Genomic DNA, 51,342 nt, shown 5'->3' on the forward strand with positions numbered 1-51,342 from the left:
TTGGATTTTTAATAGACAAAAGGAAACTTACGAGAATGCAATATTTGAAGCGCCTACTGTATCACATAAACAAAGAATACACACCACACAAAAACCAGTATGCATTATAGAAAGCTTACTTAAAATACATAGTAATGAAGGTGATACGGTATTGGATTGTTTTATGGGTTCAGGCACAACAGCAATAGCTTGTATGAATACAAATAGAAACTTTATAGGATTTGAATTAGACGAAGATTATTGGAGATTAGCTAATGAACGAATAGAACAACATAAAATGATTAAGCATCCATAACGGGTGCTTTTTTCTTTGTTATATAGAAATTACACATTAAACATTTATGCGGTGGCGGAAGAGGTAGACGAACACATGTAACAGTGTGGAGTGCGGTGTCACCACTCTGACGATGAACCTTGTTAACAGGTTTAATAAACTGACACTATAATCATTGTTATGTAAGGTGCAAATCCTTACCCGCATATTAGAACAAAATGGACACCTTAAAAGGAAAGGATGATGAATTATGGACGAACAGAAGAAATTAAGAAATACATTAGACATTGAAGTTAATGTAGATACTGATGAAGCACATGAAAAGATTAAAGAGTTGACCGAAGCAACTAATGAGTGTGTTGAAGCGTTTGAGCGTTTAGAAAAGAAATTAGAGAAATTTACTTCTTCTCATGTGCAAATTGATGGTAAGAATTTAATTAATGATGATGTAATTAAAGTTGCAAAAAGAAATTTAGGTATCGAAGATTATAAATATTAATGATTAAACCAATAGCAATTATCGTAGGCGCTGCCGTTATCTTGGTGGCGTCTTGTTTGTTGTTAAGGAGGAGATGAGAAGATGTTTAAAGGACTAGGAGCAGTATTTACATTAGCTATATTAGGGATACTGATTATCTCGTTTGGAATATGGTCAGGTACATGGTTAGGGTTAGCGTGGATTATTAGCTTTGTATTTAAGTTGGATGTAAGTTATATGACAGTGTTTACTGTAAGTTCGGTTGTATGGTTATTAGCTGTTATTGTGAAAAGCCTATTCGCTTATTTAGGTAAGAAAGCAGCAGAACGTTTTTGGGATTGATTGTTGTTAAAGGATGATAAGGGGTGAGGGTAAGTGCATGGATTAGGTGAAATCATTTTAGAGTCTTTATTAAAAATCCTCGGATTTGGATTTGTTACATTCCTAATTGGATTAGGTGTAGGATGGCTCATATGGGGCTAACAAAACAAACGAACACAACGAACGAAAGTAGAGGAGGAAATAACATGAGGTATACAACTGTTCTTGAAGAAGGTTTAAGCTTCGGTGACGCTATGAACGCGTTAATGAAAGGAAAGAAAGTAACTCGTGCTGTTTGGGGCGGTTTTTGGTGTAAGCAAGCTCTATTAGGTAAACAAGATACAAAACTACCTGAGTGGAGTGGACAATTCATTGTAGCTGCATTAAAAGAAGGTGGATACGCACCTGCTCAACCGTATCAAGCTGATATGTTTGCGAATGATTGGATGGTGGTTGGATAATGACATTTATAAGAGCGATATTAGCACTGACTAGTGGAAAAATAGTAAGGCGTAAAGGATGGAATGAAAAAGATGTGTATCTTTACCTTATAAAAGGTAGTCAGTTATCGACGGGATTAAAGTATGGATTTGGGGAGTATGTTGGAGAACCTAGATTTGTTGATACTATCGCAATGAAAACAGAAGAAAATACAATTGTTGTCGGTTGGCTAGCTTCACAAACTGATATGTTAGCTAATGATTGGGTAGAACTGTAAAACTGAACAAAAATAGAGGTAGTTAATCTAATTTAAATTACTTTTAAAATTCATTTTCGTTGTTTTGAAAGTAATTTATAACCATAGAAAATGGGAGATTTTCTACATTTATTGCACGTTTTCTATAACAATGCATTCTAATTTAATTAGTAAACAACATGAAGTTACAATTAATTAGGAGTAGCGAATCCGCTGCTTTTTTATTTTGGAGGAGGATGAAGGATGGAAGATATAGTTGTTATAAATCATAGGCTTGAAGTCTTAGAAACAACAGCACAACAAATGTATGTGGAGAAAATGGTCATACAAGGAGCAATTAACAGTTTGAATGAAACCGTAGATGGGTTAAAAAAATATGTTAGCCACTTAGAACACAAGTTATCCGAGAAAGTGGACGTAACTGATATTAAAGTAGTTACACGATCTGAGATAATAAAAAAAATTAACGATAGTAAATCGGTAGGGATGGATTGTAAAGTTGGGGTTTCAATAGATGGAATTGTTGTAGCGGAATCTGTAGTTAAACAAATAACGGGTGGGTATAAGATGTCAGCGACTAATATCAACGGAGTGAAAACAAATGAAACTAAATAAACAAGAGCAAACAGTTGTTATCGGTCTAATAAATAATTTTATTGGTTTGGATCTTGTACAACAACACATTGAACCACAGAAACTAAAGAAGGCAATAGATATGCATATTGAAACAAGTGATGATATGACACCAAAGCAAATGCGAGAAGCACTTATTAGTGTGTTAGATAAGACAATTGATGAGTTCTTAAAGGCGTAATTCGAATCTTAAACTAAATTCACTAGATATTATCACAAGGAGGAGTTATGACGAATTACTTCCTATTAATATAGAAGGTGGTGGGTGATGTGAAGTGAAACAAAAACACGAGTTAGCTCAAGAAGATTACATGCAAGGTATGAAGTATAAGGAACTGGCTGAGAAATACGAGGTCAGTATTAATACAATTAAATCATGGAGAAAAAGACATGGTTGGAATCGAAAAGGGGTGCACCCACAAGATGAAAAAGGATGCACCCAAACTAAGAAAACAGGTGCACCCATTGGGAATAAGAATGCGGTGGGTAATTCGGGTAATAAGAACCCTAAGTATGGGAATAAGAATGCTGTTGGTCATGGTCCGCCAAAAGGGAATGACAATGCAACTACGCATGGATTATTTAAAAAGATAATTCCTAATGATGATCCGCATGCAATGGAGTTACTTGATGAAATACAAAACCATACTGAAATAGATATGTTATGGAGTACTATCCATCTGCAATACTTTAACATAATGAATTCACAGCGCATCATGCATGTTAGGGATAAGGATGATATGTCAGAGGAAATAACGTCGTCTGGAGAAAGTACCACATACACGATAGACTTCGCTCATGATAAACAGGCGAAGCTGCTTCAGGCTTATTCAAAGGCTATGACTACGCTATCCAATTTAATCACTCGTTTCGTGACATTAGCGCACGAGGATGATGAACGATTGCTGAAGATTGCTAACATGCGTCTGATGCTTGATAAGACGAAAGCAGAAACAGAATTCGTTGAATTACGTGCTAAGAAATTACGTGGCCAAACGAAAGATACTTCATTGTTAGATGCATTAATAGAAGGGCGTAAACAATATGAGCAAAACAGCGATTAAGTTTTCACCCAAACAATTAGAAGTTATCTATAGGCCATATAATTACACCTTCGATGTACTAGAAGGGACGCCCAGATCAGGGAAAACAACAGCAGGGCACTTTCGCTATGCTGATTATTTGACGTGGACAAGGGATACAAACCATTTAATTACTGCATATAACCAGGAGCAAGCATATCGCTTATTTATCGATGGCGATGGCACTGGATTACAGCATATCTTCGGTAATCTTGCTGAGATTAAACATGATGAACATGGTTCGCATCTTGCAGTACACACGCCTAATGGAGTTAAGAAAATCTATTATAAAGGCGGAGGGAAAAGTAACAGTGTTGGTGCTATAACGGGTATGTCGCTGGGTAGTGTAGTGTTTTGTGAGATTAATCTGCTTAATATGGGAATGATTCAAGAGTGCTTCAGACGTACATTCGCTGCTCAAGATCGTTACCATTTAGCGGATTTAAACCCACCTGCTCCACATCATCCAGTTATATCAGAGGTATTCGATGTGCAGAATACTCGTTGGACTCACTGGACGATACAAGATAATCCGATCATTACTGAAGAACGTAAGCAAGAAATACACGATATCCTTTCGAAGAATCCGTATTTACTGGAACGAGATTGGTTCGGTAAACGGGTTATGCCACAAGGTGTTATCTATTCTATGTTCAGTATGAAAGATAATATAATACCTGCTGTACGTGGAAAAAGATACGAAATGTATTTCACTGCTGATGGTGGTCAATCAGATGCTACTTCATGCAGTTGTCATATTGTAGTTCGATATGAAGACAAGTTCAGATTGCTCCGAGTGGCTAACTACTATCATAGTGGGAAAGACACAGGGCAAGTTAAAGCGATGTCTGTCTATGCAAAAGAGATTAAGAAGTTCATTGAATGGTGCGTTAGGAATTTTGAAATGCAGTATAGTGAAGTGTTTGTCGATCCTGCATGTAAATCATTAAGAGAAGAACTACACTTAATCGGCATTCAAACAACAGCAGCTGACAACAACGCTCGTGACATTAAAGGCTCAAGTAAAGGAAAAGAAGTTGGTATTGAACGATTGCAAAATGCTATTACCAACGAACAATTCTTACTTGTTGAGTGTGACGAGTACGATCACTATAACTTCTTAAAAGAAATTGGCATGTACGTCCGTTTAGATAATGGAGAACCAATAGATGCTTACAACCATGCACTTGATGAATGTAGATACGCAAACAATTACTTCTATAAACAATACGTAAAATAAGGGGGTTGCGATTTGAAAGAAACTCATTCTACAGATTGCTTATGCTTTAGTTGTATTAACTTATTTGGAGATTCATATGAGTTCCGCGAATTAGAACAAAAACTGAAAAAGAATCAAGAGAATTTGTTAATTAATCAAGATAAAAAAGAATTAAAAATCGCTGTCAAGGAACTACATGCTTATATGAATGGCAATGAACCAATGATTAAACTATCTTTTGATTTAATCAATAACAACGGAGCGAAGATTGGTGTGACTAGAGATGTACAAGCGTCCATGCTAATTGGCGATGTCACTAGTCATGTAGATAAACTTGCTAAACTTATAATCGATTCGAATGATCTATACTAGGCGGTGAAAATATGTTTGGGAACATCGTTGCAAAAGTAAGGGGGTGGCTATATAAATTGGGACTAATCAAAGGGATTAAGAAGATATCTGATAAAAGAGAGATACCTATTAACGAAGAATCATATAAGCAAATTGATATATGGAAAGCGATATACAGTGGGCACTATGACGATTGGCATAACGTTAAGTATCATACGATTGAGGGGCAGAAAAGCAGAAAGATGGCATCGCTAAACATGGCGAAAGTCATATCGCAGGAGATCGCCGCTCTTATCTTTAATGAGAAATGCTCAATCAATATTTCTGATGACGTACTATCCGACAATATCAAGAATGTCCTAGATGATAATAACTTCATTAAAGAGTTTCAAAGGTATTTAGAGTACACCTTCGCTTTAGGTGGAATGGTTATTAAGGTTTACTGGGACGAAGAGATTAAGCTTTCGTATGTCACGGCAGACTGCTTCATTCCAATTGCATGGGATAACAAACATATCACTGAAGGTGTGTTTGTAAATGAAATGTCTAAAGGTGATAAAAAATACACTTTACTCGAATGGCACTTAGTTGAAGGGAAAGTTCATGTCATCAAAAACGAGTTGTATGAGAGTAAGAACCAAGGAGATTTAGGTGTAAAAGTATCTTTAGCTACTCTATACCCTGAATTGGAAGAAGAAGTACGCATCGAAAACTTATCTAAACCAATGTTTGTGTACTTCAAACCGAATACAGCAAACAACTTAGACTTAAGTTCACCACTTGGAATTTCACTATATGCTAACTCACTAGATACACTGAAATCACTTGATATTGCGTTTGATAGCTTCCAACGTGAATTCGTTTTAGGTAAGAAACGTATCATCGTTCCAACATCAGCTATAAAAACCGTTATAGATCCAATATCAGGTATGCCACATAGATATTTCGACTCGACTGACGAAGTATACGAAGCGATGAAATTCGATGATGGAGAGCAGAGTATAAAAGATATATCTGTAGAGTTGCGTGTAGAAGAGCATACAGCTGCTATTAATGCTCTTTTAAATTATGTATCAATGCAGGTTGGTTTCTCTTCTGGAGCCTTTAGTTTTGATGGACAAGGTGTTAAAACAGCGACAGAGGTTGTAAGTGAAAACTCCAAGACATTCAGAACAAAGCAGTCACACGAAACGATCATAGAAGACGGAATTCGCGATTTAGTGGACATTATTATCGAAGTTGCTTCTTTATATGATGAATTCGAAAGCACTGATGACTATGAAGTGACAGTTACTTTCGATGATTCTATAGCAGAGGACCAAACAGCCGAGATTAATAAGCAGATTTTGCTTGTTACGAACAATCTAACGAGTAAGAAGAAAGCTATCATGAAAATCCACGGTGTTTCTGAAGAAGAAGCAATTCAAATGTTAGAAGAAATAACGGAAGAGAATAGAACGGTCCTTCCTGAAAACGTTGATTTATTCGGATTGGAAGGGAATCAACAGAAAAATAATGATCCAGGAGCTGAGTGATCATGGCATTACCTCCTGAGAAGTTACAGCAACTCTCTATGTTTGTAGTAGATATCTACAACGCGATTGAAGAAGAGTTGCTTTTAAACATGGCTAAAATGCTTAAAAACGATATGGAATTACTGCTAACTGCTGAAAACGCAGAACAATATCAACACTGGAGAATGGTCCAGTTAAATAAATTAGTAGTCCTAAATAAACAGCAATTAAATACTATCGCCCGTCATAGCGGTAAAACTGCTGAAGAAGTGAAAACAATGCTACAAAATGCAGGTTCAGCCGCGATAAATCAGCATGAAAGTATTTATACAAAGGCTGTTAAATTAGGATTATTGAAAGTTGCGCCTCCAATATCAACAAGCGCTGCTTTAATCAGCATTCTAAATGCATATGAAAGACAAGCTTTAGATGTCTTTAATTTAGTTAATACAACGATGTTAAACCAGGCCCAACAAGTTTATCTCGATGTGTTAAATCAAACAGTAGGAAAAGTACTTGGTGGTGTCATAACGCCACAACAAGCACTTAGACAGACTGTTTCTAAATGGGCACAGAAAGGTATTCCTGCTTTAGTTGATAAGGCAGGGAGACGATGGTCTACTGAGGCATACGTTAATCTCGTTTGTAGGTCAACAAGTAATAACGTTGCTAATGAAATGCAGGATGAACGCGCCAAAGAATACAACTGCGACTTAGTTGAAACGAGTTCACATTTAGGAGCTAGGCCCGGTTGTGCGCCATATCAAGCTAAGGTTTATTCGATGAGCGGAAAAAGCAAAAAATATCCTGCATGGTCAACTACAACATACGGTGAAGCAAGTGGAATTTTAGGCTGCAATTGTCGCCACCTAAAGTATCCCTACATTGAAGGTATGTCTAAACGGACATATGAGCCTTATGACTACACTGAAAACGATAAGGCGTATCAAGAAAGTCAACAACAACGAGCGTTAGAACGTCAGATTAAAAAGGCAAAAAGAGAAGTCAAGATGTTGGAAGCTATCGGCGATAAAGAAGGCGTGAAGCTTGCTAAGAATAAAGTTTCGCAGCGCCAGGCGAATATGAGAGATTTCATTAAAGCTACTGGCCGGAGGAGACAACCGAACAGAGAGCAAATTGTATAGGAGGAATGGATAATGGATTTCGGACAGGCGTTAGGAGCGTTAAAAGAAGGTAAGAAAGTGAAGCGAGAACATTGGGGCGGTTACTGGTTTATATCTGAATCAGGTGGAACATATTGCGGCGAACAAATTGATAAAGAAACAGGATTATGTGCTAGTCATAACATGAATCCAATGATTGTCGCTTGTTTAGCAAGTAAAGGTGGATATGCTCCTGCTCAAGCGTACCAAGCTGATATGTTAGCGGAAGATTGGGAGGTTGTTGAATAATGACGAATAAAATCACTCAAGAAGATATTAATAACATTCTAGAAAAGACACATTGGACAGTAGAAGAGTTTCACGGTAAATGCACAGTGGTAGTTGCTAAATTACCAAACGGCTTTATTCTAACTGAATCGAGTGCTTGTGTAGATCCTGCTAATTATGATGTGAAAATTGGTATTGCATGCTGTAAAGAACGAATCGTTGATAAGATTTGGAATTTAGAAGGATATCGATTGCAAAGTAAGCTACATGATATTAAGGAATTCCAGAAAAAATCTGTCGGTTTACTTTCTGAAGAAAAAATAGATCAAACTATAGAGAAAATGTTAAATAACTAAAATTAGAAAGGATCAGATTGATATGCCAAAACCATTAAATTATAGATTGAGATTAAAACCAAACGGAATGCAGTACTTTTCTGAAGATCCTACAGCAACACCAGCTGCACCGGAAGGAGGTGACACAAGTGTAACAGACCCGAACGCTACACCACCTTCTACAGACCCAAATCCAGAACCACCAGTTACTTTTACACAAGAGCAACTGGACGAAGCTAAACAACAGCAAGAAGCAGTATTCTTAAAGAAGTTAGGTGTAGAGGACTTAGATCAGCTGAAACAAACTGTAAAAGGTTGGAATGAGCACCAAGATTCTCTTAAAACAGAGCAAGAAAAGACAAATGAAAAGTTAACATCCTTTGAGACTCAGTTGCAAGAAAAAAACGAGTCTCTTTTTAATTTGCAAGCAGAGAACGCTGCGATTAAGTCAGGTATTAAAGAAGATAGTATAAACGATGTTATTACTCTTGCTAAAACAAAGGTAAGTGATGATGTAGACATCGCAAAAGCTATTGAAATGGTTGTGGAAAAGCACCCTTACTTTAAAGGTATAGTGGAAGAACCACAAGGGAATCCGAAGCCATCATTTTCGAATGGACAACATCAAAAGAAAACACCTTCACTAACTGAGCAATGGGCAGATGCATTTAAATCTTAATTAAAACAAAAATAGGAGTGATTTATATATGGCAAAAGTAAATTATGCACAAAATTATCAACAAGCGTTACAGCAAAAGTTTTCACAAGGATTAAGTTTCTTCGAACTGTACAATACAGCGAATAACCAAAATATCAAATGGGTCAACGCTAAAACAATCCAAATGCCACGCATTACTGTAGGTGGATTTGTTGACGTGGACCGTGATGTAGTGGGTAACTACACTCGACGTGCTGATAATGATTGGGAAACAAAAACGATTGCTCATGACCGTGAGTTCAGAACGTTGGTAGATCCAAAAGATATCGACGAAACGAACATGGCTTTATCTATTGCTAACATCACACGCGTATTTAATGATGAACAAAAAATTCCTGAAATGGACAAGTATGCTGCTTCAAAATTGTATTCTGAGTTTACTACGAATGGAAAGACTGCCGATGCAAAAGTATTAACAGTTGATAACGTATTAGATGTTTATGATGACTTCATGATGGAAATGGATGATGCGGAAGTTCCGCAAGAAGGACGTATTCTTTATGCAACACCACAAGTGAAGAAATTACTTAAACAAGCGAAAGATGTCCAACATTTCTCGGATGTTGGTAATAATTCAGGTAAATTAAAACGTAACATTTATTCTCTTGATGATGTGACTGTAAAAACAGTTCCTTCTTCTCGTATGAAAACAGCTTATAATTTCACAAATGGTGCTGTTCCTGATGCGGCTGCTAAACAAATTAATATGATTTTAGTGCATCCATTGTCTGTTATTACACCGCAACAATATGAGTTTGTGGACTTAGATGAACCAAGTGCAGCAACAGGTGGTAAATTCCTTTACTACGAGCGTAAATATTGGGATTTATTCGCTATTCAAAAGAAAGTAGATGGAATTAAATTTAATATCACGGCAGGAGCATAAGAGAGAGCTTAAACAGTTCTCTCTTTTCTTATGAAAGGAGAATGTAAATGAGTAACGTTGTAAAAGTAAAACGATTAAATAAAACACTAAATATTGATGAGGGACGCTTAGATAGTTACCTGCTAGATGGATATGATCAGATTGACGAAGACGGCACAATCATCACTCGAGCGACAGGCGGACGAAATGTTTCGTTGGCTGAATTCAATGCTGTCTTGGTTGAAAAAGATGAATTAGTAACCGAAAACGAAAAGTTAAAATCCGAAAATAGCAAATTAAAAGCTGAAAACTCTAAGCTGAAGAAGAGTGAACCAGCAGAGAAGTAGGTGATTGCATGCCGTATATCGATGTAGATTACTACAATAACGAATACAAGGGTACTCCGGTATCTGATGCAGTGTTGTTAGATCGGTTGATTTCTCGTGCAAGTGACCAGATTGACCATATTATAAATTACAAATTAGAAGGTGCTGACTTTGATAAGTTGGCGCCTTTTATTAAGAAGCAGGTAAAGAAAGCTACTGCTGCACAAGTTGAGTTTTTAGCGATTAATGGAGAGACTTCTGCAACTGTAAGTGAAGGTGGCGGAGGATTTTCTGTAGGTGCTTATTCTGAAAATGGAATGAGTGCAGGAGCGGCTGAAGGGCCAAGTCATTATGACCGTTATGCTATTACTGTTGTTGATTACTTAAAGCATACTGGATTACTTTACTCAGGCGTGTGTGTGCATGGCTAAACCAATTAGACGCTCAGTGTTAATCCATACAGTCGAGTATTTGGAGTATAAGGGTGAGGGCACGTGGGGAGGTAGTGAAAACTATGCTCCTGCTAAGAAGATTGAAAGAGTAAGAGTTGAACCTAAGAATACTGTCGTATCTAACGGAAACGGCGAGAGTCTTGTTACTAATACTCTACTATTTCATGACTCTGTACATTCAACACCTGTTACTTTCAAAGAGAAATCCAAAGTCATATTTAACGGGAAAGAAATGACCGTTAGCAAAGTAAGTGACTTTTATGATAGAGGCAGTCTTCATCATGTGGAGGTGCTGCTATCTTGATAAGAGTAAATATTCAAATGGATACACAAGCGATTGAAAGCAAGGTGCTAAAAGCAACAGAGAAAGCACAATTCGCATTAGATCAGCAGGTTCTGAAGGATAGTAATTACTATATCCCTAAAGATACAGCTGAGTTAGAGCGTTCCGGCGTTAGATTTAGCAGACCTGGAGAAGGGCATGTGGAATGGAATACTCCATATGCAAGGCGGTTGTATTATAATCCGCAATATAACTTCTCTACAGACGTCAATCCTAATGCTCAGGGTCTTTGGTATGAAGCCGCAAAAGCTGCTAAATTAGATAATTGGGTTCGAATAGTCGAACAAAAAATGAAAGAAAATCTGTAGGTGATTCATATGAAATGGTTGATTGATTCTATTAAAAACCATTTAACTACTAATTTATCAAAAGACATCATGTTTGCTCCTATAAAGGTTGATTTATTGGATATAGGAACAAATGATAAACCGAAAAAGAGTATTGCTATCAGGATGATTCCCTCAGCTCCAGGTGAGCAATATTTCGAAGGTGAAATTATAAATAAGCAGTTTCAAGTGCTTGTTAAGAGCGATAACCAATTAGAGGTTAATAACACAATAGAAGCAATTGCACGAGAATTGAATAACGTTCATAGGCGAAGTTTCAATGCTATTGATGGCTCCTATACACTAATGCGACTTAATGTGTATGTGGAGCCTAATTTTGTTGAGAAGACAGCAGCGAACGAGTATTTATATACCGCGTTATTCACTACAGAATTAGAAATAGGAGGTAATTGATTTGGAAAAAAATCAAGGTTTTTTATTGAACCATGGGTATAAATTCGAAGTTAATACTACATCAGGTATTGAAGTTGCTACATGGGAACGGCTAGCAGCTGGTATTACATCTGTCGATCCTGATAACAATGAAGAATCAGAAGAAAACTATTACTATAATGGTGGTGGTGCAGCTGAACGTGACATTACTGGGTTTATGATGGGATATGGATTTGAAGGACATAGATATTATGGTGATAAAGCACAAGATTATATCTTGAGCAAGGTTCACAAAGTAGGTCCAGAACGTAAAACAGAGTTCAGGGTTACTGAACCAAATGGAGACAAATGGGAAGGTAGGGCAACTATTTCCGAAATCAAATCTCCCGGAGGAGACGCCAATAGCAAGGGGGAAATTGAATTTACAATTAGTTTTGATGGGGTGCCGACATTTGTAAAAGCACCTGTAACACCTTAATCAAGAGCCGATAATAAGGCTCTTTTTTCTTTAAATAAATTATAAAAACGGAGAGTGGAATAGAATGACAAACTTTAAATTTGAATTCGAAAAGACATATAAAGAAGTGGATGTAGCAGGTAAATTACACCGAGTTGATTTTGATGATGCGGCTTTAACGAAATACCAAAAGGCATTCAAACGATTCGATAAAGAAATCAAAGTTGTTACGGATAGTATCGTTGATTTTGATGGTGCTACAGATGAAGTTATCGAAGCTACAGCAGAAAAACAAAAAGAAGTCGTGAAAGCGATTGTTGAAACATTCTTAGGAGAAGGATCTTTCGAAGAGTTATATGAAAAAGCCGGTAAATCATCAACTAACCTAATGTCACTTGTTCATTATCTAAACGAACTTTACATTGATGAAGAAAAAAAGAAAGCCGATAATGCACGTGATAAATATTTAAGTAATGTGAAGAAATAATGTTCAGTCTAACAGAACGCGAAAATGACTTTTATACATGGCATGGCGTTCGTTTAGAACTAAACCTGTCGTTCGACAATATCATGTTGTTGCTCGAATTGTTATCTGACGAAGATATTGATGAATTATCGAGAATAACCATCGCATTACAGATGCTAATTGTTGATAATTCAGTAATTAGCCAGTTAGACATGGAGCTTAGATCAATGTTATTCATGGATATTTTGAAATCAAGACTTGATATTGATTTGAAAACATTAATGAATAACGACAAAAAAGAAGATGGAGATGAAAAACTACTGGAACCGCCGATTGTGGATTTTACAATTGACGCAGAACGGATTTTTTCATCTTTTTTATTTGACTACAACATTGATTTGATCGAGCAGCAGGGAAAAATGCAGTGGAACAAGTTTCTGGCTCTCTTCCGTAACCTTTCTGAAAAATCTCCAATGGGTCAAGCGCTGCATTATCGCACTTGTGAAATACCGCAAAAAGATAAACATAACGCCGACGAAAGAAAGCGTATCAAGAAAATGAAAGAGTTGTATGAGCTTCCAAAAGCAAAAGAGTTTAGAGAACAACGTGAATTCATTGAATTCCAGAAGAGTATGGAAGCAAAAAAGGCCATGATCGAAGGTAGGTGAAATAATGGCTGATGGAAGAGTTGAAATAGAAACCAGGTTAGACAGGAGTAATTTACGTCGTGATGTTCAACAGGTTAATAGAGAGCTAGAACAAGTCGGAAATAACATGGGACAAGCAGGACGGGAAGCAAACAGGGAAATGGCTAGCCAACTAAGAGATACTAGTAGCCAAGCAAGACGCGCATACGACGATATGGCGCAGTCTGCAGCTAGGTCAGGAAATACAACAAGAGCAGCGGCGAACGCTACTGTAGAAGCTAATAGACGTTCTATTGATAGCTCTCGACAATCTGTTCAAGCTAGACATGCAGAAGCTGAAGCTGTTCGCCACATGGCAGATATAACAGAGAGTTCAAACGGGAGAGCTACACGTTCTTATTATAATTCAAGAAGAGAACAACAAGCGCTGTACAACTCGATGACACAGCGTCAAAGGGAAATGTATACCGAAATGAAACAGGGTTATATGCAACAGCATCAAGCGATGATGAAACAAAAAGGCGCTATGGTTGAAGTGCAGTATGGTTATTTCAAATTAGCACAATCATCTAAAGATTACGCAGGTTCAACAAAACAATTCATGTCTGAAGTGCAAGCGTTAGGTAAAGCGCAGAAAAAAGCAGCTGATGACGCGATAAACGCGAATCGACTAGCTATGATGGGAATGCTACAGCAAGTAGGTTACATGCAGAATATGACCACACAGGCAACTCGTATAAGTGAAAACTATAAACGTATGGCTAATCCGTTGTATATGATAAATAGTGCAGGATTAAAAGCTGCAGACGCATTAAATCGAATGGCTAACGCCGGTAATGCATCAGTATTAGCTTTGAAAATGCTAGGCCCAACTGCGAAAATGAAAGACTTGCAGAACATGACAATGATGATTACACAGGGATTAATGCGATTCAATATGGTAGCATTGGCTGCTGCAGCTACAAGCGCGCTTTTATATTCCGCTTTATTTAAAGCTGCTAAGGGCCCAGATCCTTCTGAAGTGTATAAACAGCAGGAAGAAGCATTAACAGCTTACAGAGATGCTGTTGTACAAAGAACGAATGAGATCATGAACGCTTGGAATATTTTCGAACAGGTTCAGATGAAGAAAACAAGTGGCGCACAACTTACTAAGAATTTAGAAGAGCAAGTCGGTATTTTAGGTAGATGGAAAGACAATCTAACTAGCATAGCGCAACGAGCCGGACTTGAATTCTCTAATTATTTAGCTCAACTTGGTCCGCAATCAGCAGAAGAAGTAAAAGCTATCGCTCAGATGACTGATCCAGAACTTCAGAAATATGTAGAATTATGGCGTCAGAAAATGGCTTTAGCAAGAGGACAAGCAACGAATGAATTAGCTATGTTGAAAGCCGAAACAGATGCGAAAGTGAAAGAGCTACAGGACACGTTAACACCTTTAGGATTAGCATGGGAAGCAATGAAAGGCGCATTCCTTACTGCTGTACAACCTATGGTGGATGCTTTCGGTCTATTGATGACACCGCTAGTTAATTTCGCTACTAAGTTTTTCGAATTAGTAACGCTATTTAACCAGGCTCATCCGACATTAGCGCTAATCATTCAAGCAATCATCATGTTGGTTCCTGCGTTAACCTTGCTATTGTCACCTTTAGCTATCGGTATAGGATTATGGAACGGTATGTTAGCGGCATGGAGTTCCATATGGATGCTAATTGGTCCTTTAGTAACAGGATTAATGGCTATGAGCGCAACTGTATGGATTGTAGCAGCCGCGATAGTCGGACTTGTTGCTGGTATCGTTTACTTATGGAATACAAACGATGGTTTTAGGAATGCTGTCATTGCAGCTTGGGAAGCTATAAAACAAACAGCGATTACCGTTTGGAATTTCATCTTAAATAGCGTACTTATTCCGGTTTGGTCCGCGATGACTTCATATTTCCAAGAAGTTTTACAGAAAATCCAATCTTGGTGGACTGAAAACGGAGATATGATAATGCAAGCGGCACAAAATGTGTGGAACTTTGTACTTTCCGTAATTCAAACTGTAATGCCGATTATAGTTTCGATAATGCAAGTTTTATGGCCAATTATTAAAGAAATAGTGATTGGAACCTGGGAAGCTATTAAAAATGTGATAAATGGAGCGCTAAATATCATTCTAGGAATCATAAATTTTTTCTCCGCTTTATTTACTGGAAATTGGTCGAAAATGTGGGATGCGGTAAAACAAATTTGGAACGGAGCACTCGAGTTGCTTTGGGGCTGGTTACAGCTTTGGGGAGCAGGACGCATTCTAAAATGGCTAGGTAAATTTGCCGGAGATATAGTGAAACCATTCGTAAAATTCTGGGGCGATATCAAAAAAGTTTGGAATGATGCCTTAGCTGAAATTTATGTGTTTTTTGGTTCGAAGTTAGAAAAAATAACCGCTTTCACAAGTAGTTGGGGCGGTATGATAAAGAATTTCTTTGGTGAAATTTGGAGTTCGATCGTCAATGGCGTGTCTTCTAAATTAGAAGGAGTCGTAACAGGGGTAGAAATGATTTTAAATAAAGTGGTCAAGTTTGTCACTGGTTTAGGGAAAACCTTCTTTAATGCAGGGAAAGGCTTAATAGAAATGATGGCAAACGGTATTAAGAGTGCGGCGAGTTGGGTTACTGATGCAGTTGGTGACCTCGCACAAAAAGCCCGTGATTTCCTACCATTCTCCCCTGCTAAAACAGGTCCATTAAGTGACTTAGATCATCTTGATTTCGGTGGACCGATTACAGATAGTATTAAATTAGCGTTCCCACAAGTTGGTGGGCTTATGAGTGATTTATTAGATTTACCGCCAATACTCCCTAGTATTCAACAAAACAGTGTTGTCGAAGCGAAAACAGCTAAGAAAGACAACAGTACTACCGAATCTAACGGAAGCGCACCAACTTATATCGTAATGGATAAAAAGATTGTCGGTGAAGTATTAGCGCAACCTGTTGAATCAACAAATAACAGACGTAAACAACGTTTAGCACAATTTAAACCAACTGTAACACCTTCATTCTAATGAGTGGAGGTGTTTTTATATGCACGGAAAGGAGGGAAATACATGTCAGGAAGCTTTTCATTTAATGGAATACGTAAAGACTACATCTTTATTCTAATGGGATTTAGCCGTCCGGCATGGTCTCCTGTTGAGAGAGATATTTTAAAGGTACCTTCTAAACCAGGAGGGTATTTATTACAAACTAACGTTGATGTAAGAACCATAGAAGTTCCAGTTATTATTAAATCGTCAAACGTTAGCACTATGCAAAAAGTAAAAGAAGATTTAGCGGATTGGCTCGTAACCGATCAACCATGCGAACTGATTTTTGATGACGAACCAGATAGAACGTATATGGCTGTTATCGATGGCGAATCAGATATTGAAGAATTGATTTTCAGAGGAAAAGGAACTTTAAATTTTGTATGCCCTATGCCTTATAAATTAGGTGCAGTACAAACGAAAACATTTGCTAATAACGTAGACGGTAATTTTCAAGCTGATATTGCTAATCGAGGAACTGTAGAATCAATGCCAATTATTGATGTTACAACAGCCATTCAAAGCCCTTTCTTAGATGTTTGGAACGGCGATGACTATTTCAGGATCGGTTATCCTACAAGTATAAAAACTAAGGTTGTAAAGCAAGATGAACGTCTTGTATGGGATGAAATGAATAACTTGGCAACATGGACAGCAGCAACCGGAACGATGGGGATTTATAAATGCTCTGGTTCTATGAAAGTTCAAGGAGCTTATGCATTTACACCTGCATCTTATGGAACAGGAGCAGCTGACGAATGGCACGGGCCTTTTATGAAGCGTGACCTACCATCTAACGCCGGAGTTGTTCAGGATTTTAGAGCGGATGTAATGATGAGTTTTAGATCTGATCATTGGAACAGGATGGGAAAAACGGTTGTGATGCTGTTAGATGCTAGTGATAAAGTAATTGTCGAACTTGCTATGTCTGATGAATACATGAGCCATGAAATGACAACCGCTCAAGCTATCATTGATCCTGGAGCATCTAGAAAATGGATTTCTGACGAGATGGGAATGTACTCTGATACATTTAATGATTTTAGAGGACACGTTTCAGTAGCTCGCAGGGGCAAAGAATGGAGCTTCTATTTTGCTAAGTATCGCAAGAATACCGAGATTGATGATGCTAGCTATGTTCGAAGGTGGCGCGATGATTCAGACAGTAACCAGATGACAAGTAGAGCTGTAGCTAAAATTGCTATTGGTTGTATCGCATACGGCGCTAATCCACCTGCAGATATAGCGTATATCGAAGACGTAAAGTTTTGGAAGATAAACACTTTAAACGTGGATGAAACTCCTTATATATTCGATGTCGGGGACAAAATAAGTATAGATACAGAACGTTCGTTAGTAACGATTAACGGTAAAAACGCAATAGGATTAAAAGATATTTTCAGTAGATTCCCTATGGTAAAGCGAGGTGACAACAAAATTATTGTACGCCCTTTAAGTATAGGAACTGCGCAAATAACATATAGGGAGAGGTACAAGTAATGAGAAAAACAAGCGGAGATTTACACATTGTAGACTTTAAATCAAAGCGTGTTATCGCTTCTTTAAAACCAGAAGATTATTTAGAAGATTTAAGACACTGGGAAATTAAAGATAACGCCGATATTCTAGACTTTAAATTATTGGAAGATTCTCCGTTTCTAGATTACATCCAACAACATAATTTAGTGTTAAAAGAGACGCGTCCAGGCGTTATTGTCCCTTATGTTATTACTTCTACAGAAAAAGATTCAGACGCTCATACGGTCACTATATACGCTTCTGGTGAATGGATTTCATTAGACAAAGACAATTACTTATCACCGCAAACCATTAATAGTTGGAGCGCCGAACAATACATGTCATTTGCTACCGCTCGTAATGAGTGGGAAGTAGGTATTATCGAAGCTGTAGGTAAACGTTCTTATACAATCACAGAATTTACAAGCCCGTTAAAATTCATTCATCAAGTTTCTGCTCTATTCGATGGTATGGAAATCCAATATCGAATTGTTATGAACACTAATAAACCACCAACAAGATATATTGATCTCGTTAAAAAGCGTGGTAGAGAAACGAATAAAGAAATTACACTCGGCAAAGATCTATTAGGTGTAAAACGAATAGAAAACTCTGAGAATGTTATTACAGCATTAGTGCCATTTATTATGGGTAAAGATGCAGATGGAAACGATAAAATGATCACGATTGAGTCTGTAAACAATGGTTTGCAATACATCGTTGATGATGCATCGTATCAGCGTTGGAATGTGGACGGAAAGCATCAATTCGGATTCTACACGCCAGAATCTGAAAATGAAGATATGACACCTGCACGCTTGTTAACATTAGCTAAAACAGAGTTAAAAAAACGTGTTGATACCATCGTTACTTACGAAGTTGACTCTGTTGATATATCTCGCGTGTTTCAATACGAACATGAACAAGTAAATGAAGGTGACACGATTCATATCATTGATGAAGGTATGAAGCCAACTCTTTACTTAGAAGCGAGAGCTATCGCAGGAGACGAATCCCATAAAGATCCACGCCAAAATAAATATACGTTTGGTAATTTCGTAGAGATCGTTAACCAGGATGAAATGTTGAATAGACTGTATCAAAAGATGCTTTCCATGATTAACGATAAAGTATCGAAAGAATGGTTTGCTGCATTAGAAGATAAAGTAATTGAAGCGGAAAATAAAGCGGACACTGCAGTAGAAGAATCAAAAACAGCTAAAGATTTAGCGAATGCTACAAAAGATTATATGGATCAAAATATGGTCGATATCATAGAAGGCGTTAAGCCTCCTGCCGCGGACCTTAAACCTAATAAAACATTATGGCGTGATATTAGTAATGGTAAACCTGGTATTTTAAAAATATGGACAGGAACGATATGGGAAACTGTTGTTCCGGATGTTGAAGGGATAAAAAGAGACCTTGAGCTTACTAATGAGGCTGTAAAGTCAAAAATCTCTGACAAACAAATGCAAGCCTATGTAGGCGGATTAGGGACTACGAACGTTCTGTTTAATACTGCTTTTGAAGATAGAACTATCGATAGTTCTACAGGGATAGTTACTCAACGTAAGCCGTCTATAACTAAATGGGAAACTAGAGGAACAGGCATAGGAGCTACTATTACAGCTACGAGCTCAAGAAACCACGAGGGTTATAACTCTGTACAGATTAACAATACAGGGCAGACAGACGCTAAGTTTACAAGTATCAATCAGAGTGCACCAATCGTAGCAGATTCAGGTGCTTATATTTTCTCTGTATGGGCATTCACCCCTAGTTTAAGCGAGATTGACGAAGACGGAGCTATAGAACTTACGTTTAGAAATGGCAGCACTCAAGTAGCTAATAAGATAACGTATCTCAAAGCTAACTTAAAGGAAGGTGTATGGACTCAACTGTCTATCCAATTAGACGCTCCTACAAGTGCAGCTAACTCAGTTAACGTACGTATGTATGTCCGGAAAAACGGTAACGTATGGTTCTCTCAGCCGATGCTACAGCAAGGGACTACGCCTTCTACGTTCATGGAGAACCCTAAAGACATGGGAAACTACGACCAAATGATTGAGGAGATCGCTAAGAAAGTCGCTACTTCTGAGTTTAACTCTAAAGTTACAACTATGGAGACTAACATCGATCAGAACACAAAAGCTATTTCCTTACGAGCTGAGAAAACTGAAGTGTACAATATGATTGATTCTGATAACCGCTTCGGAAGTAAAGCTATAGTAGAACGTCATGAGTCAGAAATAAAGTTACAAGCCGAAGAAATCAGTTTACGAGTTAAATCAGGAGACGTAGCTTCAACGATTAACCAAACAGCTCAATCTGTATTGATTCAAGCAGATAAGATTTACCTAAACGGTTATATTGAAGCGAAACACCTTAAAGCTCAGACTTTGCAAGGTGTTACTATTCAAACAGCTCCAAGTGGTTCAGGAAACGATCAGATAAGGTTAAACGCTCAGAACATGACATTGTATGGTAGAGGGCAAAGCAGGGGGTATTTCGGTTTTATTAATAGAGCTGATGGTAATATCACAACTGCAGTTGTATTAGGTAATGATTACACAACGGCAGGAACATTAAATGGATCTCTTGTTATTGATCAAACAACTGTAGCTTCTAACGTATTTACAAATTCAGTCGCTTCTATCGGTATCGCAACTGGAATGAGCGGAAACAACATAACAAAATCTTCTTTCATTAACTTCTATCGTTATGATGGAGCGATGGAAATTAGTTCTCAAGGCGATATGAGTATTAATAACGTCAACGGAAACATTAATCTCGCTGCTAGTTCAACAGGTGGTACTACAGGGTTTATAACTATGAGCGCTTCTAAAGATATCTACTTTACTGCTAAACGTGGCTACTTTAATTTCTATACAAGTGATAACAAGTCATTCCCTTCAATGGTAATTAAAGATTTAGCGCCAACTAATCAAGGCGATGTAGACTTTACGTTTGCTAATCAGATTATGTTCAGGGTTGCAAGACATCCTGACTATGTAGGCGATGGATTACAGATTAAAAGTGCAACAGGTGACGATTTTCGGGACATTAAACTGAGAACGCTACGAGCTACTGAAAATATATCAGCACAGGGAAGAATGTATGCGTTAGAGTTTGTGCCTACGTCTACACGTAAAATTAAAACAAACATTGAGGATTTACCTTTCTCAGCACTTGAAAAAGTGAACTCTGTAAGCATTAAGTGTTACAACCTAATTACCGATGTTGAAAAATACAATGCGGGTGAGATTGACATTTTACCTGTAAACTACGGCATGATTGCTGAAGATACTGATGGCGTATTTACAACTCCTGAGAAAAACGCAGTCACTTTATACAGCTCTGTTTCTATCTCAATGCAAGCTATTCAAGAGGTAGACGTGAAGGTAAATCAAAATACTATAAATTTAAATGGTACTGTGGAGTCTTTACGCAATACAGATACTCGTGTAGACGAATTAGAGAAAGAACTCGAAGCACAAAAACTTAAGGAGGTGGATCAAGAGAAGCGAATTACAGCTTTAGAAGAATTAATCCAAAAATTAATAAATTAGAAATCAGAGCAGCAGTCATAAGCTGGTCTTTTTTATTTTATAAAGGAGTGGTTATATGATATTCAAAACTTACGAAATCACTGTTGACTTAATAAAAGATGCGTATACGCCAGAAGTAATCCGCTTTTCGCAAAATGATTTAAATTCAGCTAAGTTGTTATTAAACTTAACAAAAATGAATGAAGAATTGGATTTAAGTCTAGCAAAATCTGTACGTATGTCATTCAAAAAACCAGATGGAACAAGAGTATTCCAAAATGATTGTCAACCCATTAACCCTCTAAAAGGGAAATACCAAATTGTTTTAAAAACACAAACATTAGCTGCTGCCGGTGACGTTATTGCTCAAGTCCACATCGAAGAAGAAGATAGAACGATTGATACACAAGCATTCTATTTTAAAGTTAGTAAATCGCTTGCAAGTGATGAGGCTATCGAGTCCACAAATGAATTTGGTGTTATTCAAAAGATTATTGAAGCAAATGAGAAGCTTGAAGGTGTCGATGTTGATGCACTCATTGAATCGAAAGAAACAGCAGATTCAGCATTAGCAAAATCAACTGAAAATACGAATCAAATTGGGATTTTATCTAAAAAGTTATCTATTAAAGTCGGAGAAGTTGAAGCAATAGCTCATCGTGGATGCGCTGGTATTGCGCCCGAAAACACGATGATTGCGTATAGCATAGCAACTTTGAATGGTTTTGATTCGTGGGAATGTGATGTGCAAATTTCATCGGATGGTATCCCTGTTGTTATTCACGATAGTACAGTTAACCGTACTACTAACGGAACAGGAAATGTTAAAGATATGACATTAGCGCAACTAAAGGCATTGGACGCTTCAAAAGCACGCCCTTACTTTACCGGTGTAACTATCCCTACTTTTGAAGAATGGTTAAGTGCATCTCGTGGAAATTCAAAGTATATTTATCCTGAAATCAAAGGATATCGTTCGCAAACGGATATTGCATTAATGGTGGATTTAATTGTTAAATATGGATGGGAAAATGCCACGATTATGCAATCTTTCATCGCAAGTGACTTAACAAAGGTAAGGGAACTAAATTCGAAGATAACAATTGGATATTTAGTTGGAACAGAAGCGAAGTTCTTAGAAATGTTGGATTTAGCTGCAAGTGATGGTAATGCTGTTATGTTGTCTGATTATAATGTTCTACTAAATAAACCGTCTTTAGTTGAATTGTCAAGAAGTAAAGGTGTAGATGTAGGGGCATGGACTATAGATAATGCTTATATTCTTCAAAAAATAAAATCTATTGGTATTACACGATTTATGAGTAATCGTATTAAGGAGGCACAATAAATGATTCAAATTGGTGTAGATCAAAATTTTAAATACGGTTTTAATGATAGGGTATCTGGAACTGGAACTGTCACAGTTAACAATAATATTCTGAAATGTACTGGTGCAAGTGGAGATCCAGCCGTGAAGGAATTCTATTTCCCATTTCGTGACGGAATGTTGGTAGAAGTTGAAGTGACAGTAAGGGCATTACAAGGTGAAGTCAGACTAGGTATAGATACAACCGCGGATGGTGGTACAACGTTTACTAACTTAGATAGCACGCGCACTACTTCTAAAGAGTGGACAAGAATGAAACTAAGCGTACTTATCCCATATGGATCGGGTGTAAACTCCGGAACAGTGGTATTGGGTAAATGGGGATCTCAGAACCAAACTGTAGATATCGAATACCGTAACTTGAAAATCAGTGTCAGTGAAATGTACGGTAGCCCAGTAACGCTAGCTCAAGGTTTAGTTAGACTTTCAAACGGCACTGTTGATTTAAGTCCAAACTTTAAATCGTTCGGTATTTCTTCATTAACTCTAAGCGGAACAGACGTTAAAGTATCGCTCGACAGCAACATACTCCCTAAAGTAGGAGCTAATCCTATTATACAAGTAACTGGAACGCCAGATTTTCTATCGATTCCACTTGCTGGATCATTTAACACGGGAGACGATAGTTTTACTATCAAATGGACAAACGGGACAGCGTATCAGAATATGTCTTCAGCCATAGCATATGTATTCGTGTCTGTTTCAATTTAATATTAAATTCACATGTAATCCACAGTAAGTTAACATTTATTAATTAATGTATATAATAAATAGATGGGAAATAGGAGGATTATATGAAAGATACAGGTAACTTTGTCAAATGTATTCGTTATAGCTGTGCGCTATCTTTTCCCTTTTGGTTTTTTCTTTACTGTTTGATAAAAATAACAACTATCTAGCAAAAAAAAATAAAAAAACCGGATATATAATTATCCGGTTTAAGCTACTTTATTATGTTCTTGTTTTTTATTTGTTAACACCTTACCTAATCTCATAGACGGTTTTTCAACTAAATAATAAGTAATGATTGCAACAATTATAGATAAAACAATTGTGCACAATAAGATTATATAAATAGGCAGTATGCCATTGAAAATGTAAATCATTGAGAATAGTATTATTGTGTGGTAAAGGTATAAGCTATATGAAATTTTACCTAAGAATAATACAGGCTTTAAGTTTAAGAATTTCGAGAAAGCATCAGATGATAAGGCGATAATAATAAATAAAGATCCTCCAATTGCGATTGCATATTCATCAATAAGGAACTTATGTATTATCTCAATGTTAGAGAATAGTCCAGCGTATGTATATGAAATTACGGCAATTAAAAACGCAATAACTTTGCTAGACTTACTGAGATTCTTATAATAATTAGAAATAACGTCGATATATTTTGCTAATAATGCACCTATTATAAACATTGAAATGTAATGAATGGTAATTATAAAATTAATGTTTGATGTAGGTATAAACACTTTAAGTAACACAAATGAGATTAAGCTTAATGCAAAACTAAGACCTATATTATATTTCCAATTAAAACGAAACACGAAAAACATTATAAAAGGAAAAATAATAGAAATTCGCATCTCATGCACTAACGACCAAATAACAGTATTATACTGATTTGCATTATAGTCACCTAAAAACAAAACATGGTTCATAATATCTGAGAATGAAGTTTCATAAGTCCAAATTCTGTTAAACCAATCACTATAAGTAGAAATTCCGTTTTCTGATAAAGTAAGGTTTGCTACAATCGCAATAGCGGTTGCTACAAAAAATGGAATATAAATACGCAACGATCTTTTTAATATATATGTTTTATATTCTATCTTCTTACCTGCGTAATACGGAAGGGATAGTACGAATCCGCTCAAAATAAAGAATAATATTACTGATTCGTGTCCAGACCATAATATTCGTAGAGGTGTATTGAGTAAAGCGTTAATAAACCAATTATCGCTATCATTAGCGAAATCAGGAGCTCCAACATCAAGGGATGGAAATATCCTTAAACAATGATAAAATAGTACAGATAGTGCAGCCAACCCGCGTAGTGAATCTAATTCTAAGTAACGTTTATTCATCTTTTTCTCCTTTATATAGATAATGCGTATTTAATATTACCATAAATTTCTTGAGCAAATACTCTTTATATAATGGTTTAAAGGTTGAATAGAAAAACTATAAAAAAATACGGCTTTTATAGATTAAGAGGGGCACGTAATGTGCTTCTCTTTTTATTTTGATTTGAAAGGAGTAGACCATGGAAAACACAGTGAACTATGAGTTGCAAGAATTGAAGAATGATATTCACGAAATCAAGTTAGAACAAAAAGAAATGAAAGGTGACATTCGTAACTTGGATATTCGAACAACTAGCCATGATCGCGAAATCATCAATATTAACAAGACATTAGATAAAATCAGTGCAAATACAACATGGATTCTTCGAATTATCATTGGGGCGATTGTAACTGCGCTAATTGGATTGTTATTGAAAGGAGGTGTATAAGATGGTTGAAGTCAGTGTAATAATTGCGGTTGTTGTAGCTTTATCCCAAGTGGCGAAAATGCTTGGTTTACAAACTAAATATATTCCGTTGCTTAATTTAACGCTTGGCATTCTGCTAGGCGTTTTATTTTTGCCATTTGACATAAAAATGAACGTATTCCAGGGAATCATCATTGGTTTATCAGCAAGTGGATTATATGACCACTCTAAAATTACGAAAAAGGATGTTGATAATAAATGAAAAAATCAATCAAACTAGCTTCCTCTGTATTTATGACTCTATTGCTCCTGTTAAGTTTCACAACAGGGGCTTTTGCTGATAGAACACTTATTATTCCTGATTTACCAAAACAACCATACCGTTATGGTGTAGGTGCTTACGAGGGTGTTGTTGCTCATTCCACGGCTACTCCAGAAGCTCCGGCTATTAATATTCAAAAGTATGAGTCTCGTACATGGAGAAACGCATTCGTTCACTATGCAGTCGATTGGAACGAAACAATTCAAATTGCGGATACAAAGTATATTGCTTATGGGGGTGGACCTGGTGCAAATAAACGCTTTGTACATGTAGAGCTTTGCGAAACAGCAGATTATGATAAATTCAAACGCAGCTATGATAAATACGTGAAGTTACTTGCTAAAATTCTACGTGACCGCGGTTTATCTGTAGAAAAAGGATTATGGACTCACTATGATGTGACGAAGTACCTTGGCGGTACAGACCATGAAGACCCACTTGATTACTTACGTAGCCATGGTGTATCTGAAGCGCAATTTAGAGCAGATGTACAACGTGCATACAATAATTCTAGTGTAGATGTTTCTGTTCCTGAAAAACCATCTAAGCCAGCAGAAGTGCCAACAGCTGTAACAGATGGTATTGCTTATATTGAAGGTTCTAACGTTAACTTACGTAAAGGACCTGGTACAAGCTATTCTAAAATTCGTCAGTTAAACAAACCAGAATCATATATTGTGTGGGGAGAAAAAGACGGTTGGTTAAATCTTGGCGGTGAGCAATGGGTTAAAAACGATCCGTCTTATGTGAAGTTTAGTAAGAAAAGCACGGTGGATTCATCTATTGTAGGTAAGCGTGTTATTTCTAAAGTGGACAACCTACGTTTCTATGATTCTGCTTCTTGGCAGGATAAAGATGTTGTTGGTTCTGTAGATGAGGGATTAGGATTCACGATTGATGCGAAAGTAACTGTCAATGGATCGTCGCAATACAAAGTGCACAATAGTAAAGGTAAAACATACTATGTAACTGCAAATGAAGCCTATGTGTATGTGAAGTAAAAACAAGAGCCGTCTCCTTTGGTGGAGGCGGCTTATTTTATTTGAATTCAACATAAAATTTATTATCGATAATACCAAATGCTACTTTGCATGGAAATGGATTACGACCATTGTAAGCAGCATTCATACAAGAATGGACCCACTCATCTAGTTCGAAAGGCAAACGATAAGCTTGTACACTGCCATCATTGTTTCTAATCGTTGCTATTTGTATGACGTTCCTTGACATTTTAATTCTATCCATTGAAACCGCTGCTACATTATCTTTTCCAGCAGTGCCAACACTAAGAACTTCAAATAGTGGTGCATCATCCTCTTTGAGAATCATAGGTATGTTTAAAAACATGAAATCATTTATATCATTGTGAATTACAGCTCCTGCTTGATTTCTTCTTACTGTATCTTTTGCCATGTTAATCTCCCCTTTCTCTTTTATCATATTGGAATATATTAGTGAATACTATCCCGTTTTTATGTTCTTATCATAGGAACTGACGTTTGTTTTAATTAACATTTATAATATCCGAAAATTTAAACTCTGTATCCAAACCAAAAGCATCCGTACAATACACGGTTTTGAGCATCGGTTCTATATGTAGCACGTTTATGTACATGTCTTGTATCATACCGTCGCGGTAAAATGAAATCAGTATTTCTTCTTTACTCTGCATCGAATGAATAAGGCTACGTTCAATTTGTTCTTTCATATCTTCACTAACGACCGGCTTCGGTGTTTTATTTAAATCGTTCAGTATTCCTCTGATTCCTTCAAATTGTTCCGGAAGTGAAGCAAATGGTTGCCACTTCACCATTCCACGCCCCTTTATTTTCGGCACTCCCCAGTTTTCGTTTTCCATGATGATCCCCCGATTCGTGTAATTTATGTTTATTATACACGAACATGAGTTCCATTCCTAGTTGATTGTAGAATTAACAATCGTTTTATTCTTTTAATCGATTGAGGTATTTACGATACTCTTCCCAATAGTGAGTTTTGTGAATATCGCTAATCAGAAACTGTTCATCATTTATAGAAATAGCTTCTCCTTTTACAAAATTATCTCCATCCTCCGGTTCAATGTAAAACGCTTTATACCCTTTTTCGTTTAAAAAATCTGCAAATGTTCTGTTCGCCATGTAAATCTCTCCTTTTATTATTCTGAATTGTCTTATAATTTAATTATAACATAAACTTAATGTTGAACTGTTTTTGAGGACATTCAGAATACTAACGATAATTTTACATATCCCAAAAATCATCAGCCTTAACCCTCGAATCAAATTCCCTCAATACCTTCAATATCTTCTGCATTGTCTTCCTTGTTGGCGATCGGTCTGGATTATTCGCTAAATCACCAATTGTATTTCTTCCAAGTCCCGATTTTCTAATCAACCATTCCTGTTCGATTCTATGTTTATCTAAAAATTTACCAAGTGGCGTCCTTGTCTGTTTCCATCTAAACCTCCACACACTACTCACTCCCTATGAAAATTGTTATCTATAGTAATGTCCTCATTACACAAAAAATAAACCCCTAAAAATAGGGGCTTAAAAATGGTATATAGATGACAAGTTTCTACGAAAATCTACGTTTCAGTAAGGAGAGTTTTTTGCCCGGTTCTTCAGCGTAATACTTCATATAATCGCACATTAGGATGTTAATCAATTTATCAGCGGTATATCCATGTAGTGGGAATGAATGAGCCATATCGGAAAAGAATACTTCAATCCGGCGCAATGTCTTCCTATCAATTTTCACATCTATCGTTCCATAACGTTCATCGTTTTCATTAAATTCTAATTCGTAATCTGTATAATGCTTCTTACTCTCTAGGATTTGATATAACTGTTCCATACTGTTCTTGGACCTTATATGTTCGAGAAAGTCCTCCACTAATATTTCAGCTAAGTCACTAGCATTACACTCGTATTCTTCCTCTTCCATATCTTCAATTATGATGTTCATTCGGAATAAATAAATTTTGAGCATTTTAACTTCAAATCGATACTTATCTTTTAATTTTAATTCAATTTTAGTTCGTTCCCACCAATTATTAGCGCTCATAAGTTGGATTTCTTTTGTCATCACATCGTATTTACTGTACATGCTGTCACTCCTTACATTGTGCGTAATGCGAAGCATAAAATACGTGTTGCGGCTGCTCGTTGTGAAACTCCCCATTCGATTGCTAATTGGACAAGCTTAGAGTGCGCTCCCTGATCCAATTTCGCATGAATGTACTTTTTGGTATCTTTATAGTCATATGCATGTATCTCATTTATATAATCAATTCTGAGGTGCTCTGTGATTAATTTGGACATATATTGTGTAGTTGTTATTCCTTCTTTGAATGCTGAGGTTCTTATTAGTTGCCTTTGTATTTCATTTACGGGGATTTTTACGTCTTTCTTTTTATCAGAACGAATTTTACGAGGTTGTAAGTTTGTTATTGTAGTAGATTGTTTTCGAGGTTCAAACATAGGGTTAACATTGCTCATGTTGCTCCCCTCTTTCGAAAATTAACCTCCTCCCTCTTATTTATCTCAGGGACACTTTTCCACAATTCCAATACTCCATGAAAAAATGGTTAAAAGAGAGGAGGGAGATTATATTTTACTTAAATAACTATTAATTCATTTTGTTCCAATTATCAAGACCATCAATTAAATTCATAGCATTATCAGCAACTTCATCGGTAGGTTTATCGACTTCTGTTTCCTCAATTTGCACACCGTTAGTTCTAACGTTGATTAATAATTTCTTTACTATTTCAATTGGGTCTTCTTCTCCGGCTACTTCAGAAAGAACTTGATACATTTCTAAACGTTTTTTAACTTGATCATTAACGTATCCTTTTTCTCCTTCGCCTTCTTTTTCTAATTTCATAATTAGGTTATAAAGTCTTTCATCCTTTTTAGGATTCAACTCAATTTGCAGTTTTTTCTTTTGTGAGTTTGTCAAATACATCACATCCTAAATAGTAGTATCCTAATAGGTTAGCTTCTTGACCATTTTCTAGAACCGCAAATGTTGGGAATTGCTCTTTTTTCTTTTCGATACGCTTCTTGTGAAGAGCAGCCATTCCGCCAGTCCATACAATCTTATCGTATACAGCTAAGTTGAACTTTTGAGATACCTCACGAAGCGCTGCATCAAAATGACGTTGTAATTCAGCATCAACTTTCTCTGCTACGTCTTTGTGAGTGTATAAGTCATATAATGAACCGTTATACTTATAGCCGTTCTCAAGAATATAGTGCATGTTAGAAACACTTAAATCAGGAGTTTCACCGATGTTATCACGAACGATTTGTTCAATAGTCATGAATGCTTTTTCACAACCCAATTCAGTCCCTAATCGATCAATAACAGCATTACCAGACATATCTGTAACATCGAATGTACCGAATCCGCCATCAATAATTAGAATACGATCTTCTTTTTTGATGATGTCCTTCTTAACTAGATAGTATTGCGTTCCGACTGGCTGCGGGATTACTAAACACTGTTTCACTTTAATAGTGATTAATTCGCCATTAACTTTAACAGCAGTTTCTTCCATAGCTACTTTTTGCAATGACTCACGTTGATTACCAAAGTGAGATACAGGAAGACCAGTAACGAGTAATGGAATCGTAACGTTCTTTTTGAAGTCTTTCGCAATAAATCCGAATAGTTGTTTCTTAAACGTTGGGTCTTCATAACGCTTCGCTTTATTCTCTCCAAGAGCACGAACAAGTGGAAGTTTAGATTTTCTTGCTTCTTCTCCTATGTAGTAAGTAGAGTCAGTGTTTGTTAGTTCGATCTTCGTGAATTCAGCTTCATTGTAATAGTCATCTACAGGTGCTAACACCGATAATTCCGTAATAACAGCCGCTTCTAAGTCTTTATTCTTCTTGGAAGCTCGCTTTGTAAAGCCATTTCCTAAGTCAATTGCATATGGATTTCCTAATAACATATACATTCCCCTTTCGAAACCAATGGTTAATCATTGATATTTTTGATTCTAACAGATACTTACGTTTGAATTCAATGAAATATACCAAAAACAATATTTTTTCATTGGTTAATCATTGATTGTTAATTTGCGAGGTTATTAGTCTTCACTAACGTCCTCGCCGAACACATGTAGCGAATCATTAGACAAGCTTATACAATCCTCCCTAAATATCGTTTACGGTTCGTTACGACTCAATAGAACTCCTTAAGATTCGTTAAAATCCCCTACAAACCGAAAAATCTCTTTTTCACAACAGATACAGTATGTGAAATTTCACTTATAAAAGGTTATCCGAAAATAACCTATGCTCTTTTGTATTGTTTCAGTATCTCTTCAAATTTCTTTTCAGCTTCACCATTATTTTCCGTTTGATCAGTTAATTCTTCTTCCGGATTACTCTTCCACTCAGGTACTGGATCTTTACGTATGATCTTTCGGCCATTAGAACGATTATTCTTTTCTTGTTGCTTTCGTTTGAAGTCTTCTGTGTACACATCAATATCTTCGACTTGTTTAACCCCAAACTCATGCCATTTATTTAAAATACCCTCTATATAACGCAACTCAACTTTATCTGCTTTAATTGCTATTCTGATAGCTTCAATGAATATTGCATGTCCATGTTCACCGAATGTAGAAACCCATTGTTCTATTTGAGTTCTTTCGTCTTTAGAAATCCTTTTAATACCTTTAGATTCTTTATAATAATTAATAGCATTACTACTACTACTTATATAAGTATTAAAAGAAGTATTAAAAGAAGTATTATTATTACCTTCAAAATTTGAACTACCTGGTTCATTTTTTGAACTACCTAGTTCATTTTTTGAACTACCTGTTTCGTTATTTTTAGGTGGTTCATTTTTTGAACTACCCTCTTTAATTTTCTTATTTTCTTCTTTCATAATCTTCTTAGCGTTTTTACGTTCTTTGTCACGTTGACGCTTTTTCTCTACAGCCACTTCATTATCAATAGAGCTATAACGAATAGCCTCTGGTATTTCTAAAAGCCAGTACGTGTTAGGGTGATACTCACCATTAGCCTTTTTACCACCTTCTTCAACTTCGACTAGATCCATATCAACTAAACGTTTTATTGATTCACGAATTGTGTTTTTACTTTTTGTCGCACACATTGCAGCAATCGTTCCGATTGACGGTTTAACAGTACTGGTTTCATCATAGAAGTTAAATCTCTCTAGTACGATGTAAACGAGTTTATCGATTGCATACTCAAATGTAATACAATCTAAAATCTCGTTATCTATTTGTGTAAATTTGTTTTTCTTTCTACTTTTGACTTTGAATGCGTCTTGGTTGTTATTTTTAGACATAAAAAATCCTCCATTTTCCACCCCGGCTTAAAATTGGGTATAGGAAAGTAGAGGATTTTGTATTTACGTTTTTTTAAAGTTATGATACTATCAATATAGAAAGTATTAACTTAATGACGTAACTTACAAAACCTCTGCTTAACAAGTTTTTAAATGGTGTCTTGGCGACCAACCTTTGACCATCTAAAAACTACCGCCGGGGGTTTTTTTATTTTATATAAAAGTTATTTGTTTGAAAATCTATGTATCTATCCACAATCTTAACAGAAGATTGACGAAAAAAGAAGAGAAATCGGGAAGCTTAACGAGGATTGAAGGTTCTTGGTATAATTTAATAATGCACAAGTGCAAAATCACATATAACCCACCTACGGAAATAGGTGGGCTTTTTATTGTATAAAGAAAAGACACCCTAAGGTGCCTCCCTCCGACTTGAACCACTTTAATTTTAATACTATGTAAATTACTTCTTAGATAAGTCCACATTGTCTGCTTTGTTTACTTGTGTCGCAGCAGCTGGTTCAGCTTGCATACTTTTTAACATATTCGGATCAATATTAACTTGAACTGTATTTACGTTATTAACGTTATTCGTCCCAGCAGTACGAGCAGCGAATAACGCATTTTTGTAATCTACACGCCCGCTTAGTAAGAATAGATCAATCACCCAAAGAAAACCGAATCCGCCTACTGTAAGTAAATTCAGTATCCCCATACCAATATCACCAACATAAAACCTTCCTGCACCCAAAAAACCTAAGAAAATATGTAACAGATAAGCAACACCTTTAGACTTCATTTTAATTTCTCCCTTGTTTAGTTTATTAAATTGTAAGATTTCCACCCAAGCATAACAAAACAATTTGCACATTCTTGTCGTATTTTGTCGAAAGGAAATAAAAAAGAGAGCCTAAGCCCCCTTTGGATAAATTGGTCAAATTATGTCAAATTTTACCTCTAGATATTGGAAAACTTTTCTTTTATGATGAAGTCAACAGAAACACAACATTTGAAATATAAGGCGCTGCAACGCTGTATATTTCTCTTCCAAACCTTCTCAATAGATTTAGGTTAACCCAATGATTAAAACTGCTTACACACGAAAATGAGAGGTGTGATGTCTACATGAAATACTTTTTAACTAAGTAAGTGTATTCAACTAAAAGATTCAATGCCTTCTTTTGTGGTTCCGTGTCCAAATTGGATATCTGATCTAAAATCACTTCAAATTGTGGTGGCATACGATATGTCCTGCCAACTAGATTGTCGATTGATATATTGTACAGATCGCTAATTTTTATTAGCGTAGATATATCAGGTTCAGAACGTCCAGCTTCCCAGTTTGTATATGTAGACCGAACTACATTCAAATGGTAAGCAACGTCATTTTGAGTTAATTTGTTTTTCTTCCGAAAGTATACTAATCGTTCCCCAAGCAATGATTATCCACCGCCTTTTTAATCTTTGACAATTATAATCGAATAAGGGAAACAAATGGTATATATTCGGATAAAACGATTAAATGTGTAACATTTATCATTTATAATGATTTATTTTAAATCATATAAAAATAAAAAGAACATAAGTTCTGCTTTTGTGGTAAAATATTCATATGGGTTCTTTATTTACGAAAAATGCATCATTGCATATTTTATTCCGTAAAACATGAGAAACGTTGATATACAAAGGTTTCTCAACTTTCTCAATATTTGTCTGATAACTCTATGACTGAATGTTGGGAAATTTGTGGTATTATGATAGTAACTAAAAAAAACGGACGTGAAAAAAAGACCTACAACTGTGTAAGTAGTGCTGGTAACACTCTTACACCGTCCTCCCTAAGAGCGCTAGGGAAAACACTTGTCATAAGTCTTCATACATAATTATAACACACAACTTAGATATATTGACACGTTTTCCTGTAAATGTAAAAACCTAGGGGTAACGTGTCTTTTTTGTCCAACAAGGGGGCAAATTTTGTGCATGATATTTCCGTTAATGAATCTAAACAAGAATTCATGAGTGATTTATTAAGAAAATTAAAAGACGATTTATTCGTTTCTAAAATCACGAGAGAAGAGCTAGCGAAGTATGTCGGAGTAGCGAAAAGCACACTGTCAGATATTTTGAATGAAAAAACGGAAATTAGTTTTAATTATTTAGTAAAAATAATTATGAAACTTTATGATTCACCTGCACCAACATTAAGAAATGATATGATCTCTGAATATCTTGCCTATGCAAAACCCGAAAACCAAAGGGAAGCTATGGAGTATGCGGCATTTCGAAGAGAATTCGATTCTTTGAAAGAAATTATTGATAAAGAACTGAGTTCTCCAACTGACATGAACAGAGAATGGGCAAAGGTATATAACGTTATTTATGAACACTGTAGAGAAAAGGATGAAGATGAGCCTAAATATGATCCTTATAATTTTTATGATGATTTAGATGATTTAAAGAGCGTGATTGCTACTAAGGAAATGAAAACATTAATAGAAATTTTAAAATGTCAAACCCTTTACCAAATGAAAGAATATAAGGTTTTATTCAAACGGATTGCAAAAGTGGAAAAGAAAATAAACAAAACGGTCAACAAATTCATTCGTAACAGTCATTTAGTACGAATGAAAGAAGGTATGATAGTTACCTACCTGATGCAAAATGAAATAGTACAAGCAAGGGAACATTGCAACGGTTTATTAGATATTTGTGATAAGAATCCTGATTTTCTAATTCAAAAAGCAAGCGCTTATTTCAGTCTCGGGGAATCCTATTTGTTTGAAAGCTACGAACAAGCAAAGAAAATGCTAGAAAAAGCACTATATATTTTAGAGAATGGTGCCTTTACAGTTGGAGAAGATGTTAAAAGGAAAAAACAAAAAGTGGAGAATACATTAATCTTTTTGAAAATTCACCATTACAGGGATATACATACATTGCCGAAAGTTCTTGATAAAGTCGGTTATGCTTATTTAGAATTAAAAAAAGGAAACAAAACGAAGGCAGAATTGATTTTGCTAGAGATAGAAAAAGAAAATGGTTCCTTAAATGAATTCGAAACTTGCTATATGGGGTTAGCGAAAGACGACAAATATTTACTAGAAAAATCACACAAAATGTTTTTAGAAAAAAAGAGCCTTTTTTATGCGAAAATACCACAATTATACTTGGGCTATAATTGAAAAAATGGTATAATAATCTTATGAGAAGAGGTGAATTTATTGAAAAAAATTTTAATGCTTTTACCGATTTTAGCAATTGCTGGATTGTTTGCTTTCTCAGCTGATCAAAAAGTTGAAAATCCAAAACAAGAAGCAGCAGGCTACGAAAATGTAATTATGTATTCAAACGAACCAGGCGGTGGCGGCTGGTAAACGTTAATAATATAAATAGAAATGCGATCGTCCTGAAAAGGGTGGTCGCATTTCGTGGTTTTAGGGGTTGTTCGGTTTTTACCAAAAAAGACAAAAGCCGAAACTATGTGAAAGATTCACAAACTACTAAGAAGAAAACAGGGGGTTTTTAGGATGGAGAAGTATACGGAGTTAGAATTGTTACTGGATAAGGCAAAGGGCGGGGACCAAGAGGCAATTCTAGCGTTAAATGAAATAATGGAGCAATTAAATCAATTCCAATCGGAAGTTTAAATAAAAAAAATAGACGATTGTTAGCTGTATATCGCCATCAATCGTCTAAACTGTTTACTGCACCTTTAATCATATTTAATATTAGTTTTTGTTTATCATCATCAAGCTTCTCTATCTTGTTGATCATGTCTTGTAATTCTGTCTTAACCTCGGATGACTGACTTTCATCTAAGTTTTTATAATTAGAAAGTCCGATAACATAGTCTGCAGATACTTTACCTAAGTTAGAAATCTTAGTTACTGTATCTCTAGAAGGTTTTTTCTTACCTGATTCAATTAAGGATACCATTCCTTTACTTACTTCAATAGCATCAGCGAAACTTTGCTGACTCATAGCTAGACGGTTCCTGATTTCTTTAACACGAATTCCAATAATATTTTCTATCATATTAAAACTCTCCTTTAATCGGACTACTATAAGTAGTTCCCTCATATAAAATGTAACAGAAAAGTTTACTCAAAGACAACTTTTATTTTTATTTTATGATTTTTTTAAAATTATATGTTTACTTTAGGTAAACAGTGTTATATAATCAAATCAACGAAACGAATAAAGGTGATTAACATGGCGAAGTTAAATAAGCAAAAGGCTAAACAGATACGGTTACAGCTAGGTTATAGTCAAGAAGAAGTAGCTAAACACCTAGAATGTACAAAAGGATCTTACTGCCAAATGGAATTAGGTTATCGGCAACCTAGCCTTGATAAACTAGGGAAGTTGTCAAAGTTATATAAAGTATCAACAGATGAACTTTTAGAAATAAGTTAACTATAGGTAGTCAAAAAAATTTAAACTTATGTTTACCTAAGGTAAACGTATGAGGAGGAAAGAAAATGAATCAATTACAGGTTTTCAACAATAAAGAGCTAGGCCAAGTTCGAACGGTGGTACAAGGTGAAGATGTTTGGTTTGTAGCAAAAGATGTATCTGACATCTTAGGTTTTAGTGAAGCAAGCGCGATGACAAGAACATTAGATGAAGATGAAAAGGGTCTGCACAATATACAGACCGTTCAAGGAGTGCAAAAATTAACGGTTATTAATGAATCAGGATTGTATTCCTCAATCTTGAGATCACGTAAAAAAGAAGCTAAACAGTTCAAAAAATGGGTAACAAGTGAAGTACTTCCTTCTATTAGAAAACACGGAGCATATATGACAGATCAAGTCCTGGAACAAGCAGTAACTAATCCAGACTTCGCAATCGGTCTCCTCACTAAATTAAAAGAGGAAAAAGAAAAGCTTGCAGCAGCACAGCAACAAATCGTACAGCAACAACCACTGGTAACATTCGCTGAAGCGTGTATGCAGTCAGATCAAACGCTAAAAGTAAGTGAAGTTGCAAAGTTAGCGGCTAAACATAATGTCAAAATCGGGCAACGTCAGTTATTCGCAAAGCTTAGAGAGTGGGAGCTAATGTTCAAGCGTTCTACTGAACCAACACAAAAAGCAGTTGAAAGAGAATTATTTGAGGTTGCACAAGGTGTTAAACAGAAACCTAGTGGAGAGCCATTCACATGGACAACAACATACGTAACACCAAAAGGACAAGCATACATCATAGACCGACTGAAGAAAGAAAATGAACAGAAGGCGGTGTAAACAATGGAAGAAAGCACATTCTCATTATGCATGGTACTGGTGGTAGTCATAGCATTCAAAGGATTCATCTATCTGATGGAACGCATAGACAAACGGATTATGAAGGATGAAAAGTGATGGATAAACAGCAGAAGGATAAGGAAGACAAAGAAAGCATCATCAAAATGATACGAGATTTAAAGGCTAGAGGCGTACATAACAGCGTGGCAGTCATCGAGAAGTACCATTATATAACTCTAGCAAAATAGAAAAAGAGCCTTGAGTGTGAAGCTCAAGACTCATCGTATAAGGGTATAAGGTCGAGTCACCAACCTTATGACCTGATGATACCACGAATTTACAAATATAGGCAAGCCTTTGCTTGTCGAAATGTCCAGGAACTACATAAAACCTAAAGTGCTTGGTGCCCCCACCAATACAACTGTTCCTGGATGTTTCGATGCGTAAAGCATCAGACAAAATAAAAAGACCACACTACGCCTAATGTGGTCTGGAGAAAAGAAATGTAAATCTTTCTACTTACATTATACCAAATCTTTTCTCCATAAGTAAATAAGGAGGAATTGGAAATGATTGAAAACGGAATGTTAATTGGCAATCATCACGATTCATCAGCAAGAGACTTCATTGAACTTTGTTGCGGATGCGAGGGTGAGATCTACTTCGGTGAAAGTTGCTTAGATTTTGGTGGCGATTATCTACACGCAGAAACAGAATGCATCAAACAATATGTAGAGTCTCATTCTACAAAGAAAGTGGCAGGTGAATAATATGGGCCTACAAAACAAAATTGAAGCTGAAATTCAAATTCTTATGAGTTTAGTTGAACGATATAAGCAAAGTAACGAACCAAATGCATCATCAATGGTTCTAGCATACGAATACGGGTTAAAAGCACTAATGGAAGTGTATGAAGCTAGTAAGCAAGTAGAAGTAGCACCATTTTAAAAGAGAGGGAGATTCATATGACAACTGAAAATTACTTTTCTAAATTAGCTCAAATAGATTGCTCGGAACACGTTGAAAAGAAAGGTCGCTTTAGCTACTTATCATGGGCGTGGGCAGTTAAGAAGCTTCGTGAAGTAGATCCAACAGCAACATGGGAAGTGAAACGATTTGACGGCGTTCCTTACCTTAAAACGGATTGTGGTTACTTTGTAGAAGTTGAAGTAACTGTACAGGGATTACCACTAAGTCAGATTCACCCAATACTTAACAATCAAAACAAGCCGATTGCGGAGCCAAACAGTTTCGATATTAACACTAGTATTCAACGCTGCTTAGTAAAAGCAATTGCACTTCATGGATTGGGATTATACATCTATGCAGGTGAAGATTTACCTGAAATACAAGAAGATCCAATTTCTTCACAACAAGTTGGAGCAATCAAATTAAACATCAAAAAGCTCGCTACTCTTCGAAAAGTAGATGAAGACACGATAAAAGGTTATTTAAAAATCGGTGAAGTTACCGAATTAACATCCAAGCAAGCTGATGAAGCACTTAATAAGTCAGCGAAATGGGTTAAACAAGCAGAAAAAGAAGCGGATGAATCAAAAGAACAACAAGAAACACAAACAGAAACGTCTTAAATAAAGCGAGGATTGAGCAATGGAAACTGTTACTATTCATCGTTATCGATATCAAGAGATTATCAAAGCTGTTAGAGAGAAGGAGGATGCGGGGTACGACTACGTTACCCCAATCCAGAAATTATATAAAGCTGGTAAGGATTATAAAAACGTAAAGCAAAAAGTTCATGGATTAAGCAAAAAGAAATCATGGGTTTATACAGGTCAGAATGATGAATTTAGCTACATGTGCGTTATGAGGAAGGTGAACTAATGACAGAGATTTTATTCGATAAAAGACGCGGTTTCTTCATGGTAGAAAACGACGTTATAGATAATGGCGACTTAGATGTTTATGAATTTAAAACTTACGCAGTAATTTTACGACACGCGAATAAAGAAACGCAGTCAGCCTTTCCGTCTCTTAACACACTCGCTAAAAAAGTAGGGTGTGGAAAGAAAAAGATTGTTGATTGTATTAAATCCTTAATAGATAAGGGATATATAGCGAAGATTACTCGGAAAGATGATAAAGGTGACAATTTATCTAATATTTACCACATTTTGCAGACACCTAGTATCTCAGAGAAACAGGGGGTAGTGTCTGAGGGGAACAAGGGTAGTATCTCAGAGAAACTAGGGGTAGTGTCTGAGGGAAACACTAACAATACTAATCTTAACAAAACTAAATTAACAACAATTAACCCACGTAAAAACGTGAGTGATAGTTATTCTGAAGACTTTGAAAACCTTTGGAAAACCTATCCTAAAAAGATTGATAAAAAATTAGGATATAAGTCCTTCAATACAGCTATAAAGAAACATTCATTTGAAGTCATTATGTCTGGTGTAAAAGGATACGCAGATCACATTAAAAGAAACAGAACGGAAACAAAGTTCGTAAAACACGCTTCTACCTTCTTTAATAACGAATGCTATCTCGAATATATAGAACAACCTAAGTCATCAGTACCTAATAAACCGAAACAAACAGCTAACTATTCTATTGATAATTTACTTGATTGAGGTGTAACGGATGGATAAGTACCAGGTTCATTACGAAAATGAATGTCATAGTCTCGGCATGATGATGCGAGATAACAGTTTAATAGATGAAACACGATTAAAACCTAAGCATTACATGAATCCACACAATAAAAACTTGTTTAAAGTCATGAAGGAATTACGAAATGAGGACAAGCCAGCTGATATGAACTCTCTCGCTCAAGTAGGAGAGAACAGAATGGCAATGTTTGGCGGTGTAAATACATTAAGTAACGTTTATGGATTGGGAGTATTAAGTCATAACTTCAAATTCACACAAGACAAGATGATCGAGTTCGTGGCGATTGAAGAAGCCTTGCAAGAAGTTGAAAACTTTAAGGATAAAACGAAGTTCGTACACAGTTCTAAACAACTTAATGAACTAATTTCAAAGATTAATAATGTTCAAGTTGCCACTTTAAAGCCTCAGCCTTCGTTTAAAGAGAAGTTACAAATTAGGGTGCAACAACATAGTTCTATGCCGGAACATGGCTTGAGCGGAACGCCAACAGGGTTTACAAGTATCAACAACGCATTAGATGGATGGCAACCTTCAGATTTAATTATCGTGGCAGCAAGACCTTCAGTCGGGAAGACAGCTTTCGTATTAGAAACAATGCGACGTGGTGCAAAAGCAAGCAAAGACTACATGGGTACATTCTTCTCATGTGAAATGGATGAAACAAAGATCATTGACAGATGGATTGCGACAGAAGGAAAGATTCCAGTTGCTACAATGAACAATCCAAACAAATTCTTTAATGGTCGCCAAGAATATTGGGAGAAATACCACAAAGCATGCGGAGAGCTTGCAGAACTTAATATAAATGTTCGATCTGAAAAGGGAATTAATGAGATTCGTGCAGTGATTCGTAAAACTGTAAATGAGAATCCAGGTAAGAAACACTTATTTGCAATAGATCACTTAGGGCATGTGGACATTGATGAGTCCTTCGATAGTAACCATTTGAAATTTACATACATCATGAAACAGCTGAAAGACATGCAGAAGGAATTTAACGTGCCTATCATCCTTGTAGCACAGCTTAATCGTGGAGTAGAGGGTAAACAAGATAAAGCGCCAGCAATGTCCGATATCAGGGAGTCAGGAAGTATAGAAGAGATTGCAGACGTGATTATCTTCCCTCATAGACCGGCTTACTTTGATAGAGAGCAAAGAGAAGTAGAAGATATCCATGAAGTGGAGTTAATTATTGCGAAGAACCGTAACGGATTCGTTGGAACGTTGCCATTCCAGTTCGTTAAGAAAACGAATTTATTCATCGAAAAAGGAGTGTAAGCGAATGACGGTTATGGATATGTATACAGAAGCGAAGAAGGATAAAATCTTGAGTTCGTGGCTGTTAATTGAGTACCTTGTATTCGAAAAAAAGGCAATAACATTTGCTGATAGCGTGGACAAGCTCACTTACTTCTTTGAAGAGAGATTCAGAAACAAAATGAATGAGTACTTAGTGGAGTACATGAGACAACGCGGAATCAATGCGGCAGTGTAAGGATGATGAGAAATGACAAGAGATGAAGAAAAGTTAAAGGAGTTGTATGCAAGGGCGGCAGGATTGGATGAAGATCTACCTGGTGACTTGCTACAAAAACTCAAGATATATGGAGATATCCTTTCTCTAACTGGAAAATTACACGCTTCAGCTTTGAGTGATTGGAAAATGGCAGAAGCAATTCGAAAAGAAACTATAGCGAAGTGTTTCACTTATGATCCAAACGGAACAGCAAAGGAACGTGAAATGAAAGCAGAGTTTGCAGCAAGTGAACATAGAAAAGCAGAAGCGAAAGCAGAATCTGCATGTATGAGATGGAAGAACGCTTATAACTCGACAACTGAAATTATAAACATTTTGAAGATACAACTAAGGGATATGAAAGATTTGAATAGCGGAGGCGTATAAAATGGTCAGTCAACTAAGCTTTGACGACATATTGGGTACTTTCGATTACAAAGCAAAGAGCACATCAGAGCAATTCCTAGCGAAGACACAGGGAATCCCTACTTACACCGTGGATTTCTTCGATAAAGATCAAAGGCAAAAGTTACGGTGGTTTGAAGCGAAGACAAAGAGCGAAGCCGAGGGAATGGCTAGGAAGAAATACGGGCAGATACAGATTGTTAACACGTACATTTCAGATAAAAGTTTGCAAGAAATAATGGCGATGGATTAGGAGGAAGAAGGGAAATGGATGTAATGAATTTTCAAACTGCAAAGGATAAGCTGGAAGACGTTTTAAATAGTGGGCGAATGACTACAAAAGCCAAAGAAGATATTAAAGCAGTGGTAGACATGCTGACAGAAAACTTAAGACGTTACGAAACAAGAGATAACGCAAAAGAATTGGGGTTGCAAACTTGTTATAACAATCCTTCTATTTCAAGAGATATACAGAGAGCTGTGAGAGTGTTACAAACACATCCAGCTCAGTATGACATTGCTACAGATGATTTGAAGAAGTTACAAGCAATGCAAGAAGACATATTACATGCGTTGGAATTACTGGATGAAGATGAAAAACAGTTGATGAAATACACGAAGGACTTAATTAATGTGAGGAAACAACGTAGGGCTGCAAAAGATTACTTAGAAATCGCTACTCCGCTCAAGAAGTTAGCAAATAAGTACCCTAATATTGGTAAAGATTTAAACCAATGTTTAAAAAACGCAAGAGAGATTGAAGAATTTCATAAAAAAAGAATATACACACCTCGTGAATTAACTGCTATAGAAGAAGCGTTTAAAAAACTAGAAGTAGTTTAGGAGGGAGATAATGACTTTGAATCGGTGGTTGACTGATGAGGAATATGCAAGGGCAGCGGCTAACGGAGTGAGCAGAGAAAGGTTGAACAGTCGTGTCTATGATTTTGAATGGGATTTAGAGTTAGCGATATCAGCACCAATCGGGACAGTCAGGCATGAATACGAAAGGAAACATGCAAAGTGGCTTAAATTAGCATCGGAAAACGGTATTAACCTTAGCACCTTTTATAGCAGATTAGAGCTAGGATGGGAGTGCCAAAAGGCTGCGACAAAGCCCGTAAGAAAAAAGAGCCAGGCAGAAAAAAAGTGGTTGAATATCGCTAAACAAAATGGAATTAGCTATCAAACTTTCATGTCACGAATTCATACACGGAAATGGGAGTTAGAGAAAGCAGCAACAACACCACCAATCAATACAGGAAGACGTTGCTCAGTAAAAGTTAAGGAGGAAGCGTTGTGAAGTATTACGGTCCTGTTATTACTGATGAAGATTACGAGAAGGCTGCTAAAAATGGTATTAGCAAATCAAATGTATACCAGCGAGTTAATGAGTACGGATGGGAGTTAGAACGCGCTATAACGGTACCGATTAGAAAGCGAAAAGGTGGAATTAACGCTAGTATGATAACGCTCGCTGAACGTAATGGAATTAGCAAGGTAACTTTCTGCAAAAGAATCAAAAATGGTATGGATCCGTATGAAGCGGCGACGAAGCCAAAAGGATATGAATCATACTTAGAATTATCAAGGAAGAACGGAATTAAAGATGCTACCTTTTACCAAAGAATCACTAGAGGAATGAAACCTTACGAAGCGGCAACAAAGCCAGTGGTGAGTCGGAAGAGAGCACAGCAAATCAGCTAGGAGGAAATGAAATGAAAGAATTGGACTTGTTTTATAAAGCTTTGAAAGAAGAATTGAATGGAGAACAAATGGAAGTTGGAGATGAATTCGTGTACACATGTAACAACGCGGTAGTCATCTACAACATGGATTACAACGAAAAGAAAGAGAAAACATTAGGTATCCGCATTATTGGTGGAAAGGCAGTTCACATAGATACTGAATTACCGATTTTCGAATAGGAGGCAACATGGACAGGCAAGACGTTTTAATCAACAAATTAATCGATAATCACATATTCAAGCTAGCCGATGGGCGCGATCTCTTTGAGGGGAGTTGCGAGGAACTGGCGGGGCTGTTGGAAAGGGATGAGAAGAATGAGGGAGATTAAGTTTCGCGGAATGCCGATTGAGGATTACGGTGATACAAAGTGGTTTTATGGAAATGCGATTGTAAATTATGACGATAAATTAGCTTACATCGAGGCATCTGGTCAAGGGTTTACACCAGTTAAATGGGGAACGGTCAGTCAATACACAGGTTTAAAGGATTCGAAAGGTAACGAAATTTATGAAGGTGACATAGTACATGTTTGGGAGCAAGATTCGTTTATTCCAAACCGAGATTCAGGTGGAGGTATCATCGATTACGACTGCGTAGATGGATTCTCGCAACTTGGTGTAGTTAGTTTTAAGGGATCATGGTACACACACGAAACAAAACAACACTTAGAAGGTCGAGAAGAACAAATATATGCTCCATTAGATTTCACTAATGATTTGTTTGTTGCAGGGAATATCCATGAGAATGCAGATCTTTTAAATGGAGGTAAGAACAAATGAGGGAAGCGATTGAGGAGTATATCGAACAGTTACAACAATCGGCAGTTGAAAACAGAAAAGAAGCGGACAAGGCTTACGAAGCTGAAGATTTAGGGCTTGCTGGCTTCTACAGAGGGAAATGGATTGCAAATGAAGGGACAGCAATGGCACTAATGACTATCTTATCTAAATTTAAGGAGGAATAGCGATGAGATATACACGTAATAGACAGATTGGCAAAGCTATGAAGGATTCTAGTTGGATGACTATGAAGAACGATAAAATATCAGAGGTCAAAACCAGTGAGTTAGACCATACATTCGAATGGCACCGAGAGTATAACAATGTGAGTATTCAAGACGGAGATAAGATACTATTTATAGATTTGTATGAAGTAGATTTTTGCTATTACTAAGGAGGAAGAACAATGAAATATACACAGCATGGAGCATTTGAAGTAACTCAATTATTAGCAGAAGCAAAAGGAGAGAAAAAGTGATGCGAATCGTTGTAGTTAAGGCAGTAATTGAAGGTGAAAATGAATGTGTATTAATGGGAGCGTATCCTACAAATCAGGAAGCTGATGAAAGAATCAAAGAATTAAATGAACGATATAAGGATGATAAGGATACTCGATATACAAAAGAAGAAACGGAATTAAGTAACTTCAAACCAAGATATGAATAAAAAAGGAGACTGAAGAGAATGGCAACTAAGATTATTATGTTTACAAAAAATGATTGCCCAAACTGCAAAAGAGCAAAGCATTTCTTGGGATTTGCACCAGTGGAAATTGAATTAGAAGAAAGAAATATTGAAGAAAATGAAATCTATAAGGTTGAAGCTGAGGACTTAGGGTTAATGAGTTTACCAGCATTTAAGTTTGAGAATGGGAATATCGTTAGGGGATTTGAAGAAGGGAAAATAATGAACGAATTAGGACTATAGGAGGGATTGCATGAAGAAAGAAACCAAAATACAGGTGGAAGGTGAGCTTAAAACAGTAGAAAGCGAGATTCGTAAGATGGAATATCACTTGGTGGGATTGGATAACGAGAAGCGGAAGACGAAGCTTTCATTGGAAGTGCTGAAGAAACAGAAAGAGAAATTGAAAAGTTATTTATAAGGAGTGGATACGAATGTTGAATATACAAAAGATTTTCGAAGCGCAGGACAAGCTAGATCGTAAGGTTGTTGAGGTTCATGGGCTAGAAGGACAAAACCTAACTGGAGACGTGACACAGGCTTTATACACGGAGCTAGGGGAGCTATCCAACGAAATCGGTTTCTTCAAATATTGGAAAGAGAACAAGAAAGATGATAAGGCGCGTCAGTACGATGAGTGGGCGGATTGCATGCACTTTATGGCGAGTTTGGGTAATAAGTATGGGCATAGTGATTGGATAACTAAAGTTGATATCGACAATATACAATGTCGTCCATACACAAGAACAGATACTTCATTCCATGACTTGTTCGAAAACATATATAGATTGGAATTGAATGAATGGGATGAGTACACGGAAGCGCTGATGGCTCTATTAGCAATCGGAATTAAAATCGGGATGGCATTTGAAGATATGGAAAAGGCGTATTTCGATAAGAACCAAGTTAACTATGATCGTTTGAATTCGGGATATTAAGACCAAATTTGAATTTTGTAGAAAAATGAGGATTAGAGATGAAAACTTCCATAGGTAATATAACTTTGAATCCTAAAATAAAATGCTTCCTCTTAGGCCATTATTGGGTATTTAGTCTTAAGGAAGTTAAACACAAATGTTTAAGATGTGGAAAAGATAGATATTGAACAAAAACTTCATTTTAGTAGAAAGCGAGGTGGTGATATGAGTCTTACTTTTATAGACTTATTCGCCAGGCGTGGGCATGATGAGAATCGGATTAGAACAAGCAGGGCATAAATGCCTCGGCTATTGTGAATGGGATAAGGCAGCAAGAAAAACATACGAAACAATGCATGAAGTTAATGTGGAAGGCGAGTGGACGGAACATGATATCAGAAACGCAAAAGGAACTACTATTCCGAGGGCTGATATTTGGACAGCAGGGTTTCCTTGTACCGATATTTCCAAAAATGGAAAACAAAAAGGACTTGCAGGAGAACGATCAGGACTATTTACAGAAGTTATCCGGCTCATCAAAGAAGTACCTGAATATAAGAAACCTGCCTACTTGCTCTTTGAAAACGTTGATAACACATTATCAGTCAATAAAGGATGGGACTTTGCCCGTATTCTCACTGAAATGGATGGAGTCGGGTATGATGCGGAATGGGATATTATTACCTCAACAGAAGTTGGAATCCCTCAAAGAAGGAAAAGAATATTCATTGCAGGATATCTTAGAGGATCAGGTGTCCGACGAATATTTAGTTGATATAGAAAAGAACAGCTGCATTTTAGAAGTAACAAAAGATTATGTAAAAGTGAGACAGGCTACTAAACAAGGATATGATATCGGTGTTGTCGGTGACGCTATTAATATAGCAGTACCAACATCTAAGACGCGCAGAGGTCGCATAGGGCACGGTGTGGCACAAACATTACTTAGATCCAGGGAACAAACTACTTTACGTGACGGGAAGTTATACTGGCTCACTGAAAGAGAATCATGGCGATTACAAGGGATTCCTGACGAATACTTTGATCGAGCAAAAGAAGTAACATCGCCAAATCAGTTATATGCACAGGCTGGTAACGGATTAACGGTTAATATAGCGAAATTTATCGGCTCGAGAATGGGTTATTTAGAAGATTAGTATAAAAATTTCATTTTGTAGAAAAGGGGAATGGATATGGAAGCACAGGATATTAAAAAAGATAAATCACTTTGGGAGAAAAAGAATCTTGAAGGTGTAGGGAAGGTACTTCTTGTTGAAGAGAGTTATTACGACAGTATCGTTGAATTGGTAACTAGTTTGGAGCAAGAAAACAAAAGAGCAGCTAGCAAAAGCTAACTGCTCACCCAAAGGATAGGGATAACCATGTGTCTACAGTATTGACGGAATATTGAGTTTTATTCAGGGGGTAGAGGGAAATGGAAAATGAAAATTTAATCAAAGATATTATTAAATTGATTGAAAGTGCGGACCCGTATGAATCACAGCAAATGTGTTCTGTTTTATTAGAAATAAAAGAATTAATAGAAAAAACTAAGAACATAAAAATTGATATGTAGGAGGCAGAGGGGGATGCAAGCATCAACAAGTTTCTTATTAGCATTATCTACAAAATTACAGGAGATTGCTGATAATACAGCAGATCTGGAAACAGAATCAGAGTTAAATGAGCTTATCGATAAAATTAATGAAAGTATCTAAAACTCAACAAAATAATCCTTTTAATAGAAAGTGAGAATAGAAGAAATGACAATTAGTAATAAGGTTTGGACACGTGCATTTACAATCTTAATGGCCCTTAATTTAGCGACAGCTATCGCATCAGCTTTCTTACAAAAGTGGTGGTTCGTTTCAGAAAGTCTGGGAGAGGCCTGTTTAATGGCTGGAATTGGGTTAGTGATAATGAATGGGAAAGCGACAAATCGGGCGACGATACTATTCACTGTAGCAGCTTTAGAACATGGTGTAGAAGTAGCAAGAGACTTTTGGATGCACCAGTATTCAGATTCAATATGGAGTTTGGTAGGAATAGCGCTATGCATTTATTGGATGAGAAAGTATTACGTTGAGGAATAGAAAGTGAGGTTAAAAGAATGGAAGGTAACGTAAAGCTATTAGGCGCAGACGGAATGTGCGGAATGGAGTTTACAGGGGACAAGGTTAATGTTTATAACGATGAAGGATATGTGATGGAGAGTATGACAACGAAGGAGCATATTCAGGAAGTTATCGATTTTCTTGAAGAGTGCAAAGGACAAATGGAGTAGAAAGAGAGGTTAGGAGAAATGGGAGGGTTTAATGGTGAAAAATTAACAGAACTCCGTCACCTGTATGGCATGACTCAAGGAAAAGCAGCAGAATTGTTAGGTGTTGATGTTAATTTTCTGATTGAAATTGAATTATCAAAAATCACACCAAACTTTAATCAAATACAAGTACTATGCAAAAGGTTTCATGTAAAACCAAAGTACTTTTACGAAAACTCATTTTTAACTAATGTAGTTAATCAAAATTATATATCTTTACGACAGTAATAGAGAGTGAGGTTAATAGTTGATTAAAAAGAGAAGGACCACAACTAAGAAAAAGAATGCACCACGGATTAAACAGAAGAAAGTAACTTATGACGGAATTAATTTCGATTCACAGTCAGAAATGAACTATTACAAGTACTTACAGGGACTGGAGGATGTTGCTCATATTGAGTGCCATCCATCCTATACCTTAGTACCAACATTTGAGATTAAAAGCAGCATAACAAAGAGTGGGAAGTCGAAAAAGTCATCTATGAGGTTTACACCAGACTTTAAAGTAACGTACTCAGACGGGCGTGTAGAGGTCTGTGATGTGAAGGGAAGTAAGCGCGCAATCAATGAGGGTTTCCCGTTACGTAAGAAGTTATGGGAGTACTTAAACAAACAGGAGTTAATCGTTGTGATATGGGACAAGAAGTTAAAGGAGTGGACAAGATCATAAAGGGAGCTGAGTAGATGATTCCAAGATACAAAGGTACAAGAGAATTCATGCTGTATATGAAAGAGCTGGGTTTTGGGAGTAATCAATACGTTTGGATATTCGATGTATTTAAGTATCACGAGTTAATGCAACATGTAGAAGAAGGATGGGCTATCCATGATGAGGATAAGAGGGTAGCAGCTTTACAGAGAACGACAGCCTAATGGATAACGGAACCATGCAGAGTAGATTGGTGGGGGCTACTTTACTAAGCATCGTTCCCTTATTCAACAATGAGATAGTAAAATTTCACATACTGTATACGATTTTAAAAAGACAAATTCGAAATAGGGGGATTACAGATGGAGCAATTAGCATTCTTTCCAGAAATCGATGACAAGGAGTATAAGTTAATTCAAAAAGCAGTAGTGAAGGTGTTACGTGATTATAAAGCTCTAGCTGTACGTATGGAGAATCAAAGTGAATGTGAGAGAGAAAGTATTCAGTTATTCCCTGAATTACGTGATACAAGGAAGATAAATGATTACAAGTACTTGCAAATAAAAAGAGCATTAGAACATTCATTGGATATAGAGCAAAGAGAGATCATTGAGCGTAAGTATTTGAAAAGTGGAGTAATGAATGACACTTTGATTAAAGCTCAAATGATGTTAGAGCATAAGTGGTATTACTATCAGAAGAAAAGCGCGATTATGGCGATTGCTACAGCATTACGAATGATTTAATCAGATAAAAAAACGGGAACAAAATGGGAACAAATACGGAAGAAAGTGAGGAACAAACGGATGCGTAATTCACCGTATTATTATCTTACAAGCTCTTTGAAAACCGCATAACAAAGGGGATAGCGTAACCATTTTCATAACCTCTTAAGAGGAGCGTCCATTATGATGTTGGCCCCGTTAACAAAACGTTACCGAAGAACGGGCATAGGCGGTAAGAACCCGCAATAAAGGGTGGGAAGATTCCCTTACAAGAGGACTATTGAAACGAATTAAAACTAATTAAGACATATTCCAGTGTGGCGGGTGTGAGATAACTCGCATTCGTCATACTGTTTTACTTCTCATTGAGTGTATAAACGTACCGCCTTTCGTTTGTAGGCTCATAGGTAGTAAAACCACACCTGTCATGTGGATTTCTTGATTTCTATGTTAAAATTGGATCGTTTTACCGATGGGATATGATGGTTCGTTCGATTGAATGAACTGCATGTTACAAAAGAAGTATCAATTGATTTATTAGGAGTTGCTTACGACAATAACTAATGTAAGTCAAGGTTCTTCTTCTAAACGATTAAACGAGCAGAGAGCTTCCGCTCTTTGTTTGAGCCAATACAGCTGAACATTCCCCTCAGTCTTATGTGTTGGTTCAAACAAGGCGTAGGAAGAAACATATGCGTCTGGATATAAATTAAAAAACCTTTATAAGAGAGTTACGACATGGCTCTCATTCGGCAAGTGGTATGTGACACCCTCAAGTCACGGGACAGCCAAAGTATTGGCAAACTCCACGGAGTATAAACGAGAGAGTTTACATAGCTCTCTTTGAGCATATAGGAATCTGTATGTTGAAAGAGGTTATGGATACCTCCATTGCATGCAACAGGATGTCGTAGCTATGCAGGTTCATCCTATATCCATTTTATTTTGGGACTTGCTCCCCAGCGCAACTGAGCGCAGAACGATCAGAAGAGAAGTAAGTAACTCGAGCAATACTTACTTCAAAGACTATAAAGAGCATATTCTTGCTCTTCTCCCAGTCACCGACACAGGGCGTGTAGCCATACTATTGATGCGGTGGCTTGGAGAAGGTTGAGAGTACCTAGAATACCAGTAACCTTAAATTGATTCATTTCGAAATTCCCCTTTCGTGAATGTTTCTCCATCCCCTTGAAAGCTGTCACTTCGGTGATGGCTTTTTATAATTTTAAAAAAGGATGATGCGATATTGCTAAATAAAATATACAATCTAAATTGCTTAGAGGGTATGAATAAGATCTCTAATGAATCTGTGGATTTGCTCTTAACGGACCCTCCTTACAATGTGTCAATGAAATCTAATTTCTCAAGTATGGGACGGACTGGGGTTGATTTCGGGGAGTGGGATAAGGGATTTAACCAAGAGGAATGGTTGAAAATAGCTTGCTCAAAAGTAAAAAAAAGCGGAAGCGTTGTTATATTTAATGATTATAAAAATATAGGGATAATGACAAGTGTCTTAGAATCTAATGGATTCACTGTCAAAGAGTTGATTCTATGGAAAAAACCAAATCCTATGCCTAGAAACAGAAATAGGCTTTATGTAACAACTATTGAGGTTGCTTTATGGGCAGTTAAAGGTAAGGGTTGGATTTTTAATAGACAAAAGGAAACTTACGAGAATGCAATATTTGAAGCGCCTACTGTATCACATAAACAAAGAA

General features: G+C 36.6%; 81 protein-coding genes and 2 pseudogenes. 70 read left to right on the plus strand and 13 right to left on the minus strand.

The window, feature by feature from the left end:
• From SB773_RS26045 to SB773_RS26185, 29 genes and pseudogenes are all read left to right on the plus strand, one after another.
• Positions 1-295, plus strand: a 295-nt coding sequence (locus tag SB773_RS26045; RefSeq protein ID WP_410592994.1) for a DNA methyltransferase, incomplete at its 5' end; no start/stop codon positions are given.
• 229 nt (positions 296-524) lie between these two features.
• A complete protein-coding gene (locus tag SB773_RS26050; protein WP_410592996.1) occupies positions 525-773 on the plus strand; it encodes a hypothetical protein in 249 nt (82 codons plus the stop codon).
• Positions 774-854: 81 nt separating this feature from the next.
• On the plus strand, positions 855-1,094 hold the full coding sequence (locus SB773_RS26055) for a hypothetical protein (protein ID WP_410592998.1): 240 nt from the start codon (positions 855-857) through the stop codon (positions 1,092-1,094).
• Between the two features lie 185 nt (positions 1,095-1,279).
• Positions 1,280-1,534, plus strand: coding sequence for a Thoeris anti-defense Tad2 family protein (locus SB773_RS26060; protein ID WP_410593000.1), 255 nt, complete (start codon positions 1,280-1,282; stop codon positions 1,532-1,534).
• The gene (locus SB773_RS26065; RefSeq protein ID WP_410593002.1) at positions 1,534-1,791 is read left to right on the plus strand and encodes a DUF2829 domain-containing protein; all 258 of its coding nucleotides are present in this window, start codon (positions 1,534-1,536) and stop codon (positions 1,789-1,791) included. The genes SB773_RS26060 and SB773_RS26065 overlap by 1 nt, the downstream gene beginning before the upstream one ends.
• Positions 1,792-2,013: 222 nt before the next feature.
• Positions 2,014-2,385: a hypothetical protein gene (locus tag SB773_RS26070; RefSeq protein WP_410593004.1), complete on the plus strand. Its 372-nt coding sequence runs from the start codon at positions 2,014-2,016 to the stop codon at positions 2,383-2,385.
• Complete coding sequence (locus SB773_RS26075) at positions 2,372-2,584, plus strand: hypothetical protein (protein ID WP_410593006.1); 213 nt, start codon at positions 2,372-2,374, stop codon at positions 2,582-2,584. The genes SB773_RS26070 and SB773_RS26075 overlap by 14 nt, the downstream gene beginning before the upstream one ends.
• A gap of 94 nt (positions 2,585-2,678) precedes the next feature.
• Positions 2,679-3,467, plus strand: coding sequence for a phage terminase small subunit (gene terS / locus SB773_RS26080; RefSeq protein WP_410593008.1), 789 nt, complete (start codon positions 2,679-2,681; stop codon positions 3,465-3,467).
• Positions 3,448-4,725, plus strand: a complete 1,278-nt coding sequence (locus SB773_RS26085; RefSeq protein ID WP_410593010.1) for a PBSX family phage terminase large subunit — start codon at positions 3,448-3,450, stop codon at positions 4,723-4,725. Before terS ends, SB773_RS26085 begins: the two co-directional genes overlap by 20 nt.
• A gap of 12 nt (positions 4,726-4,737) precedes the next feature.
• Positions 4,738-5,076: a hypothetical protein gene (locus tag SB773_RS26090; protein WP_410593012.1), complete on the plus strand. Its 339-nt coding sequence runs from the start codon at positions 4,738-4,740 to the stop codon at positions 5,074-5,076.
• Positions 5,077-5,087: 11 nt separating this feature from the next.
• Positions 5,088-6,590: a phage portal protein gene (locus tag SB773_RS26095; RefSeq protein WP_410593014.1), complete on the plus strand. Its 1,503-nt coding sequence runs from the start codon at positions 5,088-5,090 to the stop codon at positions 6,588-6,590.
• A gap of 2 nt (positions 6,591-6,592) precedes the next feature.
• Positions 6,593-7,714: a phage minor capsid protein gene (locus SB773_RS26100; protein WP_410593016.1), complete on the plus strand. Its 1,122-nt coding sequence runs from the start codon at positions 6,593-6,595 to the stop codon at positions 7,712-7,714.
• A 12-nt stretch (positions 7,715-7,726) separates the two neighbouring features.
• On the plus strand, positions 7,727-7,981 hold the full coding sequence (locus SB773_RS26105) for a Thoeris anti-defense Tad2 family protein (RefSeq protein ID WP_410593018.1): 255 nt from the start codon (positions 7,727-7,729) through the stop codon (positions 7,979-7,981).
• A pseudogene (locus tag SB773_RS26110) lies at positions 7,981-8,226 on the plus strand (Gp49 family protein); the annotation flags it as partial. The gene SB773_RS26105 and the pseudogene SB773_RS26110, both read left to right, overlap by 1 nt.
• Before the next feature lie 112 nt (positions 8,227-8,338).
• Positions 8,339-8,974 carry a hypothetical protein gene (locus SB773_RS26115; RefSeq protein WP_410593020.1) on the plus strand — a complete coding sequence of 212 codons (636 nt, stop codon included), beginning with the start codon at positions 8,339-8,341 and terminating at the stop codon, positions 8,972-8,974.
• Positions 8,975-9,002: 28 nt separating this feature from the next.
• The gene (locus SB773_RS26120; RefSeq protein ID WP_410593022.1) at positions 9,003-9,899 is read left to right on the plus strand and encodes a capsid protein; all 897 of its coding nucleotides are present in this window, start codon (positions 9,003-9,005) and stop codon (positions 9,897-9,899) included.
• A 47-nt stretch (positions 9,900-9,946) separates the two neighbouring features.
• Positions 9,947-10,225: a hypothetical protein gene (locus SB773_RS26125; RefSeq protein ID WP_410593024.1), complete on the plus strand. Its 279-nt coding sequence runs from the start codon at positions 9,947-9,949 to the stop codon at positions 10,223-10,225.
• An 8-nt stretch (positions 10,226-10,233) separates the two neighbouring features.
• The gene (locus tag SB773_RS26130) at positions 10,234-10,635 is read left to right on the plus strand and encodes a head-tail connector protein (protein ID WP_410593026.1); all 402 of its coding nucleotides are present in this window, start codon (positions 10,234-10,236) and stop codon (positions 10,633-10,635) included.
• Positions 10,628-10,960: a putative minor capsid protein gene (locus tag SB773_RS26135; protein WP_410593144.1), complete on the plus strand. Its 333-nt coding sequence runs from the start codon at positions 10,628-10,630 to the stop codon at positions 10,958-10,960. The genes SB773_RS26130 and SB773_RS26135 overlap by 8 nt, the downstream gene beginning before the upstream one ends.
• Complete coding sequence (locus SB773_RS26140; protein ID WP_410593028.1) at positions 10,957-11,307, plus strand: minor capsid protein; 351 nt, start codon at positions 10,957-10,959, stop codon at positions 11,305-11,307. The genes SB773_RS26135 and SB773_RS26140 overlap by 4 nt, the downstream gene beginning before the upstream one ends.
• A gap of 9 nt (positions 11,308-11,316) precedes the next feature.
• Complete coding sequence (locus SB773_RS26145; protein ID WP_410593030.1) at positions 11,317-11,739, plus strand: minor capsid protein; 423 nt, start codon at positions 11,317-11,319, stop codon at positions 11,737-11,739.
• A 1-nt stretch (position 11,740) separates the two neighbouring features.
• Positions 11,741-12,196, plus strand: a complete 456-nt coding sequence (locus SB773_RS26150; protein ID WP_410593032.1) for a phage tail tube protein — start codon at positions 11,741-11,743, stop codon at positions 12,194-12,196.
• A gap of 64 nt (positions 12,197-12,260) precedes the next feature.
• Positions 12,261-12,662 carry a hypothetical protein gene (locus SB773_RS26155; RefSeq protein WP_410593034.1) on the plus strand — a complete coding sequence of 134 codons (402 nt, stop codon included), beginning with the start codon at positions 12,261-12,263 and terminating at the stop codon, positions 12,660-12,662.
• Positions 12,662-13,309, plus strand: a complete 648-nt coding sequence (locus SB773_RS26160; protein ID WP_410593036.1) for a Gp15 family bacteriophage protein — start codon at positions 12,662-12,664, stop codon at positions 13,307-13,309. Before SB773_RS26155 ends, SB773_RS26160 begins: the two co-directional genes overlap by 1 nt.
• Before the next feature lie 4 nt (positions 13,310-13,313).
• The gene (locus tag SB773_RS26165; protein WP_410593038.1) at positions 13,314-16,346 is read left to right on the plus strand and encodes a phage tail protein; all 3,033 of its coding nucleotides are present in this window, start codon (positions 13,314-13,316) and stop codon (positions 16,344-16,346) included.
• Between the two features lie 42 nt (positions 16,347-16,388).
• Complete coding sequence (locus SB773_RS26170) at positions 16,389-17,867, plus strand: distal tail protein Dit (RefSeq protein WP_410593040.1); 1,479 nt, start codon at positions 16,389-16,391, stop codon at positions 17,865-17,867.
• On the plus strand, positions 17,867-21,460 hold the full coding sequence (locus SB773_RS26175) for a phage tail spike protein (RefSeq protein WP_410593042.1): 3,594 nt from the start codon (positions 17,867-17,869) through the stop codon (positions 21,458-21,460). Before SB773_RS26170 ends, SB773_RS26175 begins: the two co-directional genes overlap by 1 nt.
• A 55-nt stretch (positions 21,461-21,515) precedes the next feature.
• A complete protein-coding gene (locus SB773_RS26180) occupies positions 21,516-22,787 on the plus strand; it encodes a glycerophosphodiester phosphodiesterase family protein (protein WP_410593044.1) in 1,272 nt (423 codons plus the stop codon).
• Positions 22,788-23,537 carry a hypothetical protein gene (locus tag SB773_RS26185; RefSeq protein WP_410593046.1) on the plus strand — a complete coding sequence of 250 codons (750 nt, stop codon included), beginning with the start codon at positions 22,788-22,790 and terminating at the stop codon, positions 23,535-23,537. It begins immediately after the preceding gene.
• 227 nt (positions 23,538-23,764) lie between these two features.
• Here SB773_RS26185 and SB773_RS26190 read toward each other — a convergent pair whose 3' ends face one another.
• Positions 23,765-24,919, minus strand: a complete 1,155-nt coding sequence (locus SB773_RS26190; protein ID WP_410593048.1) for an acyltransferase family protein — start codon at positions 24,917-24,919, stop codon at positions 23,765-23,767.
• 179 nt (positions 24,920-25,098) lie between these two features.
• On the opposite strand from SB773_RS26190, the gene SB773_RS26195 reads away from it, so the two are divergent.
• From SB773_RS26195 to SB773_RS26205, 3 genes are read left to right on the plus strand one after another with little or no spacing between them, the layout of a single operon-like run.
• Complete coding sequence (locus SB773_RS26195) at positions 25,099-25,347, plus strand: hemolysin XhlA family protein (protein WP_410593050.1); 249 nt, start codon at positions 25,099-25,101, stop codon at positions 25,345-25,347.
• A gap of 1 nt (position 25,348) precedes the next feature.
• A complete protein-coding gene (locus SB773_RS26200; protein WP_085313722.1) occupies positions 25,349-25,588 on the plus strand; it encodes a holin in 240 nt (79 codons plus the stop codon).
• A complete protein-coding gene (locus SB773_RS26205) occupies positions 25,585-26,649 on the plus strand; it encodes an N-acetylmuramoyl-L-alanine amidase (protein ID WP_410593053.1) in 1,065 nt (354 codons plus the stop codon). The genes SB773_RS26200 and SB773_RS26205 overlap by 4 nt, the downstream gene beginning before the upstream one ends.
• Positions 26,650-26,686: 37 nt before the next feature.
• Here the strand turns inward: SB773_RS26205 and SB773_RS26210 are convergent, their stop codons facing one another.
• From SB773_RS26210 to SB773_RS26260, 11 genes are all read right to left on the minus strand, one after another.
• Entirely contained in the window at positions 26,687-27,061 is a 375-nt protein-coding gene (locus SB773_RS26210; RefSeq protein ID WP_410593055.1) for a hypothetical protein, read from the minus strand.
• A 91-nt stretch (positions 27,062-27,152) separates the two neighbouring features.
• Complete coding sequence (locus tag SB773_RS26215) at positions 27,153-27,506, minus strand: YolD-like family protein (protein ID WP_410593057.1); 354 nt, start codon at positions 27,504-27,506, stop codon at positions 27,153-27,155.
• Positions 27,507-27,591: 85 nt separating this feature from the next.
• Positions 27,592-27,786 carry a hypothetical protein gene (locus SB773_RS26220; protein WP_410593059.1) on the minus strand — a complete coding sequence of 65 codons (195 nt, stop codon included), beginning with the start codon at positions 27,784-27,786 and terminating at the stop codon, positions 27,592-27,594.
• A gap of 103 nt (positions 27,787-27,889) precedes the next feature.
• On the minus strand, positions 27,890-28,120 hold the full coding sequence (locus SB773_RS26225; RefSeq protein ID WP_000267988.1) for a hypothetical protein: 231 nt from the start codon (positions 28,118-28,120) through the stop codon (positions 27,890-27,892).
• Positions 28,121-28,226: 106 nt separating this feature from the next.
• Positions 28,227-28,757: a hypothetical protein gene (locus SB773_RS26230; RefSeq protein WP_410593061.1), complete on the minus strand. Its 531-nt coding sequence runs from the start codon at positions 28,755-28,757 to the stop codon at positions 28,227-28,229.
• Positions 28,758-28,768: 11 nt separating this feature from the next.
• Positions 28,769-29,149 (minus strand): hypothetical protein, encoded by a 381-nt coding sequence (locus tag SB773_RS26235; RefSeq protein WP_410593063.1) that lies wholly within the window; start codon positions 29,147-29,149, stop codon positions 28,769-28,771.
• A gap of 130 nt (positions 29,150-29,279) precedes the next feature.
• Positions 29,280-29,618 (minus strand): peptidylprolyl isomerase, encoded by a 339-nt coding sequence (locus SB773_RS26240; RefSeq protein WP_410593065.1) that lies wholly within the window; start codon positions 29,616-29,618, stop codon positions 29,280-29,282.
• The gene (locus SB773_RS26245; RefSeq protein ID WP_410593067.1) at positions 29,578-30,609 is read right to left on the minus strand and encodes a ParM/StbA family protein; all 1,032 of its coding nucleotides are present in this window, start codon (positions 30,607-30,609) and stop codon (positions 29,578-29,580) included. Before SB773_RS26245 ends, SB773_RS26240 begins: the two co-directional genes overlap by 41 nt.
• A gap of 344 nt (positions 30,610-30,953) precedes the next feature.
• Positions 30,954-31,985, minus strand: coding sequence for a DnaD domain-containing protein (locus SB773_RS26250; RefSeq protein ID WP_410593069.1), 1,032 nt, complete (start codon positions 31,983-31,985; stop codon positions 30,954-30,956).
• Positions 31,986-32,448: 463 nt separating this feature from the next.
• The gene (locus SB773_RS26255; RefSeq protein WP_410593071.1) at positions 32,449-32,784 is read right to left on the minus strand and encodes a TM2 domain-containing protein; all 336 of its coding nucleotides are present in this window, start codon (positions 32,782-32,784) and stop codon (positions 32,449-32,451) included.
• Between the two features lie 322 nt (positions 32,785-33,106).
• Entirely contained in the window at positions 33,107-33,424 is a 318-nt protein-coding gene (locus SB773_RS26260) for a helix-turn-helix domain-containing protein (protein ID WP_410593073.1), read from the minus strand.
• A 540-nt stretch (positions 33,425-33,964) separates the two neighbouring features.
• Between SB773_RS26260 and SB773_RS26265 the strand changes: the two genes are divergently transcribed.
• From SB773_RS26265 to SB773_RS26275, 3 genes are all read left to right on the plus strand, one after another.
• Positions 33,965-35,170 carry an AimR family lysis-lysogeny pheromone receptor gene (locus SB773_RS26265; RefSeq protein WP_410593075.1) on the plus strand — a complete coding sequence of 402 codons (1,206 nt, stop codon included), beginning with the start codon at positions 33,965-33,967 and terminating at the stop codon, positions 35,168-35,170.
• A 39-nt stretch (positions 35,171-35,209) separates the two neighbouring features.
• On the plus strand, positions 35,210-35,362 hold the full coding sequence (locus SB773_RS26270) for a hypothetical protein (RefSeq protein ID WP_410593077.1): 153 nt from the start codon (positions 35,210-35,212) through the stop codon (positions 35,360-35,362).
• A gap of 153 nt (positions 35,363-35,515) precedes the next feature.
• The gene (locus tag SB773_RS26275) at positions 35,516-35,635 is read left to right on the plus strand and encodes a DNA polymerase III subunit delta' (protein WP_410593079.1); all 120 of its coding nucleotides are present in this window, start codon (positions 35,516-35,518) and stop codon (positions 35,633-35,635) included.
• 37 nt (positions 35,636-35,672) lie between these two features.
• Here the strand turns inward: SB773_RS26275 and SB773_RS26280 are convergent, their stop codons facing one another.
• Positions 35,673-36,023 carry a helix-turn-helix domain-containing protein gene (locus SB773_RS26280; protein ID WP_410593081.1) on the minus strand — a complete coding sequence of 117 codons (351 nt, stop codon included), beginning with the start codon at positions 36,021-36,023 and terminating at the stop codon, positions 35,673-35,675.
• Between the two features lie 177 nt (positions 36,024-36,200).
• Between SB773_RS26280 and SB773_RS26285 the strand changes: the two genes are divergently transcribed.
• From SB773_RS26285 to SB773_RS26455, 35 genes and pseudogenes are all read left to right on the plus strand, one after another.
• Complete coding sequence (locus tag SB773_RS26285; protein ID WP_098560481.1) at positions 36,201-36,404, plus strand: helix-turn-helix domain-containing protein; 204 nt, start codon at positions 36,201-36,203, stop codon at positions 36,402-36,404.
• A 65-nt stretch (positions 36,405-36,469) separates the two neighbouring features.
• Positions 36,470-37,237 (plus strand): BRO family protein, encoded by a 768-nt coding sequence (locus tag SB773_RS26290; protein WP_410593082.1) that lies wholly within the window; start codon positions 36,470-36,472, stop codon positions 37,235-37,237.
• A 116-nt stretch (positions 37,238-37,353) separates the two neighbouring features.
• Positions 37,354-37,485: a hypothetical protein gene (locus tag SB773_RS26295; RefSeq protein WP_410593084.1), complete on the plus strand. Its 132-nt coding sequence runs from the start codon at positions 37,354-37,356 to the stop codon at positions 37,483-37,485.
• A 321-nt stretch (positions 37,486-37,806) separates the two neighbouring features.
• Positions 37,807-38,007, plus strand: a complete 201-nt coding sequence (locus tag SB773_RS26300; protein WP_098168462.1) for a hypothetical protein — start codon at positions 37,807-37,809, stop codon at positions 38,005-38,007.
• A gap of 1 nt (position 38,008) precedes the next feature.
• Positions 38,009-38,185, plus strand: coding sequence for a hypothetical protein (locus tag SB773_RS26305; RefSeq protein WP_410593087.1), 177 nt, complete (start codon positions 38,009-38,011; stop codon positions 38,183-38,185).
• Between the two features lie 17 nt (positions 38,186-38,202).
• Complete coding sequence (locus tag SB773_RS26310; RefSeq protein WP_410593089.1) at positions 38,203-38,829, plus strand: Sak single strand annealing protein; 627 nt, start codon at positions 38,203-38,205, stop codon at positions 38,827-38,829.
• 19 nt (positions 38,830-38,848) lie between these two features.
• Complete coding sequence (locus SB773_RS26315; RefSeq protein WP_410593091.1) at positions 38,849-39,082, plus strand: hypothetical protein; 234 nt, start codon at positions 38,849-38,851, stop codon at positions 39,080-39,082.
• The gene (locus SB773_RS26320; RefSeq protein WP_410593093.1) at positions 39,082-39,834 is read left to right on the plus strand and encodes a helix-turn-helix domain-containing protein; all 753 of its coding nucleotides are present in this window, start codon (positions 39,082-39,084) and stop codon (positions 39,832-39,834) included. The genes SB773_RS26315 and SB773_RS26320 overlap by 1 nt, the downstream gene beginning before the upstream one ends.
• A 10-nt stretch (positions 39,835-39,844) precedes the next feature.
• On the plus strand, positions 39,845-41,152 hold the full coding sequence (locus SB773_RS26325; RefSeq protein ID WP_410593095.1) for a replicative DNA helicase: 1,308 nt from the start codon (positions 39,845-39,847) through the stop codon (positions 41,150-41,152).
• Between the two features lie 4 nt (positions 41,153-41,156).
• Complete coding sequence (locus tag SB773_RS26330) at positions 41,157-41,369, plus strand: hypothetical protein (RefSeq protein ID WP_410593097.1); 213 nt, start codon at positions 41,157-41,159, stop codon at positions 41,367-41,369.
• A gap of 12 nt (positions 41,370-41,381) precedes the next feature.
• Positions 41,382-41,777 (plus strand): hypothetical protein, encoded by a 396-nt coding sequence (locus tag SB773_RS26335; RefSeq protein ID WP_410593099.1) that lies wholly within the window; start codon positions 41,382-41,384, stop codon positions 41,775-41,777.
• A 1-nt stretch (position 41,778) separates the two neighbouring features.
• Positions 41,779-42,048, plus strand: a complete 270-nt coding sequence (locus SB773_RS26340) for a hypothetical protein (RefSeq protein WP_410593101.1) — start codon at positions 41,779-41,781, stop codon at positions 42,046-42,048.
• A 14-nt stretch (positions 42,049-42,062) separates the two neighbouring features.
• Entirely contained in the window at positions 42,063-42,638 is a 576-nt protein-coding gene (locus tag SB773_RS26345) for a hypothetical protein (protein ID WP_410593103.1), read from the plus strand.
• Between the two features lie 10 nt (positions 42,639-42,648).
• A complete protein-coding gene (locus SB773_RS26350) occupies positions 42,649-43,098 on the plus strand; it encodes a nucleoside permease (RefSeq protein WP_410593105.1) in 450 nt (149 codons plus the stop codon).
• A complete protein-coding gene (locus SB773_RS26355; protein ID WP_410593107.1) occupies positions 43,095-43,502 on the plus strand; it encodes a hypothetical protein in 408 nt (135 codons plus the stop codon). Before SB773_RS26350 ends, SB773_RS26355 begins: the two co-directional genes overlap by 4 nt.
• Before the next feature lie 11 nt (positions 43,503-43,513).
• The gene (locus SB773_RS26360; RefSeq protein WP_410593109.1) at positions 43,514-43,723 is read left to right on the plus strand and encodes a hypothetical protein; all 210 of its coding nucleotides are present in this window, start codon (positions 43,514-43,516) and stop codon (positions 43,721-43,723) included.
• A gap of 8 nt (positions 43,724-43,731) precedes the next feature.
• On the plus strand, positions 43,732-43,872 hold the full coding sequence (locus SB773_RS26365; RefSeq protein WP_410593111.1) for a Fur-regulated basic protein FbpA: 141 nt from the start codon (positions 43,732-43,734) through the stop codon (positions 43,870-43,872).
• Positions 43,859-44,323, plus strand: coding sequence for a YopX family protein (locus SB773_RS26370; RefSeq protein ID WP_410593113.1), 465 nt, complete (start codon positions 43,859-43,861; stop codon positions 44,321-44,323). Before SB773_RS26365 ends, SB773_RS26370 begins: the two co-directional genes overlap by 14 nt.
• A complete protein-coding gene (locus SB773_RS26375) occupies positions 44,320-44,508 on the plus strand; it encodes a hypothetical protein (RefSeq protein ID WP_410593115.1) in 189 nt (62 codons plus the stop codon). The genes SB773_RS26370 and SB773_RS26375 overlap by 4 nt, the downstream gene beginning before the upstream one ends.
• Before the next feature lie 2 nt (positions 44,509-44,510).
• A complete protein-coding gene (locus tag SB773_RS26380; protein ID WP_410593117.1) occupies positions 44,511-44,717 on the plus strand; it encodes a hypothetical protein in 207 nt (68 codons plus the stop codon).
• A gap of 83 nt (positions 44,718-44,800) precedes the next feature.
• Entirely contained in the window at positions 44,801-44,989 is a 189-nt protein-coding gene (locus tag SB773_RS26385; RefSeq protein WP_410593119.1) for a hypothetical protein, read from the plus strand.
• Between the two features lie 18 nt (positions 44,990-45,007).
• Complete coding sequence (locus SB773_RS26390) at positions 45,008-45,250, plus strand: glutaredoxin domain-containing protein (protein ID WP_410593121.1); 243 nt, start codon at positions 45,008-45,010, stop codon at positions 45,248-45,250.
• A 10-nt stretch (positions 45,251-45,260) separates the two neighbouring features.
• Positions 45,261-45,428 carry a hypothetical protein gene (locus SB773_RS26395; RefSeq protein ID WP_328054319.1) on the plus strand — a complete coding sequence of 56 codons (168 nt, stop codon included), beginning with the start codon at positions 45,261-45,263 and terminating at the stop codon, positions 45,426-45,428.
• A 13-nt stretch (positions 45,429-45,441) separates the two neighbouring features.
• Entirely contained in the window at positions 45,442-45,945 is a 504-nt protein-coding gene (locus tag SB773_RS26400) for a dUTP diphosphatase (protein WP_410593124.1), read from the plus strand.
• 247 nt (positions 45,946-46,192) lie between these two features.
• A pseudogene (locus SB773_RS26405) lies at positions 46,193-47,081 on the plus strand (DNA cytosine methyltransferase).
• Positions 47,082-47,117: 36 nt separating this feature from the next.
• A complete protein-coding gene (locus SB773_RS26410) occupies positions 47,118-47,279 on the plus strand; it encodes a hypothetical protein (protein WP_410593126.1) in 162 nt (53 codons plus the stop codon).
• A gap of 80 nt (positions 47,280-47,359) precedes the next feature.
• Positions 47,360-47,500, plus strand: a complete 141-nt coding sequence (locus tag SB773_RS26415; protein ID WP_410593128.1) for a hypothetical protein — start codon at positions 47,360-47,362, stop codon at positions 47,498-47,500.
• A 13-nt stretch (positions 47,501-47,513) separates the two neighbouring features.
• Positions 47,514-47,642 (plus strand): hypothetical protein, encoded by a 129-nt coding sequence (locus SB773_RS26420; protein ID WP_410593130.1) that lies wholly within the window; start codon positions 47,514-47,516, stop codon positions 47,640-47,642.
• Positions 47,643-47,687: 45 nt separating this feature from the next.
• On the plus strand, positions 47,688-48,017 hold the full coding sequence (locus tag SB773_RS26425) for a permease (RefSeq protein ID WP_410593132.1): 330 nt from the start codon (positions 47,688-47,690) through the stop codon (positions 48,015-48,017).
• Positions 48,018-48,034: 17 nt separating this feature from the next.
• Positions 48,035-48,208 (plus strand): hypothetical protein, encoded by a 174-nt coding sequence (locus SB773_RS26430; RefSeq protein WP_410593134.1) that lies wholly within the window; start codon positions 48,035-48,037, stop codon positions 48,206-48,208.
• Positions 48,209-48,226: 18 nt separating this feature from the next.
• Positions 48,227-48,475 (plus strand): helix-turn-helix domain-containing protein, encoded by a 249-nt coding sequence (locus SB773_RS26435; RefSeq protein WP_410593136.1) that lies wholly within the window; start codon positions 48,227-48,229, stop codon positions 48,473-48,475.
• A gap of 121 nt (positions 48,476-48,596) precedes the next feature.
• Positions 48,597-48,917: a DUF1064 domain-containing protein gene (locus SB773_RS26440; protein ID WP_410593138.1), complete on the plus strand. Its 321-nt coding sequence runs from the start codon at positions 48,597-48,599 to the stop codon at positions 48,915-48,917.
• A 14-nt stretch (positions 48,918-48,931) separates the two neighbouring features.
• Positions 48,932-49,120 carry a hypothetical protein gene (locus SB773_RS26445; RefSeq protein WP_410593140.1) on the plus strand — a complete coding sequence of 63 codons (189 nt, stop codon included), beginning with the start codon at positions 48,932-48,934 and terminating at the stop codon, positions 49,118-49,120.
• A gap of 138 nt (positions 49,121-49,258) precedes the next feature.
• Complete coding sequence (locus SB773_RS26450) at positions 49,259-49,642, plus strand: ArpU family phage packaging/lysis transcriptional regulator (RefSeq protein ID WP_088293626.1); 384 nt, start codon at positions 49,259-49,261, stop codon at positions 49,640-49,642.
• A 1,225-nt stretch (positions 49,643-50,867) separates the two neighbouring features.
• Positions 50,868-51,342: DNA-methyltransferase (locus SB773_RS26455; protein WP_410593142.1), on the plus strand; the 475-nt coding region annotated here is incomplete at its 3' end.

Source organism: Bacillus sp. SIMBA_074, from assembly GCF_046534555.1.
Classification (GTDB): Bacteria; Bacillota; Bacilli; order Bacillales; family Bacillaceae_G; genus Bacillus_A; species Bacillus_A mycoides.

What these genes read in the sequence shown, in the direction of transcription:
- SB773_RS26050 (WP_410592996.1), top strand. Translation starts at nt 525, where the DNA reads ATGGACGAACAGAAGAAATTAAGAAATACATTAGACATTGAAGTTAAT.
- SB773_RS26055 (WP_410592998.1), top strand. Translation starts at nt 855, where the DNA reads ATGTTTAAAGGACTAGGAGCAGTATTTACATTAGCTATATTAGGGATA.
- SB773_RS26060 (WP_410593000.1), top strand. Translation starts at nt 1,280, where the DNA reads ATGAGGTATACAACTGTTCTTGAAGAAGGTTTAAGCTTCGGTGACGCT.
- SB773_RS26065 (WP_410593002.1), top strand. Translation starts at nt 1,534, where the DNA reads ATGACATTTATAAGAGCGATATTAGCACTGACTAGTGGAAAAATAGTA.
- SB773_RS26070 (WP_410593004.1), top strand. Translation starts at nt 2,014, where the DNA reads ATGGAAGATATAGTTGTTATAAATCATAGGCTTGAAGTCTTAGAAACA.
- SB773_RS26075 (WP_410593006.1), top strand. Translation starts at nt 2,372, where the DNA reads ATGAAACTAAATAAACAAGAGCAAACAGTTGTTATCGGTCTAATAAAT.
- SB773_RS26085 (WP_410593010.1), top strand. Translation starts at nt 3,448, where the DNA reads ATGAGCAAAACAGCGATTAAGTTTTCACCCAAACAATTAGAAGTTATC.
- SB773_RS26095 (WP_410593014.1), top strand. Translation starts at nt 5,088, where the DNA reads ATGTTTGGGAACATCGTTGCAAAAGTAAGGGGGTGGCTATATAAATTG.
- SB773_RS26100 (WP_410593016.1), top strand. Translation starts at nt 6,593, where the DNA reads ATGGCATTACCTCCTGAGAAGTTACAGCAACTCTCTATGTTTGTAGTA.
- SB773_RS26105 (WP_410593018.1), top strand. Translation starts at nt 7,727, where the DNA reads ATGGATTTCGGACAGGCGTTAGGAGCGTTAAAAGAAGGTAAGAAAGTG.
- SB773_RS26115 (WP_410593020.1), top strand. Translation starts at nt 8,339, where the DNA reads ATGCCAAAACCATTAAATTATAGATTGAGATTAAAACCAAACGGAATG.
- SB773_RS26120 (WP_410593022.1), top strand. Translation starts at nt 9,003, where the DNA reads ATGGCAAAAGTAAATTATGCACAAAATTATCAACAAGCGTTACAGCAA.
- SB773_RS26125 (WP_410593024.1), top strand. Translation starts at nt 9,947, where the DNA reads ATGAGTAACGTTGTAAAAGTAAAACGATTAAATAAAACACTAAATATT.
- SB773_RS26130 (WP_410593026.1), top strand. Translation starts at nt 10,234, where the DNA reads ATGCCGTATATCGATGTAGATTACTACAATAACGAATACAAGGGTACT.
- SB773_RS26135 (WP_410593144.1), top strand. Translation starts at nt 10,628, where the DNA reads ATGGCTAAACCAATTAGACGCTCAGTGTTAATCCATACAGTCGAGTAT.
- SB773_RS26145 (WP_410593030.1), top strand. Translation starts at nt 11,317, where the DNA reads ATGAAATGGTTGATTGATTCTATTAAAAACCATTTAACTACTAATTTA.
- SB773_RS26155 (WP_410593034.1), top strand. Translation starts at nt 12,261, where the DNA reads ATGACAAACTTTAAATTTGAATTCGAAAAGACATATAAAGAAGTGGAT.
- SB773_RS26160 (WP_410593036.1), top strand. Translation starts at nt 12,662, where the DNA reads ATGTTCAGTCTAACAGAACGCGAAAATGACTTTTATACATGGCATGGC.
- SB773_RS26165 (WP_410593038.1), top strand. Translation starts at nt 13,314, where the DNA reads ATGGCTGATGGAAGAGTTGAAATAGAAACCAGGTTAGACAGGAGTAAT.
- SB773_RS26170 (WP_410593040.1), top strand. Translation starts at nt 16,389, where the DNA reads ATGTCAGGAAGCTTTTCATTTAATGGAATACGTAAAGACTACATCTTT.
- SB773_RS26175 (WP_410593042.1), top strand. Translation starts at nt 17,867, where the DNA reads ATGAGAAAAACAAGCGGAGATTTACACATTGTAGACTTTAAATCAAAG.
- SB773_RS26180 (WP_410593044.1), top strand. Translation starts at nt 21,516, where the DNA reads ATGATATTCAAAACTTACGAAATCACTGTTGACTTAATAAAAGATGCG.
- SB773_RS26185 (WP_410593046.1), top strand. Translation starts at nt 22,788, where the DNA reads ATGATTCAAATTGGTGTAGATCAAAATTTTAAATACGGTTTTAATGAT.
- SB773_RS26190 (WP_410593048.1), bottom strand. Translation starts at nt 24,919, where the DNA reads ATGAATAAACGTTACTTAGAATTAGATTCACTACGCGGGTTGGCTGCA.
- SB773_RS26195 (WP_410593050.1), top strand. Translation starts at nt 25,099, where the DNA reads ATGGAAAACACAGTGAACTATGAGTTGCAAGAATTGAAGAATGATATT.
- SB773_RS26200 (WP_085313722.1), top strand. Translation starts at nt 25,349, where the DNA reads ATGGTTGAAGTCAGTGTAATAATTGCGGTTGTTGTAGCTTTATCCCAA.
- SB773_RS26205 (WP_410593053.1), top strand. Translation starts at nt 25,585, where the DNA reads ATGAAAAAATCAATCAAACTAGCTTCCTCTGTATTTATGACTCTATTG.
- SB773_RS26210 (WP_410593055.1), bottom strand. Translation starts at nt 27,061, where the DNA reads ATGGCAAAAGATACAGTAAGAAGAAATCAAGCAGGAGCTGTAATTCAC.
- SB773_RS26215 (WP_410593057.1), bottom strand. Translation starts at nt 27,506, where the DNA reads ATGGAAAACGAAAACTGGGGAGTGCCGAAAATAAAGGGGCGTGGAATG.
- SB773_RS26220 (WP_410593059.1), bottom strand. Translation starts at nt 27,786, where the DNA reads ATGGCGAACAGAACATTTGCAGATTTTTTAAACGAAAAAGGGTATAAA.
- SB773_RS26230 (WP_410593061.1), bottom strand. Translation starts at nt 28,757, where the DNA reads ATGTACAGTAAATACGATGTGATGACAAAAGAAATCCAACTTATGAGC.
- SB773_RS26235 (WP_410593063.1), bottom strand. Translation starts at nt 29,149, where the DNA reads ATGAGCAATGTTAACCCTATGTTTGAACCTCGAAAACAATCTACTACA.
- SB773_RS26240 (WP_410593065.1), bottom strand. Translation starts at nt 29,618, where the DNA reads ATGTATTTGACAAACTCACAAAAGAAAAAACTGCAAATTGAGTTGAAT.
- SB773_RS26245 (WP_410593067.1), bottom strand. Translation starts at nt 30,609, where the DNA reads ATGTTATTAGGAAATCCATATGCAATTGACTTAGGAAATGGCTTTACA.
- SB773_RS26250 (WP_410593069.1), bottom strand. Translation starts at nt 31,985, where the DNA reads ATGTCTAAAAATAACAACCAAGACGCATTCAAAGTCAAAAGTAGAAAG.
- SB773_RS26255 (WP_410593071.1), bottom strand. Translation starts at nt 32,784, where the DNA reads ATGAAGTCTAAAGGTGTTGCTTATCTGTTACATATTTTCTTAGGTTTT.
- SB773_RS26275 (WP_410593079.1), top strand. Translation starts at nt 35,516, where the DNA reads ATGGAGAAGTATACGGAGTTAGAATTGTTACTGGATAAGGCAAAGGGC.
- SB773_RS26280 (WP_410593081.1), bottom strand. Translation starts at nt 36,023, where the DNA reads ATGATAGAAAATATTATTGGAATTCGTGTTAAAGAAATCAGGAACCGT.
- SB773_RS26285 (WP_098560481.1), top strand. Translation starts at nt 36,201, where the DNA reads ATGGCGAAGTTAAATAAGCAAAAGGCTAAACAGATACGGTTACAGCTA.
- SB773_RS26290 (WP_410593082.1), top strand. Translation starts at nt 36,470, where the DNA reads ATGAATCAATTACAGGTTTTCAACAATAAAGAGCTAGGCCAAGTTCGA.
- SB773_RS26295 (WP_410593084.1), top strand. Translation starts at nt 37,354, where the DNA reads ATGGATAAACAGCAGAAGGATAAGGAAGACAAAGAAAGCATCATCAAA.
- SB773_RS26300 (WP_098168462.1), top strand. Translation starts at nt 37,807, where the DNA reads ATGATTGAAAACGGAATGTTAATTGGCAATCATCACGATTCATCAGCA.
- SB773_RS26305 (WP_410593087.1), top strand. Translation starts at nt 38,009, where the DNA reads ATGGGCCTACAAAACAAAATTGAAGCTGAAATTCAAATTCTTATGAGT.
- SB773_RS26310 (WP_410593089.1), top strand. Translation starts at nt 38,203, where the DNA reads ATGACAACTGAAAATTACTTTTCTAAATTAGCTCAAATAGATTGCTCG.
- SB773_RS26315 (WP_410593091.1), top strand. Translation starts at nt 38,849, where the DNA reads ATGGAAACTGTTACTATTCATCGTTATCGATATCAAGAGATTATCAAA.
- SB773_RS26320 (WP_410593093.1), top strand. Translation starts at nt 39,082, where the DNA reads ATGACAGAGATTTTATTCGATAAAAGACGCGGTTTCTTCATGGTAGAA.
- SB773_RS26325 (WP_410593095.1), top strand. Translation starts at nt 39,845, where the DNA reads ATGGATAAGTACCAGGTTCATTACGAAAATGAATGTCATAGTCTCGGC.
- SB773_RS26330 (WP_410593097.1), top strand. Translation starts at nt 41,157, where the DNA reads ATGACGGTTATGGATATGTATACAGAAGCGAAGAAGGATAAAATCTTG.
- SB773_RS26335 (WP_410593099.1), top strand. Translation starts at nt 41,382, where the DNA reads ATGACAAGAGATGAAGAAAAGTTAAAGGAGTTGTATGCAAGGGCGGCA.
- SB773_RS26340 (WP_410593101.1), top strand. Translation starts at nt 41,779, where the DNA reads ATGGTCAGTCAACTAAGCTTTGACGACATATTGGGTACTTTCGATTAC.
- SB773_RS26345 (WP_410593103.1), top strand. Translation starts at nt 42,063, where the DNA reads ATGGATGTAATGAATTTTCAAACTGCAAAGGATAAGCTGGAAGACGTT.
- SB773_RS26350 (WP_410593105.1), top strand. Translation starts at nt 42,649, where the DNA reads ATGACTTTGAATCGGTGGTTGACTGATGAGGAATATGCAAGGGCAGCG.
- SB773_RS26360 (WP_410593109.1), top strand. Translation starts at nt 43,514, where the DNA reads ATGAAAGAATTGGACTTGTTTTATAAAGCTTTGAAAGAAGAATTGAAT.
- SB773_RS26365 (WP_410593111.1), top strand. Translation starts at nt 43,732, where the DNA reads ATGGACAGGCAAGACGTTTTAATCAACAAATTAATCGATAATCACATA.
- SB773_RS26370 (WP_410593113.1), top strand. Translation starts at nt 43,859, where the DNA reads ATGAGGGAGATTAAGTTTCGCGGAATGCCGATTGAGGATTACGGTGAT.
- SB773_RS26375 (WP_410593115.1), top strand. Translation starts at nt 44,320, where the DNA reads ATGAGGGAAGCGATTGAGGAGTATATCGAACAGTTACAACAATCGGCA.
- SB773_RS26380 (WP_410593117.1), top strand. Translation starts at nt 44,511, where the DNA reads ATGAGATATACACGTAATAGACAGATTGGCAAAGCTATGAAGGATTCT.
- SB773_RS26385 (WP_410593119.1), top strand. Translation starts at nt 44,801, where the DNA reads ATGCGAATCGTTGTAGTTAAGGCAGTAATTGAAGGTGAAAATGAATGT.
- SB773_RS26390 (WP_410593121.1), top strand. Translation starts at nt 45,008, where the DNA reads ATGGCAACTAAGATTATTATGTTTACAAAAAATGATTGCCCAAACTGC.
- SB773_RS26395 (WP_328054319.1), top strand. Translation starts at nt 45,261, where the DNA reads ATGAAGAAAGAAACCAAAATACAGGTGGAAGGTGAGCTTAAAACAGTA.
- SB773_RS26400 (WP_410593124.1), top strand. Translation starts at nt 45,442, where the DNA reads ATGTTGAATATACAAAAGATTTTCGAAGCGCAGGACAAGCTAGATCGT.
- SB773_RS26410 (WP_410593126.1), top strand. Translation starts at nt 47,118, where the DNA reads ATGGAAGCACAGGATATTAAAAAAGATAAATCACTTTGGGAGAAAAAG.
- SB773_RS26415 (WP_410593128.1), top strand. Translation starts at nt 47,360, where the DNA reads ATGGAAAATGAAAATTTAATCAAAGATATTATTAAATTGATTGAAAGT.
- SB773_RS26420 (WP_410593130.1), top strand. Translation starts at nt 47,514, where the DNA reads ATGCAAGCATCAACAAGTTTCTTATTAGCATTATCTACAAAATTACAG.
- SB773_RS26425 (WP_410593132.1), top strand. Translation starts at nt 47,688, where the DNA reads ATGACAATTAGTAATAAGGTTTGGACACGTGCATTTACAATCTTAATG.
- SB773_RS26430 (WP_410593134.1), top strand. Translation starts at nt 48,035, where the DNA reads ATGGAAGGTAACGTAAAGCTATTAGGCGCAGACGGAATGTGCGGAATG.
- SB773_RS26435 (WP_410593136.1), top strand. Translation starts at nt 48,227, where the DNA reads ATGGGAGGGTTTAATGGTGAAAAATTAACAGAACTCCGTCACCTGTAT.
- SB773_RS26440 (WP_410593138.1), top strand. Translation starts at nt 48,597, where the DNA reads ATGAACTATTACAAGTACTTACAGGGACTGGAGGATGTTGCTCATATT.
- SB773_RS26445 (WP_410593140.1), top strand. Translation starts at nt 48,932, where the DNA reads ATGATTCCAAGATACAAAGGTACAAGAGAATTCATGCTGTATATGAAA.
- SB773_RS26450 (WP_088293626.1), top strand. Translation starts at nt 49,259, where the DNA reads ATGGAGCAATTAGCATTCTTTCCAGAAATCGATGACAAGGAGTATAAG.